The organism is Limibacter armeniacum (assembly GCF_036880985.1).
Taxonomy (GTDB): domain Bacteria; phylum Bacteroidota; class Bacteroidia; order Cytophagales; family Flammeovirgaceae; genus Limibacter; species Limibacter armeniacum.
Genome location: NZ_JBAJNO010000009.1, coordinates 346,029 through 403,699, shown reverse-complemented (window position 1 = coordinate 403,699; position 57,671 = coordinate 346,029). Strand labels below are relative to the sequence as shown.

The window sequence follows — 57,671 nt, the reverse complement described above, 5'->3', positions numbered from 1 at the left end:
AACTGGCGGGCCAGCCATGAGAGTTGTAATTGACCTGTCAGATATTGAGAATGGAAACAGTATTTTGCCTACTGGACAAGCTGGACACTTTATGAGTAAGCATTATGATGATCAGGCTGAGATGTATAATGTTGGTATGTTCAAAACGCAATGGATGAACAGAAAAGACATTGAAACTCATCAGGAAGGTAGATTATTACTTAAACCTGTAAACTGATTAAAGTAATAAAAGAAAAACCTCACCTTGTTAAAAGGGTGGGGTTTTCAATTGATAAAGTAGGCAAGATGAAAAAACGTTTCTTGAAGGAAATATATTGGCTGATTGGAGCTATTGTTATTACAATATTGTTAGGTTTTTCACTATTTGGAGAAAGACTTTTTGTAGGAGGAACATTTGAGATCCAACTACATGACACTTTCCTGTCTACCCCCAAGATGGTAGCATTACTTTAATGTTTTACTAATGGTACTGATATTATCGTTCTTGTTAAGAGTCAAAAGTAAATGGCTTAATATTATGATCACCGTGTTAAGTGGGATGATAGTTATGGCGCTAGCTTTTACATATTATAAAGTATTTGCAACGATTGGTGAATTGGAGAGAGGTATCGATTTAGCCATCATTCATAAGGGATTTATAATTACTCTATGCTTAATAGTATTCCTGTTGTTGGGGAGTTTATATAAGCTGTTTAATATAAACAGGACATCATGATTCGCTCAAGGTCTCATGGCAGAGTCCAATAAGGTAATGACCTTATTGTCTGCATCAATACTAGCTTTTACGCCAATGGGAACAGTGAATTTATTGGAGATGTGACCAATGTTAGAACCGTAGTAGGCAGGGATTCCCAATGGCTCTATATGCTGTTTGAGTAATTGTTTTATGGTAAATGAGGCTTTTGGGTCTGAAGAGTAACATCTTTTGCAATTGCCAAAAATTAATCCATTGATCTGGTCAAGTACACCTGCAATTTTGAGGTGTGTCAACATCCTGTCAATACTGTAAGGTTCTTCATTGAGGTCTTCCAGAAAAAGGATTTTTCCTGACCAGTTAGGCACATACTCAGAGCCTAACATGGTTGAGAGTACAGTGAGATTTCCTCCTGCCAATATTCCTTCGGCTTTTCCTCCAACTATGGTATAGGCACTTCTTTGGGTATTGTCGTCATTGACCATGCTGTAGGCCTTATTTTCCATCACTACTTTCTTGAAGTGCCCCACAGAGAAATCATTCCAGCTGGCATAACCGACCAATCCATGAAAAGTAACTAGGTTCGCTTTTGTGTACAGTCCAAGCAGAAGAGAGGTGATGTCACTTAGTCCCATCACGATTTTTGGGTTTTGTTTGACCAATTCATAATTGATCAATGGTAACATTCTGGAACAACCCCATCCTCCCCGCATTGCGATAATGGCTTTAACGCTGCTGTCAGCTATAAACCGATTGAATTCTTCTGCCCTTTGCCGATCTGTACCTGCCAAATAGCCATACTTACTGTAAACACTGTCTCCCAAAACAACCTCCATACCTAAGCTATCTAAGGCTTGCCTGATTCTTGAGATATAACGTGTGTTGAAAACGGCTCCAGCAGGTGCCATCACAGCCACTTTATCACCTGAAGCCAAAGAAGCTGGTTTTATCAGGGAGGTATTATCATTGCCAAGTACTGAAGGAATGGGTAAGAAAGAACTGGCTAATAATATAGAAGTGGATTTGAGGAAAGATCTTCTATGCATTGGAGTGTGAAAGTTGAGAGGGTAGTTTATTTTGGCATATCTATACAAGTTATTGATTTTGCATTGATAAGGAAAAGAAAAAGGTCTTCAGAGGATGTCTGAAAACCTTCTTTAACAAACAATTGCTTCTGGTGCTAAAAGTTAGATTCCAAAGCACAAGTATTTGATCACAATATAATCCTCAATGCCATACTTGGAGCCTTCTCTGCCCATACCACTTTCCTTGATACCACCGAAAGGAGCTACAGCTGTTGAAATCATGCCTGTGTTAATACCTACCATGCCGTATTCCAGTCCCTCCGCTACATTCCAGATTCTGCTGATATCTCTTCCATAAAAGTATGAGGCAAGTCCAAATGGAGTGTCATTTGCTACTTTTATCGCTTCTTCATCGGTTTTGAAACGGTAGACTGGTGCAACTGGTCCAAATATCTCTTCATGGGTCAGTTTCATTTTTTCGTTGGCTTCAGAAAGCACAGTAGGCTCATAGAACGTGCCACCAAGTTTGTGCTTATTTCCACCAGTAATCACTTTTGCACCTTTTTGTTTAGCATCATCTACAAAGTCCTCAACCTTGTCCAGTGCATCCTGATTGATCAGAGGGCCAATATTGACTTTTTTTTCCATTCCGTTACCTACTTTCAGGTTACGGACAGCCTCTGCCAATTTCTCTACAAATTGGTCATAAATGCCTTCCTGAGCATATAACCTATTGGCACAGACACAAGTTTGTCCTGCATTTCTGTATTTGGATGCAATGGCTCCTTCAACAGCAGCATCTAGATCAGCATCATCAAAGACAATAAAAGGAGCGTTTCCACCCAACTCCAATGATACTTTTTTTACTGTTCCTGAAGCCTGTTTCATCAGGATTTTACCAACTTCTGTAGAGCCTGTAAAGGAGACTTTCTTGACAAGAGGGTTGGTCGTGATTTCTTCTCCAATCACTTTAGAGTTGCTGGATGTAATGACATTAAAAACACCTTTTGGAAAGCCTGCCTGTTCGGCAAGTTCAGCCAATGCTAATGCAGATAGGGGAGTATCTTTACTTGGCTTTACTACTACAGGACAACCAGCGGCCAATGCAGGAGCAATCTTACGGGTAATCATGGCATTTGGGAAATTCCAAGGGGTGATGGCACCAACCACGCCAATGGGTTGCTTGATTACAACAATTCTTTTATCTGCCGCATGACCAGGAATTACATCCCCGTAAATTCGTTTGGCTTCTTCTGCAAACCACTCAACAAAAGACGCCCCATATCGGATTTCTCCTTTGGCTTCTTCAAGTGGTTTTCCCTGTTCAGTAGTTAGAATTTTACCTAGATCATCAACATATTCCATTTGGAGGTCAAACCATTTTCGGAGGATAGCAGAACGTTCAGCTGCAGTTTTGTCTTTCCATGCCGGAAATGCATCGTGAGCTGCTTCAATGGCTTTTTGGGTTTCTGCTTTTCCCATGTCAGGCAGTTCGGCTATTACACTTTCATCAAAAGGGTTTCTAACAGAAAATGTTTTGTTGTCATTCGCCCCTACCCACTGACCATCAATAAATGCTTGTTGCTTGAACAGCTTTGGATTATTTAAGTCTTGCATCAATGTTGATATTAAGCTGATTTGAAAATAGTTTTTACTTCAAATATGAAGTAACTGAACTTCGCAGCAATCTACAACCATTCCTGAGGTAAAATAAGCCTGTGTGTATCTTGGGTAATCTGAAATAAAAAAGCCCACCTGTCAAATCAGCTTGACAGATGGGCTTTGATAATTTCATATGGGAAAGTCCTTAGACTTTCTGTGCTATAGTAGCTGCTTGTTCTTCGTTAGGATGACCAGTCATTTGCTCAACCATGACACATACAGAGGCATCACCTGTTACATTGACCACTGTACGACACATATCTAGGATTCTGTCAGGAGCCATGATCAAAGCAATTCCTTCTACAGGAAGACCTGCTTGTTCCAATACAATGATCAGCATTACAATACCAGCACCCGGTACAGCTGCAGCACCAATAGATGCCAATGTAGCTGTCATTACGATACCCAACTGTTGCATGATTGTCAGGTCAATGCCATAAACCTGTGCAATGAATACAGCAGCAACACCTTGGTATAAGCTTGTACCATCCATATTGATAGTAGCCCCCATTGGAAGTACAAAACTAGCTGTATCTTCATGTACACCCAGTTCGTTTTCTACCTGTTTCATCGTAACAGGAAGTGTAGCAGCACTTGAACTTGTAGAGAATGCCATCATTTGAGCAGGGAAAATTCCTTTAAGGAACTTACCGACATCATATCGTCCAATTAGCTTAAGCATCAGCGGATAAACACCAAATGCCATAATTGCCAAGCCTAGTACTACTACCAATGAGTATTTGGCAAGAACACCTAGCAAGTCGATAGCACTTGCAGGGTCGTCACCTGCAAAGTCAGCAATAAGTGAGGCTAGTAGTGCAAATACACCGTATGGAGCAAATTCCATAATCAGGTTTACCATCTGAAGTATAACGGCATCCACACCTTGGAAAAAAGCTTTGACTGGTGCCACTTTTTTCTGGTCTATCATTACCATTGAAATACCGAAAATGATGGCGAAGAAAATTACTTGTAGCATTGCGCCATTATCTCCAGCAGATTCAAATATGTTGGAAGGGATCATGTCCAGCAGAGGCTGTAATGGACCTTGTTTACTTACACTTTCTGCTGTTGCCAGTCGGGTAGCGGTATCACTACCAAACTTCTCGGCAAACATCTGACGCGTTTCTGGAGAAAAACCGCTGCCAGGCTTGAAGATATTAACAAGTACCAAGCCTATTGATACTGCAATAAAGGTAGTCAAGATGTAGATACCGATTGTTCGGGAACCCATCTTAGAGAGTTTTGAAATATCTGTCATGGAAGTGATACCATTGATCAGTGATACCAGCACCAGCGGAACAGCAATTAGTTTTAGTAGGCGGATGAAAATAGTACCGAATGGTTTTATCCAATCTGAGGTGAATTGGTTAAGTCCCGCAGAGCTGAGTATCAAGCCCAAGACTACGCCAAGAACCATCCCGATAATAATCTTCCAGTGCAGAGCAAGTTTCTTCATTTAGTCTAGTGTTGTATATGTTCTGAATATGCGATACGTATTTAACAATCACGCAAAATACAAATTCTGATGGATTAACATAAAATTCTATAGGGATCGTGATGCCGTTTAAGTATCCTAATATTTCATTGTACAGAATTTTGTGGGTGATTATTTTTTATGTGCAATAGTGATAAATATTTGTAAATTGTCAAGACCAAATATTATTTTCATATCTACTCTTTTATAGAAAACTGAGTGTGAAGATAATTACTCCTGTTCTGTTGCCAATTACGGAAGGCAGGAGTCAATAACTACAACTAAAACAATTTTTTTGTGTCAAATTAATGCTAACAACTTATCATGTTTGATTTCGACAAATGGCAGGAGATCTATGAAACAATCCGCCGGCATAAACTGCGAACTGCTCTGACAGCATTTGGGGTTGGCTGGGGGATTTTTATGCTTGTAATCCTGTTGGGAGCAGGTAATGCTCTGCAAAATGGCGCAGAACACGAGATGCGCGATGATGCTGTAAACAGTATCTGGGTGTGGCCCGGTAGGGCGAGTAAGCCTTTTAAGGGGTTGCCTATCAATCGACCAATTCAGCTTACCAATGTTGATCACGATGGTTTGAAAGAAGACTTTGAACTGGCTGAACATACTTCAGCCCGGTTTTATCTGGGCGGGGAGTTTACGGTAGTTTATAAACAGGAAACATCGGCATTTTCTGTACGGTGTGTCCATCCCGGTCATCAATTTCTTGAAAATTCCATAGTGACTGATGGTCGATACCTGAATGATATTGACATCAAGGAAAAACGTAAAGTCGCTATCATTGGCAAGACCGTGAAGGAGCGACTGTTTAAGGAAGAAAATGCTGTCGGGGAGAATATCATTATCAAAGGAGTAGTGTTTAAGGTAGTCGGGGTGTATGAAGACACTGGGGGTGAGCGTGAGATGGAAATCATATACTTACCTGTTACTACTGCACAACTGGCATTCAATGGCGGTAAAAAGAACATTAACCAAATGATGTTCACATTGGGGGATGCATCTGTAGCGGAAGCGGCTGAAGTGGAAAGAAAACTGAGGGAAAAGCTTGCCGCCAGACACAGTTTTGACAGAACCGATGACCGAGCAGTATGGATCAGGAATAATGTGGAGAATTTCCAGAAGTTTCAGAATCTCTTTACAGGAATCAAGGCATTTGTTTGGCTGGTGGCGCTGGGGTCTATCTTTTCAGGGATCATTGGTGTGAGTAATATCATGATGATTATTGTAAAGGAGCGTACGAGAGAAATCGGGGTTCGCAAAGCGTTGGGAGCTACTCCTTGGTCTATTGTCAGCTTGATTTTACAGGAATCTGTTGTCATTACAGGTGTCGCAGGATATATAGGCTTATTGGCAGGTTTGAGTGTCTTGCAGCTTTTCAATTACATCATTGATAAGAATGAAATTGATACGGGCTTTTTCCGACATCCGGAAGTGCCTTTCGGTGTAATTGTCGCAGCTACCTTGATTCTGGTTGCTTTTGGCGCGATTGCAGGACTGATTCCATCAGTCAGGGCTGCCAAAGTGAATCCAGTAGTAGCGATGCGTGCTGAATGATTCATTTCATAACTCAAAAACCTGAAAGTATATGTTTGATATAGATAAGTGGCAGGAAATACTTGCTACGATCAGTAAAAATAAATTACGGACGTTTCTGACCGCAATGAGTGTGGCTTGGGGACTTTATATGTTGGTTTTTATGCTTGGGGCTGGTAGTGGACTGGAACATGGTATACTACGGGGCTTCGGGGACTATGCAACCAACAGTGGAGAAGTTTGGGGACGAAGAACCAGTATGCCATATGCGGGGCTACAGGCTGGACGGTATGTAAGTTTTACCTACCGTGATATGGAAATCATAAGGAATAAAGTGAAAGGAATAGACCTTTTGGCGCCACATTCCAACCGATCTTTTCTAGTATCAAGAAGCAACAAAAGTGAGTCACTTCAGATTAGGGGAGATGTTCCGGATCTTCAGAAGATCGACCCTAAAAATGTATCGAAAGGTCGTTTTTTGAATGAACTGGATATCAAGGAAAAGCGGAAAGTAGTGGTGATTGGCAGGAGAGCCAAGCAGTTGCTTTTTGATGAGGAAGAAGAAGCCATTGGCGATTTCGTGAAGATCAAAGGTGTGTTTTTCAAGGTTGTCGGGATTTTCCAGTCAAAAAGAAATGACGAATGGGCTTTGGAACAGGAAAAGAACCTGTATATACCACTCCCAACCATGCAACAGGCGCTGACGAACAACGAGCGCATTGACTACTTTACCTTTACAGCTTTGCCAGATGTGGCGGTGTCAGATGTAGAGAAAGCAGTAAAGGAAGAATTGAGGAAAATACATAAAGTGAGTCCTGAAGATAAGAATGCTATCGGTTCTTGGAACATGGAGGAAGAGTTTGCCAAAATACAGGGTATGTTTTTAGGTATTAATGGTCTTATCTGGATTGTGGGAGTATTTACCATTCTCGCTGGAGTGATTGGCGTGAGTAACATCATGCTGATTGTGGTGAAGGAACGTACCAAAGAAATTGGACTGAGAAAGGCATTGGGAGCAACTCCTTTTTCTATCATCTCCCTGATTATACAGGAGTCTGTTTTTATCACAGCAATGTCAGGGTATGTAGGGTTGTTTTTTGGGATTATGGTAGTGGATGGTATCCGTTATCTGGTAGATGAAGTGGCAGGAGGCGTAAGCATGTTCGCATCTCCTTCCATAGATGGTAGTGTCGCCCTTAGTGCTTTAGCATTTTTGGTTGTTTCAGGAATGTTTGCAGGGATTCTTCCTGCTATTAAGGCAGCTGCTGTTAGCCCTGTAGAAGCATTGAGAGATGAGTAATGCTAATTTCAAAATTGAAAACTAAAATCGTATAAATACACAGTCAAATTAATTCTAGTATAGTCATGAAACAAGTCTTAACAATATTGGCAATTGTAGCAGTGGTTGGTAGTGCCGTTGGTATGGGGTATTATTTCTATAAAAATAATGATGAGCCGACAGAAAAGTATGCAACAGTAAAGCCTGAAATGAGCGATGTATTCAAGAAGACAGTCGCAACAGGCTCTATTATGCCAAAGAAAGAAATCACGATCAAGCCTCAGGTTTCGGGTATTTTGGATAAACTATATATCGAGCCAGGTCAAAAAGTGAAAAAAGGACAGTTGCTTGCCAAAATTCAGGTAATTCCAGACATGTCTAGCTTAAGTAATGCGGAGTCTCAGTTAAGAAGAGCTAAGATCACATTGGAGAATGCAGACAAGGAACTGAAACGTCAGCAGAGACTTTATGAGCAAGGGGTGATCTCAAGTCAGGAATTCCAGACTTTCAAACGTGAATTTGATCTGGCGAAAGAAAATGTGGAAAGTGGCAAAGAGAACCTGAAGATTATCAAGGAAGGTACAGCAAGCGATGCAGGAGCATCTACTACACTTGTTCGCTCAACAGTTGACGGAATGGTATTGGATACGCCATTTAAAGAAGGTAGCCAGGTGATTATGAGTAATAACTTTAACGAGGGTAGTACAATCGCCACTATTGCAGATATGGGTGAGATGATCTTCGAAGGTAAAGTGGATGAGTCTGAGGTGGGTAAGCTTCAGAAAGGAATGCCACTAAAACTGAAGGTTGGTGCTATTGATGGTGTGGAGTTCAATGCTAACCTGAATTACATTTCACCAAAAGGTATCACGGAAGAAGGAGCTATCAAGTTTGATGTGAAAGCAAATGTAGCGTTGATCGACAGTGTTTTCTTACGTGCTGGTTATAGCGCCAATGCAGATATCGTATTGGATAAACGCCTGAACGTACTGACAGTGGAGGAAAGTAATGTTACTTTCAATAACGATTCTACTTTTGTTGAGGTGAAAATAGGAGAGGACAAGTTTGAGAAGCGTTTGCTGAAAACAGGTCTTTCTGATGGTATTAATATCGAGGTTCTTTCAGGAATTACGAAAGACGATGAAATTAAAAAGTTGTAATTAGAAGATAGCTACTTATTTTCATTCCAAAGCTGCATTTGTCTAGAAGGCAAATGCAGCTTTTTTTATAAATAATATTTATTGAATTCAAACAAGTATTAAGGTTTGAAAAAAAGGGTGGGGTACTCTAAAAGTGGGTTGTATTAGTATTAGAAAGCAGCTAAGAAAGCATTAGTTCATAGCAAAAAGTAGAATGAGAAATAGTTAGTTTTTGGGTTACTTGTAAAAAAGCCTCGGTTTCCGAGGCTTTTTTATTTTGTATTCAAAATGGCAATTACTTGTGTGAATATTTGATAAGAAAATAGAAGCAAAGTAGGGGGATTCATTCGCCTGCTGTATAAATATTGAAAAGTAAATACTAGATGTAATTAGTTTTTGGGTAAATGCAAAAGAAGCTCCATGTTGGGGCTTTTTTTGTTTCTATAGTAAAAACTGCCCCAACATGACATTTGGATCATTCTAGGGATGACGTTCTCTTCTAAAGCTATTCATGATCTCAACATCCCAATTGTATTTTTCAGGTCTATAATCACTATTCTTGTAATAATTTTATTATCTTTTGAAGATTTTTAGGTGAAATATTAAGGCTTTTATAGCGTTAGGAGGGTATTGAAACTTGAATAAATCGAAGAGCGTACTCATTGTAAAAGCAAACGTACGATAGCGAAACAAGCAAAAAAACACCAGTTAAAAAGTGATTTTTTTATGAGAATAAAACACAAGTATCACCTGTTGATCTGGACGATTACCATTCTATTGGCAGGTGTCGGACTTGAAGCTAAGGCTCAACTTAGTCAGAACCCTTTTTTGATGAATTTGAGATTCTATGAGCAGGTACATGCTGAGAACGGGTTTGATAAACTTGAGTTTCCAATGAGTGATGTGGAAAACGTTACTGTGGCAGGAGATAAAGTGTATGCTTCTTACAAGTTCAAAGAAGGATCCACGAGCCGCCATCCAAACCCACAACAAATTCTGACAGCCTATTATGACCGTATTCGTTCGATGAGAGGACGCCCTATCTTTAAGGGTAATTCTCATGCTACGTTTCAGGTTAAGTCTAATGGGAAAGAATATTACTGTGTGATTGAAGCATATGATGAAGGAAAATCTTATGCTGTATCTGTTATCCTGAAAGAGGAAATGCAGGAAGCTACCAGAGCGAAAGAAATGTTGGCACTGTTGAATACGAAAGGTCAGCTTGACCTGTATATTATTTTCTCAACAGGTAGTGCAGACCTGTCTCCAGCTTCTAACTCTACTATCAACGAGATTGTTGAGTTACTTCGTTTTGCACCTAAGATGTCTATCAGTATCGAAGGACATACCGATAATGTAGGTTCTCCTGCTAAAAACAAGCAACTTTCAGAAGACAGGGCAATTTCTGTAAAGAAGGCATTGATAGCTAAGGGGATTGACCCTAGAAGAATGCAGACTCAAGGTTGGGGACAAGAGAAGCCTGTTGCAGACAACAGTACCGAAAAGGGTAGACTCCGTAACAGACGTGTATCGATTGTGAAAACCAACTAGTGATAAAAATATTGATTGAGATGATCAAGGCGCCATTCCCAATTTAGGGAATGGCGCTTTTATTTTGGCATGCTGGAGATACTGTTTGGAAGATGGGTTGTCTAGTCTTGTCAATTTGTTACTTTTATATTACATGAAAAGGGATAGTCACCTTTTATGGTTTGTGTCATGTATTTAACCAATCAGCTTAAGCCTATGGAATTATCTTCTAATACACCGATTACTTATGAGGTACCAACTGTTTCGGAAGGTGGCAGAAGGCTTGTGGTCTCAGATATACATGGGTGTATCCGTACTTTTCTCCGACTGTTAGATCGTGTGGAATTGACCAAATCAGATCAGCTGTTTTTATTGGGCGATTACATAGATCGTGGACCAAACTCAAAAGCGGTAATTGACACTTTGCTTGATCTAAAAGAAGAAGGGTATCAATTATATATGCTTCGAGGAAATCATGAACAGATGCTGTTGGATTATCTCTCGTTGCCTGCTGAGGAACTGGAGCAGTATGTCAAGACTTGCAGGACAAATAACCTTTTTGATAAGCATATGCAGATGCTTGAACCTTACAAAACGTGGATGAGCAGTTTGCCATTTTACTTTGACTTAGGTGATTATTATCTGGTGCATGCAGGGTTCAATTTCGAAGTACCTAACCCTTTTGAAGATACTTATCATATGCTTTGGATTAGGTGGAATACGGTACCCGCTGAAAAACTGAATGGTAGAAAGTTGATTCATGGGCATACACCAATGCCACTTTCAGCAATAGAAAGGGAAATTGAAAAGAATGCAGCTAAAATCTGTTTGGATAATGGGTGTGTTTACACCATGATGGACAAAGGTGTCGGACACTTGCTTTGTTTTAACCTTGATACCTCAGAGCTTACCATTCAAGCTAATATAGAGGATATTTAAAAATAGCTGATAGCCATTTCAATTTGGTTAATTGTGCTTTCATACTTTTTCTGTTTTTCAGAAGGGTAAACCATACGGAAGTTGGCAAAGTGATTCAGCAGTTTTACCGTCTTCTGATAAAAGATGTTTCCTTTGTCATCATATCCAGAGATGACATAATAATTATCCTTCAGAAGCTTGTAAGTGATGCGCTCATGATCAGCACCAAGAAGCAGGTCACTTAAGTAAAGCTTTTTGAGATCGGAAGCCTTTTTAAAAGAAGCGAGATCTGTTCCAACAAACTCAAGGAGAGACGGGTGTAGGTTGTCAAAAAGTTTCTCTTCATCTGCCATAAATCCAAGAGAGCCCCAAACAGAAAGTTGTGCTTTTCCATCACTGAACTCAGTGCCATCCGAATGAACTGGAACAGGATTTTCCAATGGCTTGAAATCACTCGAAAACTGCGCTAGAAAGCTAAAGTTTTTGTTCTGGTAGGTAGCGATTTCTCCATCAGTAAAATAAGCCAAATTTGGTTGATCCAGCGCAGCTTGTTTTACATTGGTTTTATGTTCTTGCTTACCACAGCCAAAAGTAATTAGGAGAAGTAGCCAAAAAAACTTTTTCATTTGTTCGGGTCTAAAAAGTATTATCCTTTTCGATTAAAAGTCTTAAGACATCAGATTGCACCTAAAAGTTATGATCAATAAAGATGACAATTTATCGTTGCATTTTGCCTTTGTTCTCAAATCTAATGTCTTAAGACCTAAAAATCACTTTTTCTTCTTTTTTCTTCTGTGATCCACTTCTGGCATCAGCACTTTACCTTCCTCAAGGTGCTCAAAAAGGTGTTGAGCAAAAAATGGCGCCAATGAAACTCCTTTGGTTCCAAGTCCATTAAAGATGGCTAGGTTTGGAAACTCCTCATGCGTGCCTAGGAATGGTCTTCTGTCATAAGTAGCTGGACGTATTCCTGCCCATTGATCCAAAATTTCATATTCATCATTGATCAATGCATCAAGTTTTTCCACCAGTTGGATCCTGCCTTTCTCAGTGGCATCGGTAGACATATCCTTATAGTCATAGGTAGCACCAATCTTGCAGGTTCCATCATCATCAATAGGTAAGATAAATCCATTCCGGTTGATGATATGCTTAAAACGGGCATTCTTGAACCTGACAAGTAAAAGCTCACCTTTTACATTACGGAAATCCAGATCGCCAAAGAGAGGGTTTTCTACATTTTCGGCACCTTCACAGAATACAAGTTTATTTGCTTCAATGCCCTTCCATTTTACAGAAGTATCGGTCACTTCCAGTTCTTCAGCTTTCACCTTTTCCTTGATAAAAGCCCCTTTAGATTCCATGTATTTTGCAAAGGCATCCAATAAAGGACCGATTTCCAGATAACCAGACTGGGTTACTTCCATTCCGCCAAATTTCCCATTGACGGTATCGTACAACCCATTTGGATGAAAGCCTTTGATATAAGTCTCATATTTTTCTTCTGCACTTGCTGAAAGCCAGTCAGTTTGCTTTTCCTGATTTTCAAAAGGAAAGAAAAGATTCATTTTGTGAAAAAACGCCTGACCAAGTGACTCATTGAGGTCACTGTAAAAGCTGTGGAGTTTTTCAAAGAGTTGGTCAGCAAGCCATGTTTTGACCATTTTTCTACCTGTGATCGGATTGACAATCCCTCCAGCCATTCGTGAAGAACTGTTGGGGTTGTGTCTGTCAGCGATGACCACAGTTTTCCCATTTTTCATAAGTGTATGTGCCAGAACCGTTCCGGCAATACCTTGCCCTACAATCAGATAGTCATATTTCGTGTTCATAAGAGCAAACTTACGCTAAACATTAAAATTTGTTAGAAAAATCCTTTTTTTTCTCCTGAAGCGGATTCGCTCGGTTTAATCGGCGAGGCTTTTTGTGTACCTTTGGTGGCTATTGAAAATGGAAAACGGATTATTTTGTCTAAAATATTGAGTAAATGATTCATATAGAAAAATTCACATTCGGAGCGTTTGCCGAAAACACTTACATACTCTACGATGAGAACAAGAACTGTATCGTTGTAGATCCAGGGTGTATGGATGAGGGAGAACGCTTGGAGCTGACCAATTTTATCAGTGACAATGGCTTGAAGGTAGAGAAAGTAGTGAATACCCATTGTCATATTGACCATATATTCGGAAATAAGTTTGTAAAGGAACACTTTGGTGTAAAACTTTATATCCCTAAAGATGAGGCGCAAGTGCTGGCTTGGGGTAAGCTTTCAGCAGACAAGTGGGGAATCCCGGGTTTTGAAGAAACGGAACCTGACGAATTTATACCGAATGAAGGCAAGCTAACACTGGGAAACGAAGTGTTGGAAATCCTTTTTGTACCAGGACATTCGCCTGGACATCTAGCTTTTTACAATAAAGAAGGCGCATTTGTAATAGGAGGGGATGTGTTGTTCAAGCAGAGTATTGGGCGTACAGACTTGCCAGGTGGAGATATGGCAACCTTGACGGATAGTATCAGAAAGGTGATGTATCAGTTACCTGAAGATACGGTTGTTCATTGCGGACACGGCCCATCGACTACTATTGGAGAAGAAAAAAGAATGAACCCATTTGTGAGAGCTGTGTAATAGGAGACTCCCTAACTAGGATTTTTTATGATTAAGAAACATATTCCAAATGCCCTTACCTGTGCCAATGCTGTATCAGGTGGAATAGGGATTGTAAAATGCTTTGAAGGAGCATTACATGAAGCTGCAGCGATGATTCTGATTGCTGCTGTATTTGATTTTTTTGATGGTTTTGCTGCTAGAATGCTGAAAGTTTCTTCTCCAATGGGGAAAGAGCTGGACTCTATGGCTGACATGGTGTCTTTTGGTGTATTGCCTGCCATGATCATGTATAAGCTGATGCAAGGCGTAACAGGAGACCCGTACTTGCCACTGATAAGTATGTTGATCGTGGCGTTTTCTGCACTGAGATTGGCTAAGTTCAATATTGATACAAGGCAAAGTGATTCATTTATTGGGGTACCTACTCCAACCAATGCTTTGCTGATTGGGTCTTTGCCAGTGATAAAGGTTTTTCACCCAGAGTATGCACCATACATTGATAATCTTTGGCTACTGATAGCTGTCACTGTTATAATGTCCCTGTTGTTAGTGGCGGAGTTGCCGTTATTGGCACTGAAATTCAAGGATTTCAACTTTGCAAACAACAAGTTCAGGTTCATTTTGATAGGAACAGCTTTAATACTGATCGTAGCATTTAAAGCGTTGTCGGTACCATTGGTAGTAGCGGCATACATTGTGCTTTCTGTTGTAAATAATATGGCGGGAAGTACAGGAGGGAAGTAAACCAGTGAATGAAAATTAAACTGATCGACAGACATGAGGAAGATTTTTTGGATTGCAGCAGCTTTTGCCGTGACTGCTTGTGCAGGAACTAAACAGACCACTAAGACCGTAGCTGAAGATAATACAACTGAAATCATCGAACAGAAAAGTGAAAATAATGTAACTATGGTAGGTGATTGGAAATTTGCTTATTACGAAAGTTCTAATGGTGAAAAAGAGGCTCCTGAGGTGCCTGTAAACCTGAAGGTCGTAGAAGATAAAGAGGGTAACATCCGTTTCGGAGGGAAAATATTCAATAGTTTCAATGGCGGGTTTGAGGTACTGGATAACCATAACCTGAAAGTGACACCTATTGCGATGACACGTATGATGCCTCCGAATCCTGAGCCTGAGAATAAGTTTGTAGGTGCTATTCAGAAAGCAAATGCCTATGAGTTAACAGACAATAAGTTGACTTTGACTTATGACGGTGGGAAATTGGTGTTTACCAAATAGATCACATCAGGATAAAAAAAGGGATTGTCTGACAAAACATCAGGCAATCCCTTTTTTTATTACTTTTTCTTGCTGCGTTGTTTGAAAGACCATGTGAAGTAGAATTCAGAAACAATGGTTCCATCTTTCATCTTACCAACAGTCTTTGCCTTTACAGTTGCAGCCTCGCCAGTTTCAATCGCTTTTCTGACAGCCTCAAAGATTTTATCGCCATCTACACAAGTAAAGGTGACTTTTCCAGTAGCTTTTTTAGGAAAAGTAGCTTGAAGATCTACGATAATGAATGCAACTGATGGAGAGTACCCTTGTACCGCCAGCATACAGATCGCTGCTGTCGAAAGTTCAGCAGCCATGCTTTGCGCCGCAAAATAAATTGACTTGAAGGGGTTCTTATTTAGCCATGTAAAAGGCATGGTTGTCTCACATGAGTCTGCCTCTAGCTTTTTCATCCGCATTCCCGCCAAGTATCCCAGTGGTACTTGCGTTAGGGTAAATGTATTAAATGCTAAGGCATTCATCATTTTCTTTTTGAAAGCCTGCTGTGCGCCATTAAGTTTGACAGCTGTTTGAGTTGTGTTATCCATGTTGTTTTATTGGTAGAAATGCTTGAATTAAAGTAGCTTTTCAAGCATGTATGTTTATTGGAATAATGAAATATTTCTTAATTCATTTTAATATAGTTTTAACAACCTTTAATTCTGCTTTTGTCAATAACATTATTTTGTATATTGAATAGACTAGGATGCTTTTCTAGCCCAATAATCAGCTATTTACATTGAACCAAACAATCCATTACAATAATGCAACTATTCGAAGCAGTCTTTCTAATATACCTGTTAGTGTCTTCAGTGGCTATCATGGCAAAATGTTATCGCTCATTTTTGGGTAGCATGCCTACTTCAAAGGGGCTGTTGACAGGTAGTATCATTTTATTGTTGCTTGCGTTGTTCAATTTCGCATTTTATGATGCTGTGACCAACAATACTAGCATATTTATAGCTTTAAGACAATAGTGATTATTCATTCACGATCTTTTTAGAGTTAAATATTTTCTATAAAAAAACCTAGACTTTACAGTCTAGGTTTTTATTTTTGATTAAGATGGACAATGACTTATTTGAATCTGTTATAAATTTAAAAGCAATTGACAGGTTTGACGTAATAAAATCAGACCCCTTTATTTACGATAACCTATTTAGAATCCATGGAGAAACAAGTCAAGACAAGAAGTCATTCAACAGTTAATCAGACAATGCAGGCTGCTATTGCTGAGGTAGAACCCGAAACAATAGAGGTAGGAGTTGAGCTGATTGATAGTGAACCCTATTATAACCCCAAAACTGAACAGAACCCCCAGATAAAACCCAAAACCCAGTCTGATAATGCGGTCTTGTTACAACCGGAGTCAATCTCTGAGGAACAAGCGATCAGCAATATCAGTGAGATTAATAAAGACTTTGACCCCGGATATGCATATAGTATTACAAAGAGGATTTTATCTTACATCAATAAGTATTATTTCAGGGTAGAGTTTATAGGCTTTGATGAATTGCCTAAACGCAATAACCCTGACCATCCTTTAATTTATGCCAGTAACCATTCGGGAATGGCTTTTCCATGGGATGCTATTTCGTTTACTTCAGGTCTTTTTGCCAAGACAGGCTTTGATATGACGCAGTCAGCAAGAGCACTGACAGCACCTGCGCTTTCAAGGACCCATATCATGAGTCCATTCTTGATTGACAACTTTTGGAAGCGCTTGGGTGCAATTGATGCTACGCGGCTCAACTTTGAGGCAGCCATGCATTATAAAGGTGCCAATGTTATGATCTATCCAGAAGGAGTGCCTGGTATTGCCAAAGGGTATAATAATAAGTACCAGCTTCAAAGGCTTGCTACATCATCTTTAAGAATGAGTATCAAGTACAAAACTGATATTATCCCATTTGCAACGGTAAATGGAGAGTATATCAACCCGTTCAGTTATAGTATTGCAAAACTGAATGACCTTGTTCAGAAGTTGGGAATTCCATTTCTTCCTATAGGACCTGCTTTGTTCCTGATTCCGTTTCAGCCTTGGTTGTTTTACTTTGCATTTCCAGCAAAACTAACTTTTGTAAGAGGTAAGCGAATCAAGCCTTACGAACTGGTAGGCAACAGACCATTGGAAGAAGTAAGTGAAGAAGAAATTCAAGAGCTAAGGGATAAACTCCAACAACAGATGCAACGAGAATTGGATGCAGCTGTCGCTAAGTATGGAAAAAAACCTTATGACTTGTGGGAGCTGATGCGTGTTACTTTAAGTAATGCTTCCAAGATTATGCACTTTATACCTCTTGTTTGGCCAATCTTGTTTAGAGAACATGAAAGGCAGTACACAAGCTTGAGAGATCGAATGGATAATATGGGGATTTTGCCAAAGGATGACGCTGACCGTATCAGGAAAATGCAAGAAGTACATGAAGCCAGAGGGGAGCAAGAAGTGACTGTACTGTCAGTGGTGGACACTGTACTGAAAAACCCTGAAATACTATTGCTTTATACTCCAGTTGTTGGTTTGATATCCATGTTTAGGGGAGATGATTAAAGACTGTATGAATAGCTTGAAAATATTCGAAAGACACTCTAATTAAGAGTGTCTTTTTGTTTTAATGAATGTTTGTGAACTCTCATTATTAATGAAGTGTTATTTTTACACTATTGTTTTGTGAACAATAGGAGATAGAGGTTGAAGTTTTCTCAATATTTCTGTCCAATTTTTTAATAGGCAACATTCTTTTCTATACACATGGCATCATTCATACATAATGTCTTACGTCTCTCACTAAACAGTACTTCAAGAGTAGTTTCAGATAAGGTGATCACATTTGAATACCTAAGAGGGTTATTAGAAGTGGGAACCATTTGGATGTTAAGTCCTTGGGGGATAAAGTTTGACAGGTTTTTGATTGGAAATATGCAAGCTGAAATAATTGCACCAGTTGGGAAACGTGTCCAGAATAAAATGATGCTGTATTTGCATGGAGGGGGGTATGCTTTAGGGTCTACCCAGACACATAGATCAATGGTGGGGCAAATTGTAAAACTTACACGTGTACCAGCTTTGATGGTAGATTATCGCAAAATACCAGAAGCACCATGTCCTGCTGCAATAGAAGATGCTTTTGCAGCATATTGCTGGTTGTTGGATCAGGGGTATGATGGTAATCAGATAGTCATTGCTGGAGACTCTGCGGGTGGGGGACTGGCATTGTCTACTATTTTTGCAATTAAGGAAAATAAACTGCCGATGCCTGCCGGTTGTATCTGTTTGTCGCCTTGGGTAGACCTTGCTGTAAAAGGAAAAGATGCCAAAGCTTCTGAGTTGTATGATCCATTTATCCGGATCAATGCGATGAAAAGGTGGGGACGCATATACGCAGGTGAACTGCCTGTAGAAAATCCTATGGTTTCGCCATTGTATGGTGATTTTACAGGTTTTCCACCAATGATGGTTCAGGCTTCGGATGGGGAAGTACTCTACTCTGATGCGGTCAGGCTTGTGGAAGCGGCAAAAAAGGCAGGAGTGGAAGTGGACTTTCAGGTTTGGAATGGATTAATACACTGGTGGCACCTGTTTTGGCGAATCATCCCAGAAGCAGAAATATCTATTAAAAAAATTGCAGAATTTCCATTTTTCTCATCGAAGAACCCGTAACTTAAGGTCGTCATCATGAATGGTATGGCTTCCCAGCTATAGCTGGTGAAGCCATTTTTATTTATGATTCACACAAGGGGTATTGGAAGTAATAGGTTGGTTAAATGATGGATATGTTGTGGTGATTTGATGAAAATAATTGCAGAAATATTCATAAAAATGATTGTTCATTCACTAACCTTTCGTATCTTTGAGCTAAGATAAGAACAGGATAATTTGCATCCCCATCTACAACCTTTAAATTTGAATAGAACCCTATTTAATAACATAATTTTCAGTCAACTAAATAACTCAAAAAAATGGAAGAACTAATTAAGAGATTCGTTTATACTGGTGTAGGAATCGTAGCTTTTACTGCTGAAAAAGTAAAAGAGATTGTTGACAAACTGGTGGCTGAGGAAAAACTAACTGAAGAGGAAGGTAAAAAGATAGTAGATGAATTCCTGAGCAATACAGAATCAAGAAAAGATGAATTTGAGTCCCAACTGAAAGTATTGGCAGAGAAATTTTCAAGTGTATTCTCTATGAAAGATGCCAAAACGGAAGATGTTGAGGATCTCAAAGCAAGAATAGAAGCGCTAGAAGCAAGACAAAAGACTGCAAAGTCTTCGTCTGCAAAAACAACGGCAACTGAAGGTTCAAAAGCCTAAATTTTCTGGTACTTTTTTGTGATGTGTGCAAGCCAGTGACCCATTATGGGCACTGGCTTTTTTAGTGCCCTTTTGTTGAACCCCACTAAATTATAGAATGTTCCTCTGCCCAATATTTTCCTTTCAAACCATTCTTTCAATATTTCTCAATCGGTTGCGGACATTTCAATTTTCTTCTTACTTTTGTTTTACCATACAACACAACAAATCAAGAAAACTACTATTTACTTACTTCTGTAACATATGCTTGACAGATTCACAGCTCCTGTAGGTACAACACTAGACCGTTTTATTGCTCAGAAACAGGAACAGTTTCCTTACGCAACAGGAGAGCTATCCCAGCTGCTTAGGGATATCGCATTAGCCTCCAAAATCATCAACAGAGAAATCAATAGAGCTGGCTTGTCGGGCATTGAAGGTGCGGCAGGTCAGGAAAATGTACAAGGTGAATCACAGCAAAAACTTGATGTGGTAGCGGATGTACGTTTTACCAGAGCTCTACAAAAAGGGGGAGAAACTTGTGGTATTGTATCCGAAGAATGTGACAACATTATCGATACAGGGAATCCACATGCCAAGTACATCGTAGCAATAGACCCGCTCGACGGTTCTTCTAATATCGATGTAAATGTACTTGTTGGAACAATTTTCTCCATTTACCGCAGAAAGTCACCTATCGGAACACCTCCTACAATGCAGGATATGCTACAGGAAGGAACTGAGCAGGTAGCAGCAGGCTATGTGCTTTACGGTTCCTCAACTATGCTGGTGTATTCAACCGGATATGGTGTCAATGGGTTTACTTATGAGCCTTCACTAGGTGAATATTTCCTTTCTCATCCTGGAATGAAGATCAAGGACACGGGGAATATATATTCCATCAATGAGGGTGGTTATTACTCATTCCCTCAGGGTGTCAGAGACTACATTGATTACTGTAAGGAAGAGGAGTACTCAGGACGTTATATAGGCTCATTAGTAGGTGATTTCCACAGAAACATGCTGAAGGGAGGAATTTATATCTACCCAGCCACTTCAAAGTACCAGAAAGGAAAACTGAGGTTGCTTTATGAGTGTAATGCACTATCGTTTTTGGCTGAGCAGGCAGGCGGTATGGCAACTGATGGCTCTAGAAGGATATTGAATATCAAGCCTACTGAACTACACCAAAGGACGCCTTTCTTTGTAGGCTCTCCTAAAATGGTTCAGAAAGCAATGGATTTTTTAAATGAAGAGGAGGAGCCCTTTCTGGCGCAAAAAACGAAAAAAATGAAAGTATCAAGCTAATATTGACTTGCCGTCAAATATAGATCAATTGGTTTTAGTAGCCCCGGTACATAGTGCCGGGGTTTTCTTTTTTTGTAACTTATTGCTGTTTTAATGGTTTTCAGAACAGGTAAAGGCAGAATAATTCCAATTGTGTAAAACCATATAGTACAAGTACACTTTTCATTTTTTATGCAAGCATTACAAAATCAGTTAGATCAGGAAAATATTATATCCAAAGCGTATTACGATATCATTATTGTAGGTGGCGGTTGTGCTGGCTTGAGTTTAGCCTATCATATAAGCAAGGAAGAAACGCTTTCAGACCTAAAAATCATGATAATTGAGCCGGATGATAAAACTGATAATGACAAAACATGGTGTTTCTGGACTGACAAGCCTTTTCCATTTGAAAGTGAAGTAAGTGGTAAGTGGAAGAAAATAGCTTTTCTAAGTGATGAAATGCAAAAGACATTTGACCTTGGAAAGTTTTCTTATTTCAAGATAGACAGTATTGACTTTTACAGGAAAGTTAGAAATGCGCTAGCAGAATGTGAGCATGTCAGTATTGTAAATGAAAAGGTAATTGATATCAAGGCGGTAGGTGATGAGACAGTGTTAGTACATACTGAGTCAGGTTGTTTTAGAGGAGGGAAAGTATTTGACAGTGCTATTGGTAAAGGATGGATCGAACCCTTAAAAGATCAGTATAATGTACTGTTACAGCATTTTGAAGGGTGGAAAATAAAAACAAGTGCACCAACATTTGACCCTGAAGTGATGCAGATGTTTGACTTCAGGATTCCACAAAACAATGAGGTTAGGTTTGTCTATTTAATTCCATCATCCACAACTGAAGCATTGGTGGAGTTTACAGTTTTCTCTACTGATTTATTGGGCGAAAGCGCATACAAGAAGCAGTTGCAATCTTACATAACGAAGCGCTTAAACCTTTCAGAATTTACCATTTTAGAGAAAGAGAGTGGCGTGATTCCAATGACGGATGTACCGTTAAAACAGCAGGAGCAAGGTGTACCAGTCTACTATATTGGTACAAAAGGAGGGATGTGTAAGCCATCAACAGGATATGCTTTTTTAAGGATACAACGGGACTGTAAGCTAATTGTCAGTGCATTGGTTCGGCATCAGGGTATTGGTCAACTACGACGTCTGCCAAAACGGTTTAAGTTATATGATGCACTGATGCTAGATATTATGAAGCGTGATGGTGGTCGTATTGCCTCAATTTTCACCACCCTTTTTAGGGAAAATCAGATTACAACGCTTCTGAGGTTTTTGGATGAACAAACGAACTTTTGGGAAGAACTGAAAATTATGGCATCAGTCCCATCAGCTCCGTTTATGAAGTCAATTGTAAGGTTGGTAACAAGAACATTGAAGAAAGGAAAGTGGTAAGTTGACTTTAATTGTCTTGTGTATCCTCACACCTTTTTTTCAGGTGAAAGAAGATAGCCATCCAGCTGATAATGGCTACAATGACTCCCCCTAAGGTATTGGTCGTCATTCTCATTGATTCCTCACTCCAGCTTTTGTCAGAAACGCATAGAAACAAGTATGACAAAAGGCATCCGAAGGCAATCAGAAAGGAAATGATAGCGGCTTTTAGGTCTTTCATGTTGATAATGAAAATTCGACTATTCTTCAAGGCTATCAGTCTGGTTTTCTGACAGCTATTGTTGTTGGTTGAAGCCGCAAATTTGCATTATCTTTTTATAAAAGACAAAATTTTCACCAAATCGTACAATTATAATTGATTACTTATACCCTCCAATAATTAGAATACCTCATTGATACCCAAATAGAAACCAGTACTGCCGTCCTGTCCAACTCCAATGTCAGCTCTTAACAAGGTTGGTGACTTTTTGCTAAGCTGAAACCTAAGCCCTGTACCTGCACTTAAGTTAGCATGCTTGAGAACATCCTGAAGGTTTTCAGAAACTCCACCAACTTCACCAAAGACGGCAGCGCCCCATCTTGGTAAGAAGCGGTAACGATATTCTGCACGCGCCATTGCCAAGAAGTTATTGATCATTCTACCATTGTGATAACCACGCCCATGATCCTCACCACCATACCACGCCATCATTTGAAACGGAGCGTCTCCAAAAGTGCCTTCTCCATAGCCTTGAAGAGCTAAAACACTTTTAGGGCTGATGCCAATGTATTTTCGGACATCAATGGAGTTTTTCGTAAACCATGTTTCGGTTCGTTCATTTTCAAGTACGTGGTTCTTGAACTCTATATAAGCACCTGAATTGGGAGCGGAGTCATTGTCTCGACTGTCATAGCGATAGACGAAACCTAGGCCATTAACAGCAGCTCCTGCATCACCATTTATGTCTTGCTCATCAAGAATACCTCCTTCTTCCACTTCGTTGATGATGTAACTTTGGTGAAGGTATTCGATCCCTACATAAGAATCTTTCCCCATTCTTTTTAGCAAGGCAGCCCTAATCAGGAAGTCATTCATTAGGAACTGTTCTTCTGCATTGTCAGGGTTGTCAGAACCTAATCCCCAAAAGCTGAATGGTGCTTTTTTGTATTTGAACTTAAGGTCAAGAATATAGTCTCCATCATTAAGGAAGATTGTGGGAGCAAAATTGAGGTTGATTTGCCCTTGTGTAGTGTAAGAGGCTATAAAGGTAATGTCAGAAAAACGGTTGTTGTATACGTTTGGGTGTTTCATAAGGAAGATTCGACCACCAGCCCCAAAAGCAAAACCGGATTCTGGTTTGCAGTAGATCAGTGGGAATACAAGCGATTGGGTCTTTTTGGTATTAGGATCAGCTTGCTGACAAAATCCCTTTGTGCAGCATAGCATCATAAAAAGCAGTGTCAGTTTCTTTTTCATAGATAGATTGCAGAAAATCAGATAGTAAATGGCTGTTTACTAATATGAAACAGTTTGTTTGTTAGGTTGTTTGTGGTGATGTAACATAAATATACTACAACACTGTTCCAAAATAATTATAATAATAGTAAACCAATTGGATGAATTGGAAATAAAAACGGTTGAGAAGAATTTCCCAACCGTATCATTTAATAGCCTCTTTTGTGTAAATATTATTCTACCTTGACAGCAGTGCCACTGGCTGCTACCATAAGCATACCTCCATTAGGTCCTACTGTCTCGTAGTCTAGGTCAATACCGATGACGGCATTAGCGCCCATTTTTTGCGCTTTTTCCTGCATTTCTTTTACAGCTTCATCTTTGGCTTCTCGCAGAACTTTTTCGTAGGAGCCAGAACGTCCGCCAACGATATCCCTGATTCCAGCAAAGAAGTCCTTAAATACGTTGGCTCCGATAATTGTTTCTCCCGTAACCAGTCCGTAGTAATGTGTTATGCGTTTACCTTCAATTGATTCTGTGGTGGTGATTAGCATTTTAAAGTTGTTAAGGTGAAGAAAATTTGGAATGCAATACTTTAAAATACAAAAGGGAGGTAACAAAATAAAAACACCTAAAGTATTGGTGTTAACTTTAGGTGTTTTTTGCTTAGTCAAGTAGGCTCAAGACATTTTCAGGTGGTCTACCTATTACAGCCTTGTCTCCTTTTACAACAATTGGACGCTCGATCAGTTTGGGATTGTTTACCAGTACATCCAGCCACTCATCTTCACTAAGGTCTTTGCCTTTAAACTGTTCCTTATAAATGCTTTCTCCTTTACGGATAATTTGGGAAGGTTGCATCCCTAGTTTTTTCAATACTTCCTTCAACTCACTTTTGGAAGGAGTGTCATCCAAGTACTTCACTATTTCTACATCTGCCCCTTTTTCTTCAATCAGTTGCAGTGTTTGCCTGCTTTTGGTACAACGTGGATTATGGAAAATCTTCATAAGAATATTTACAATTATGTCTTCAGTGTGAACTCCCGAAGTTCATGAATAGATCTATTATTAACAATGCCAAATGCAGGAATTTTTTAGGAGGAATTAAAGTTAATGAAACTCATGATAACATGGTATAATCCAAAAAATGTTAATTTATTTTCTTGCAACGGGTTGCAAAACTGTGTTTTACTTGTTGGGAAGCATAGTCATTTTGAGGGATTGTGAATTGGACTATTTTAACTATCAAATTTTAGGTGAACAACATTTCAAGGAAAGATGAACAAACTAACAATGTCTGTGGGAGCGCTCGTACTCTCATTCGGTTTGATGTCGGGGAGTTTACATGCAACGACCCCAGTTAGTGCTGATAATACAACAATCAGTGTTAGCGAACTGAAAAAGAATACCACTGCTATTGATAAAATAGAACCAGCCTTCTGGTGGGCAGGAATGAAAAACACTTCCGTTATGCTGATGGTTCATGGACAGAATATTGGAAATTCAAAAGTGTCTGTCGATTACCCAGGAGTGAAAGTGGTAGAAGCGGTTACTAAAGACAACCCGAATTATCTTTTTCTGACATTAGATTTAAAAGGAGCACAGCCAGGAAAGGTTCTGCTGAAGTTTGATACTGGCAAACGCAAACCCTTGACATATGAGTACGAACTGAAAGCTAAATCCAATGATCCGGGTAAGGCTCAGGGTTTGGATGCAGGAGATGTGATGTACCTGATCATGCCTGACCGATTTGTGAATGGAAACCCTGACAATGATACGGTAAAGGAAATGAAACAGGCTGCTGATCGTGACTTCAGAGGAGGCAGACATGGTGGAGATATTGAGGGGGTAATTTCAAAGCTGGATTATTTGCAGGAACTGGGGATTACGACGGTATGGTTAACGCCTTTCCTTGAAAATAATGAGCCGGAGTGGTCTTATCACGGTTATGCAATCACCAATTTCTATAAGGCTGATCCACGCCACGGTACCAATGAAGATTACAAGCGTCTAGTAGATGAGGCGCATAAGCGTGGGATGAAAGTTGTGATGGACTTGGTGTTTAACCATATCGGGGATAAACACTGGTGGATGGCTGATTTGCCAACAGAAGATTGGGTACACCAGTGGGACACGTTTACAAGATCCAACTTCAAAGGAGAAGTAATCTCAGACCCTAATGCTTCTGAGTATGACAAGACCATTATGGAAAAAGGTTGGTTTGATGGGCATATGCCTGACTTGAACAACTCAAACCCATACCTTGCCAAATACCTGATTCAGATGTCTGAATGGTGGATTGAGTATACTGGTATTGATGGGATTAGGATGGATACATACCCATACAACGACAAAGAGACGATGTCTGAATGGGTGAAAACAGTTAAAGAAGAATATCCGGATTTTTATATCGTAGGTGAAACTTGGCTTTGGGGAACAGTCTATGAATCATACTGGAAAAAAGGTAGACCAAACCCTGATGGTTATGTAACCAATTTGGAGAGTATCTCTGATTTTCCTATTTGGGATGCAATCAACAAGGTTTGGCGAGATAACAGAAGTGTGCATGAACTGCATACAGCGTTGACACAAGATTTCTTGTACGAGAACCCAATCCAGAATAAGATATTTATGGATAACCATGATGTAGACCGTGCATTTGGTTCATTCAATAAGGATTTGGAAAGTATGAAAATGGCAACAGCCTTTCTGTTGACAACACGTGGCATTCCTCAGATTTTCTATGGTACAGAAGTACTGATGGCTAACAGAGGCGACCATGGTGATATCCGTGAGGATTTCCCTGAGGGTGGAATGGAGACAAGCGTGATGCTTTTACAGCTGAAGGACGTACTGCCGATGAAAACGAGTATTACGATTACCTTAAAAATATCCTGAACTGGAGAAAGAACAGCGAAGCTATCCGTGAAGGAAAATTGAAGCACTGGGTGCCACAAGATGAGGTTTATGTATACTTCCGCAGTAGCCAGAATGAGAAAGTGATGGTCATTATAGGTAATAATGACAAGGATGTGGAGCTTGATATGGCAAGGTTCAAGGAGGAAACAAATGGCTATTTCAGAGGAGAGGATGTTATCTCCGGAAAAGCTTACTCTTTGGATAAAGTGACAGTTCCAGCCAAAACAGCATTGATTTTAGAATTGGAAAAATCAGCTGAGGAGGATACCAAGTAATTGAGATATCAGATTGTTATTCTGATCAAACAAGCCACTAAAATTTAGTGGCTTGTTTTTTTGTAAGCAGTGTTGTAAGAAGTGTTTATCTTTGCATTGATAAAAATTATCCAATTAAAAGCAGAAATTTTAGAAATTTGTGCGAATTGAATAGACAAAACACTTAAACAGTTGTTTGGTCTCCTTGGTAATAAATTGATAGGTGGGCAAAATTGCCTTACAGATAAAAAATCACTTGCAATTCATGGCAAAAAAGGGAATACTGATTGTAAACTTGGGAACGCCGGATAGCCCAGAAACTCCGGATGTAAGAAAGTATTTGAGAGAATTCCTGATGGATGGCAGGGTGATCGACATCGATGGTTGGAAACGTTGGATGTTGGTTAACCTGATTATAGCACCATTTAGAGCTCCAAAGTCTTCCAAGGAGTACAAAAAGGTATGGACGAAAGAAGGGTCGCCGTTGCTGATTTATGGTGAAAAAGTATTGGCAATGCTGAAGCAAGAGCTAGGGGATGAATATCATGTGGCATTGGGAATGCGTTATCAGAGCCCTAGTATCGAGCGAGCTTTGGAGGAGCTGAAAGCAGCGAAGGTGAAAGACATTACGGTAATTCCACTCTTCCCTCAGTATGCTTCAGCTACTTCAGGGTCAGTGGCAGACAAGGTGATGGAGATCGTACGAGGTTGGCAGATTATTCCTGATATCAAATTTGTACAGCACTTCCACAGGCATCCGCTCTTTATCAAGACGTTTGCAGAGATTGGCAAGAAATACTTGGAAAAAGAGCAGTATGATCAGGTAGTTTTCAGTTATCATGGTTTGCCTGAGCGTCAAATTATCAAGGCGGCAACTGAAAGTTGTTGTAAGCTGCAAGACACGTCATGTAGCTGTAATGCAGAGGCAAATACTTACTGTTACCGTTCTGCTTGTTTTGAGACTTCTAGGCTTTTGGCAGCTGAATTGGGACTGAGTGAGGACCAATACACGGTTTGTTTCCAGTCAAGGTTGGGAAAAGATCCTTGGATCCAGCCATATACGGAAGATGTGGTGAAGCAATTGGCACAAGAAGGTAAAAAGAGAGTGTTGGCATTCTGTCCTGCGTTTGTTGCTGACTGTCTGGAGACAGTAATTGAAGTAGGGGAGGAATATAAAGAACAGTTTGAGGAAGAAGGCGGCGAACACTGGCAGATGGTGGAAAGCCTGAATGACCATCCGCAATGGGTAGAGTGCCTTGTCGATTTGGCTAAAAATGGCAAATCTATTGTCTGAAAGACTTAAATCTTGACAAGATGTGAATAAAAGTCATGCTTGAGATTGTTCTACCATTGTAGGACAGATTAACCATTGACTCAATAAGGGAAAAGGTGTCCTGTATACCTTTTCCCTTTTTTTATATTCACTACTATGCATTCAACAGAATTCGAATTATTGGAAAAAATTAAAGCCTCTGAGAAGGTGTTAGCAATGTTTGATGCAGAAAGAAATTTGGTGGAATTCTTTTCGGGGGAAGCCACCTATTGTATCAAGGAACTGGAAAATGGGCTGTGTCAATTGAGAAGGAAACGGTATTCAGACAAACAAGCGACCTGGAAGTGGTATTTGGAGGCGTTTTTTCCGAATAGGGAATTGGCAGTCCGGTATGCCTTTGGGATAGATGGGGAGGCGATCAGAAGGTTGTTTAACAGTAAAAACAATCAGCAGAGACAGAAAGTAAAGCTTCCTGAAGGTCCTCGTGCGATGCCTACCCACCCTAAAAAAGAAGCTCAAGTCTCAAAACCCTTAGAAGAGTACACCTTGACCGTCCGGATGAGTGAGTCTGAAATGAAAACTTTTGATCAAGCCTTACAAACTTTTAGAAAGGTAGAAGGTCCTGAGAAAACGGTTGCTGACTTTATCCTTTTTTTGTTGAAAAAAGCTAAATCATCCTCACTGACCTCAATCATGCTGAGAAAGTAAGTAGTATCAAGGCTCAAACTAATCCTCTGCCATTCAATGTGATTGGAAATAGATGACTTTTACCTGTGCTTTTCATGTAAGAAAGCACTAACTTTTGCCCCCAAAATAAGGGAGGCATGTTTGTTCCTGCCTTTTAATAACCAAATAACTATAGGTATTGATTTTAAGCTTAGGCCAAAGAGATTGTAGTAAATAAGGCATTATGATCGGCTTCATCCCAAGAATACTATACACAGGATAATCATCTTGCCATTCTAAGCTGACAATATAACAATACCAATTCCACAGCTATGAACATTTTCCGAGACTTAAAGGCCCTTTTTAAGAGAGGTGCCAGAAAGGTATCTACAAAAGGACCGTCTTTTGTTTGGCAGATTGAAAATTTCATTTCCAATAATATAGGCAAGGTAGAGATGTTGTTAGGCCTCTTTATTATTGGTTTGCTTATTTATACACACGGTTTTTACTTGGAAATGGAAGAGATTGTGAAGATGGTGAGATTGGAGCGCCAAGTGGTGACAATTCTGTTTACCATTATGATACTCCGATTCCTGTTTACTAGGGATAAGTACCAGTTTTTGAAAGATAACATACTGGAAGCCATTCTTATCTCCCTGTTTTTTTTCTTTCTCGTATATAGGGGGCTGTTTTTACCTCGCTTTCATGAACTGACTCCTTACACAATTGAAATATTCAAGTACTACCACTTTACACTAGCTTTGTTGGTTGCGGGGTTGACCTTGGTTGTATTTGCCCGAAACCGCCATTTATGGCTGTACTTTTCAGGTAAGGCAACCATTACTTTCGTTTCATCCTTTCTGCTGCTGATTATAGTTGGTACTGGACTTTTACAACTTCCTGTATGCTCCAACTCCCATATTACATTTGTGGATGCTTTATTTACGGCAACATCCGCAGTTTGTGTGACGGGGCTTTCACCATTCAATGTCTCGGAGGTATTGACCATGAAAGGACAACTGGTTTTGCTGTTTCTGTTTCAGGTTGGTGGATTGGGTATTATTTCCTTGACCACTTTCTTTGGACTAATGCTTCGGAAAGGGGTTCACTTTAAGGAGGAGTACGTGATTATGGACACATTGGGGAGCGATAATACCAGAACAGTAACTCAAATCCTGAGAAATATTATTTACATCACCTTCTCTGCTGAACTGATTGGTGCTATAGGTCTATTTGTGTCTTGGCATGACTTGGGGATGCCTTTTGGTGAGAGAGCCTTCAAGGCAATATTTCATTCCGTATCCGCATTCTGTAATGCAGGCTTCTCGATATTTCCTGCTGGCTTGCAGGAACCGGCACTGGCAACCAACCTTTTCTCCAATATTGTCTTTATGATGATTATCCTTACGGGAGGATTAGGGTATTACACTTACTTGGACCTATTTAAAAAGTCTCCAATCTTTCTACAGTTGAACCCAAGAGGGGTTACGCTTCAGACCAAGATCATTTTGTATGCAACAATTATCTTGTTCTTTGGTGGTGCGATCATGTTTTGGCTAACAGAATATGAAAACTGGAAGGATTTATCCATCATACAGCAAGCGCAGAATGCATTTTTTACTAGTGTGACAGCTCGGACAGCTGGGTTTTCCATTATTGAAATGGGAGATATGACAACTGCCGGTGTGATGGTCATGTGTCTGCTGATGTACATCGGTGGAGCACCCAACTCGACAGCAGGAGGGGTGAAAGTTACGACTGTTTTTATCCTGCTGATGTCTTTTTGGGCAGACAGCAGAGGTAAGGATCATGTAAATATTGGTTGGAATACTTTGGAGAAGGCCAGTATAAGGAGAGCTATTCTGATTTTTATTATTTCAAACCTACTCATCTTTGGGTCAATCTTACTGATTTCAATCAGAGAAACGAATATGGCGTTTGTTGATGTCTTCTTTGAAGTGTTTTCTTCAATAGGTACCGTAGGGCTTTCAAGGGGGATTACGGGTGACTTTTCCAACTTCAGTAAGATTGTATTGTGTGGATTAATGTTCTCAGGGAAAATTGGGTTGATTACGATTATCTCATTCTTGGGTAGTGATGACAACTCTTACCCTTGCCGATACCCTGAGGCGCACATAATAGTAGGTTGATTTGTTATATGTTTGAGCAGCTCAAAGTGGAGCCATTTTTATTGATAAGACCTTAAAAAAACGATGATACATTTTAGTTCAAATCAGCGATATGTTCTGATTGGAATGGGAGCCTTTGGCTTGGAGATCGCCAGAACACTTCAAAAGCATGGAGCAGATTTTATGATTATTCTTCATGTAGAAGGTGATAACCCTAACAAAGCATTAGATGATTATTTTTCATTGGACAGAATGAGGCAAGAAGGCTTTCAGCATGTTTATGAGACCGATGTAACCAACCCTAATGCCTTGAACAGGCACGTTAAGCCTAGTGATTGTGTTGTCCTGTCTCACGGTAAGGACTTTGAGACAAAGATTTTGACCGTTGATGCGCTAAAACAGATAGGTGTCAAGAATATTTATGCCAGAGCTACGAGAGAATCTCATGCCAGGATATTGAGTGAAATGGGTGTGAGAAAGGTGGTCTTCCCTGAGAAGCAGGAAGGGAAAAGACTAGGGTTGGCATTGCTGAACCAGAAGGTGAAAACAATGGATGAGATTGCTCCTCAGGTTTACATTATTGAGGTGCCTGTGCCGGATGAGTTTGTCGGCAAGTCAATATTGGAAGTAAAAGTGCGGTCCAGATACAGCGTGACGATCATCTGTTTGAAAGAAACGATTTATACTGATGAGGGACAGCCCGAGGAAGTCGTTTATACAAAAGGCTTTGAGACAATGATCCTGAAGACGACCCACAGTATGGTGATTGCAGGTGAAGGATCGTCTATTAAAGAGCTTACCTCAATGGTAAGAGCATCTTCGTCAGAGGAAAAAATGAAGTGGGACTAGTCTTTCTTTTAACAGGTTTGTTCTACTGTTTCCTCATTTGAGATATTAAGCAACGAATCAAGCATCTTAAAGAGCTTTTTTTGCTGAATGCTGCGGTCAAAATATTTGGTCGCAGCATTTCTGCCATTTTTTCCCATCGTATCTAACTCATTTTTTGTAAGGCTTTTCATTGATGCAATATTCTGCAATAATGAAGGCAGGTGTAATGGGTCTGAGATCAATCCGCATTTATGCTCTAAAACGAGTGAAGCACCTTCTCCACCTCCATTAAAAAGAATTGGAATACCAGCAGCCATACTTTCATAGACCTTGGCGGGGAGTGTACCTCTGATCGTACTTTTTTGTGAAATAAGGGCAGCATCAAATCTTGTCAGCAACTGCGCAACTTCTGTCAGGGAAACCACCGAATGAAGAAAAATTCCCCTGTTTGGGTGCTTGTTTAGAAATGCTTTCACTTCATCACCTTCAAACCCATCCCCATATATATGTAATTCGCATCCTATGGCTTGGAAGTTTATGTCCTTACAAAGTCTTAGAATGGCATGGGCGACATTCAGTACACCCGTATAAATAATACGGAATGGTTTCTTTTGACCTGTTTGATCGGGATTGTTATTTTTGGGAACAAAAAGCTGACAGTCTGCCCCAACCCTGTAAAGAAGAGGTTTGGGTAAATTATATCCCTGAATATACTGGCTGATTTCTTCGGATTGTGCCATTAGTTGATCCGCCGTTTTATAAAACTTAAGCTGGATTTGGGTAAGCAACTTATAGTAAAGGGAGGATTCCTTCATAAGCCCAAGGTCAGCAATGGCTTTGGGCCAAAGGTCTGAGACATTGATTACAAGCTTGGCTCCTGTGAGTTTGGAGAAAACAATTGCAGGAAAAGGCATCAACATCGGAGGTGTCTGTACCAGAATGACGTCCGGTTTCCTCTTCAGCATGTGAAGCAAAGACCTTAGCATTGAGACTGAAAGTGAAAGCATCCCTGCCAACCTTGCAAGTCGACTGGCTGTAAGGCTGGCAGCAAAAAGCCAATGTCTTCTGACAGGAATGCCATCTTTCATTTCCTTAAACAGTAGTTTTCCTCTGTATGCTTGGGGTACTTTTCCAGTTGGATAGTAGGGAACTGCCGTTAAAACCTCTACATCAAAGCCTTTTTGTTTCAATGCGATGGCCATATCCTGAAACAGGAATGGTGCAGCACCAAAATCAGGTGGATAGCTATGAGTTAATATTTCGATCTTAAATTTTTTCAAACAAGCAGCCCAGTCTAATATCCCAATACTAAAAAATACAGAAGCTTTTCCGTAAGGTTCTATCGGTCAACTTCTCCCATTACAACATCAAATGACCCAAAGATGGCAATCAAGTCGGCAATAGGCACACCTCTGGTCAGTTCAGGCAGAATAGCCATATTGACAAAAGAGCAAGATCTTGCCTTTACGCGGAAAGGGATGTCGCTTTTGCCTGTTGCACGGAAAAAGAAGCCGAGTTCCCCTTTAGGGTTTTCAGCTCTTGCATAAAAATCCATTTTCTTAGGACGGATTTTTTTAGGAACTAATGCCTGAGGGTCAAATTCTCTTGTTCTCTTGTGATCACCAGTCAGTTGTTCAAGAGCCTGTTCTATGATTCGAATGGATTCCCAGCATTCAGCAACTCTCACGTAGGTTCTGTCCCAACAGTCACCGAGTGTACCCATTTCTCCTTTTCCAATTGGAATATCAAAGTCAATTTCAGGGTAAACCGAATACCCATCCACTTTTCTGAGGTCGTATTTCAAACCAGAACCTCTAAGCATTGGTCCGGTAACGCCATAGTTGATTGCAAGGTCTAGCGGCATGACGCCAATGTTGGCCGTACGTTCCACAAAGATCTTGTTTTCAACCAGCAGGTTATGGAATTCCTTCAGCTTAGGTTTCAGGTACTGAACAAATTCAAGACAGCGTTCTTCAAAACCTACAGGAAGGTCATAGAAAAGTCCGCCAATCCAGATGTAGTTATAAAGCATTCTTGCCCCACTGACCCATTCCAACAGACGTAGGATGTGCTCCCTGTCTCTCATTAACCATAAGAAAGGGGTAGTTGCACCAATGTCAATACCGTAAGTACCTACCGCAATAAAGTGAGAGGCTAATCGGTTCAGCTCAGCAACTAACACACGTATGTACTCTACACGCTTTGGAATCTGTTCAGTGATGCCCAACATCTGCTCAACTCCCATTACATAGGCATGTTCGGAGTTCATAGAAGCCACATAGTCCATTCTGTCCACGTATGGAATGGTCTGATTGAAAGCCATGGACTCGGCATGCTTCTCAAAGCAACGATGCAAATAACCAAGGTGCGGAACGACATCTACAATAAACTCACCATCCGTTACGACTTCCAACCTCAGTACACCGTGGGTAGAAGGGTGTTGTGGACCCAAGTTAAGGACCATCTCTTCAGAACGGAGTTTGCTTTCATCGTAAACACTGGGAGCTGAGTTTTTGAGGTGCTCCTTATCAAACTTGTATTGTATCTTTCTGTCCATAAATTATGACTTCACTTTCAATTTGGTTTCAAATATAACCAAGTTGTGCAAAAATGGTTGAATCCTGAGGGGCAATCCTACAACTTGAGCGAGAAATCCGTTGTAGGTTCCACAAAAAATATATATTTGCTTCCTGTATTTTAGAAAAGAGAAGAATTAGGGAGTATAATCCTTTTCGGGAAATTTAATTAGTGTATTAAAAGACAGAGATGGAAGCATTGAAAGAAATACTGATGATGACCATACCCGCAGTGATTGTACTGTATGCGGTTTTTTTGGTGGTAAGGTCTTTAATTGGAAAGGAATTTTCAGCACAATTGGCAAATATGAAGCTCGAAAACTCAAAGACTGTATTGCCAAACAGACTTCAGGCGTATGAAAGAATGGCGATCTATCTTGAGCGTATCACTCCCAATAACTTGATCTTAAGGTTGAATGAAAATGGTTACACTGTAGCACAGCTTAGAGAACTTCTGATTGTCAGTATCAGGGAAGAGTTTCAGCATAACCTGGCACAACAGGTTTATGTAAGTGATACTGCTTGGGAAATGGTAAGGACTGCACAGGAGAATATGGTATCACTAATTAAAGAAGCATCAGTTGATATTGATCCTGAAGCGCCTTCAATTGAGTTGGCGAAGAGAATTTTTGAAAAAGTAATGGAGATGCAGCAAGAGCCAACAGCTGAGGCATTAAGGGTGCTGAAAAACGAAATTAGAACACTATTCTAATTTTGACCTCCTATTCATTTGATTAAGCCTATGGTACAGACTGTAGGCTTTTTTTATGCCCAAACTTTAAGACGGGAATCAATTATTTTTCATTAAAAACATATGTAAGTTTTTAAGTGATTAAACGAAATCAACTTTACAAACACCATTTTAAGATGAATGTATCGCAATTGAAATTAGGCAGACAGGTTGCAAAGCCTTATTAGCATTGCCTGAAATTGAGAGAACATGATTTTGACTTTGCTAATTGTGAAAACCACTTTTCTACTTACATCCCAAGAATGTCTCTGATGGGGGAAAATCAAGATGATAGCGTAAAATAATGGGTATAAATAACAGAAACCGCTATCGGGAAATTTTCAACCCATTTGAATATGCTTTATTCTTGGAAAAACCAATCGATACTACTGACCCTATTAACCTTTTGTTTGTTAGCCTTCCCTTGGGTCAGTAGTTGTGCACAAACCACTTTTACTTCTGTAGCTTCAGGTAGCTGGGGTTCAGCGGCTACTTGGGATCTGGGTAGTGTACCCACCTCTATTGATAATGTAGTAATAGCAGATGGAGATACCGTCTCGATGCTAACCTCAACGACAGTAAATGATCTTGTAGTCGATGAAGGGGGTGAATTGGAGTTGGGGAATAATAAGCGACTGCTTGTTGATGGAGACCTTACGGTAGATGGAACAATTGAGTTATTGGAGATAGGAAGTGTCAGTGTTGTAGGGGTATGGTTGCGTACAGCAGGCAAAACACTTAGTGGTAATGGTATTGTCAAACATGTTCAGGACATTACGGATGGGGAAACAAATGGACTCTTTTATTTTGATGCGGATATTTCAATAGCTTCAGGTGCAGCGCTGACTTTTATTACAACTGATGAGGGCTATACAGACTTTTTACATATATCAGCAGGAGCAACTGTTACAAACAATGGGACTATCAACTTGAATGGTATTGGAATTATAGCAACTGATACATCAAGCAAATGGGTGAATGAGGCAAATGCCTATTTGTCGGTTCAGGGAGCAATGATGGAAGCTGGTACACTGGAGGTATCAGCTACAGGAAATACCATTGAGTATAGCGGAGATGAAAACCAAACCATTAAAAAAAGTACTGACGGGGTCTATAACCACCTTATTTTATCTGGTGGAGGGATCAAGAATCTTGGGGCTGATATAACTGTCAATGGATATGTATTGATCAGCAGTACATTCAACTCAAATGGGTATAATCTTGATATAAAAGGAGACTGGACAAACAATGGAACATTTGAAGAGGAAAACTCAACTGTGACTTTTTCGGGTTCATCAGCCCAAACCATCAGTAGTATAGCTGGTGAAGCTTTTTATAACCTGACTGTGCAGAAGCAAGGAGCCATATTGTATTTAGCAGAAGACTTACAAGTGGAAAATAGCATTGATATAGACAATGGCTATATCGATTCCCAATCTTATATCTTGACATTAGGTACAGGTAGTGCTAATGAAGGAATACTTTCATTGAGTGGGACAGCTATTGTAATTGGTAAGTTTGAGAGATGGATTACACAAACAGGTATCGCCTATCAGTTTCCACTAGGAACCACTGCTGCCGATAATTTGATGACACTTACATTCCATAGCTTAACAGCAGGAACATTGATAACGGAATTTGTAGCGTCTTCTCCTGGCAGTATTGCTTCCCCTCCCTTGGTCGATAACTCTCATGATATTTATAACCTTTATACCGATGGGTATTGGTCTGTCTCAAAAGATAATGGGTTTGTTTCTGCTGATTATGATGTTTTGCTTTATGCTGATGGCTTTTCTTCATTTACCCCTAATTACGATACCAGAATTATAGCAAAGGAGCTTGGTAGTAATGATTGGGAGGCTAATGGAAGTCATGTTGATTCCCCCTCTACATTTGTGTCTCCAACTATTAAAAGGTCTGGAATGTCATTATTTCCTGTAGCGTTGGCACTAGGTGAAAATGATGACTGTAGCTTTCCTGCCACTTCTGAAATATCCGGTTCAGAAGTGTTGTGTATCAACTCGACCAATGAAGAATATACTGTCGTTGGGGGTTCGGGTTCCAGTTTTAGTTGGCATGTTTCTGAAGGAGTGATTGATGCTTTCAATGATGGCGTTTGGAATACAATCTCAACCACAACCAGCTTGACAGGAGTTGACTATACAGCGATTAGGGTTGATTGGGGAAGTCAGTCAGGTACGGGCGAAGTAAGTGTCATTGAGGATAATGCAGGGACAGGAGGTTGTGGAGAGGGTACAGTACAAAACTTATCTGTATTAATACACCCATTTGTTGGGGAAATAACGGGTAGCACTAATCTAATGGTTGGAGCAACTGCCACCTATCAAGTAGAGGAAGTGTCGGGTTATACTTACACTTGGGTGGTAAATGGAGGAACCATAGAGTCTGGACAGGGTAGTAATGAAATAACGGTTAGTTGGGGCAGTACTGTTGGAGAATATGAGCTTTCTGTAACAGGAAGTAATACAAGTCCTTGTGGAGGTGAGACTTCCCCTGCCTCTTTATTGAATGTGAACATTTACGAAGGTTTTAAGAGCGTTACAAGTGGTAATTGGGAAGATGGCAGTACATGGACATCCGGTACAGTGCCAACATCATTAGATAATGTAAGAATCAAAAGTGGGCATACGGTCACAATTTATAGTAATGCAGTTGTAAATGACTTGGAGGTTGAGAGTGGTGCAACGTTGGTGATTGACAATAACCAACAACTGGAAGTAAAGGGGAATCTTTTGGTTAATGGAATACTACAATTGGATGAAGGAGGTGCGGTTGATGCTGAAGGTGGACTGTTAATGTCAGGAAGTGGTGTGGAGTTAGATGGAACGGGTAGTATTACCAGCAGTCAGTCACTGAATGCAGATGCAATTCCTATCATCAGGTTAGATGGAAATATTAAAGTTGTAGCAGGTGCTAACTTAACATTTTCTGTCTCAGATACGGATTACTCACACTTTATTGAAATAGGAGAAAGTAAAATTATCACCAATTATGGAAAAGTATCGGTAAACAAAGACCTCATAGGAGAGACAGGAAGTAAATGGATCAATAAAAGTTCGGCTTACTTATCCATTGAAGGAACTTTGCTTTTTGAGTCTACAGCTGTTTTAGATGCCCGAGATGAAGGGAATACGATTGAGTACAGTGGCAGCGGAGATCAGTCGATAAAACTATCGGAGGAAGGAACATATGGAAACCTTATACTTTCGGGGTCAGGTATTAAAAGTTTGAGTGAGGAAACAACGGTTACAGGAGACTTGACGATATCTGCTACACTTGACCTGAATGGGTTCAACCTGACATTAGAAGGGGATTGGGTAAACAATGGCAGTTTTAATTATACCACTGAAAAGGTAATATTCAGTGGCGAAACTGATCAGCAGTTATCATCCAGTGCATCAGCTACTTTTTATTGGCTTGAAGTGTCCAAAGAAGCTGGTTCGCTTATCCTGACAAAGGATATCACTGTTGAGCATATGCTAAACCTAGAACTAGGTAATATAGAAACCCAAGGTTATACCTTAACACTAGGAACAGGCACTTCTAATCTAGGTACATTGCAATACGTTTACCCTGCCTCAGTTTCAGGTTTTTTCAAAAGGTGGGTCAATTCAACCAATAAGAACGGACTGGTCTTACCATTGGGGTATGATGAAGAAGCAAGGTATGTAGAACTGACTTTTAACAATAGTCCATCAGGAACAATAAAAGGAGTGTTTACAGGAAGTGACCCGGGATCACAGGGATTGACTTTGGATGATAATGGCACATCTATCTTCAACGCTTTTAATGAAGGCTATTGGAAATTGGTTACAGGAGATGGTTTTTATTCCAATGATTATGATTTGAGTCTTACAGCCGATGGGTTTGAAAGTTATGCTGTATCATCTTCACATGTGTTAGTCAGGGCAAACAGTAATAGTGACTGGACGGTTGAAGGAACACATGTTGCCGCAACTGAAGATACTGCCAATAGGTTTGGAATGAATACTTTGAGTGCGGAGTATACTTTAGGGGATATAACTAACTGTGAAGAACCTGAATTATCCTCAATTGATGGGGCTACGTCAATTTGTATTGAAAGCGAAGAAACCTATATAGCATTGGGAGGGTTAAGAAGCTCGACATATTCATGGTCGATTTCAGGAGGTAGCATTACAGGTTATGACGCAGGTGATGGTTGGGTTTCCGTTTCAGAAACTACTTCCCTCTCAGGAGAAGGTTTCAGGTGGATAAAGGTGTTGTGGAGTACTGAAGGAGGGCAGGGGACTTTATCCGTGATTGAAAACAATTCCTTCGCACCAATGTATGGTTGTGGTGATAGCTATCCAGTTACTTTAGAGGTAGAGATTCACCCAATGACGTTAGCTGATATTACGGGAACAAGCTCAGTAGGAACAAGTCAGACCGTAACCTATTCAGTCGATACTCATGATAATTATACCTACAATTGGACTTGTACTGATCCAGATGCTGTGATTGTTGGCAATGGTACTTCAGAAGTAAGTATAACTTGGGGTGGTACTGAAGGAACTTATACTGTAAGCGTTTCGGCAGAGAATACATCTCCATGCTCCAGGATGTCAACATCGACAGTAAAACTAGATGTAGATGTGACGGAAGTAATAGTTAGTAATAGCAGTGCCGGATGGGAAAATACGACAACTTGGACTCCAAACAAGGACCTTACTGCTACGGATAATATCAGGGTATTAAGCGGACACACTGTAACAATAACTACAAGAGAAACCATCAATAACCTAGAAATTGAAGAAGGTGGAAAATTGGTGATTGATAACAATGTATCACTTGAAGTGTTGGGTGACTTAATTGTTGATGGTGAAATAGAATCACTTGAAAGTGGACAAATTGATACAGAGGGCTGTCTGACCTTATCTGGAGATGGAGTGGCTTTATCAGGAAGTGGATCAATATATAATTATCAGACCATTGCAGGTGGTGAAACTTTGTCTCTCTTTCGATTGGAAGGGAATATTAGTATTGAAGCAGATACTGACCTATCATTTGAGGTTTTGGATAATGCTTATGCCAATGCAATTGAAATAGGTACGTCTGCTATCATTACAAATTATGGTCAAGTATCCATCAACAGAAGCCTTATAGGAAATAGCGGAAGTATATGGGAGAATAAGTCGGATGCTGTTTTGGAAATAGGGGGAACGCTTTTGGAGAAGGGAACCTTGATAGCCAATGAAGCAGGTAACCAAATAACTTACAGTGGAGAAAGCGATCAGCTGATCAAGCAGACTTCATCAGGATATTATAATCTTTCTATTGAGGGATCTGGTGTTAAGCGTTTGACTGCGAATGAGGATGTTTATGGGGACCTTACAATCGGGAGTAGTCTTGATGTTACGGCCTTCAATTATCAGCTCGAAATACAAGGAGATTTTACAGTTACAGGCAGTTTTTTACCTCAGTCAGGCAAGGTGACCTTTAATGGAACGGAAGCACAATCAATCAATTCAGCTGTGACCTTCTACGATTTGGAGCTGTATAAAAATGAGGGTGTGTTGTATGCAGCAGCCGATATTACCGTCAGTAATTCACTTAGTTTAAAAGAAGGCAAGTTTGATACGAATGCAGGAAGCCTCTTACTTGGAACGGGAGGCAGCAACTCAGGATCACTTGATTTTTCTCAGCATGATGGCAATGCATCAGTGGTCGGACCTTTTAGCAGATGGATAACCTCATCAGGTGCATATGTTTTTCCTGTAGGAACATTAGGGGCATATAGATATCTCACAATTGATGCTACAATATCTTTATTTGGAGAAGGAGTACTGACTGCTGAGTTTGTAAGTGAGTCCCCTTCCGATAATGGTTTGCCAACAGTAGATGGTACCTATACAGTTAGGAATATATTTCCTGAAGGGTATTGGAGGCTGACCAATTCCTCATCCAATGCTGTAATTATGACTACTTACGATATCGATTTGGATGCCGAAAGCTTTACTGCATTTACTTTGGATGACGATACAAGGGTAATCAGTAGGTCCAATAGCAGCGATGATTGGATAATGAATGGAACACATGAAAGTATTTCACCTCAGGGAGGAGATATTATTGAAAGAAACGGTCTAATCAACACACCTCTGGAGTTTGGGGTAGGTGACGATACGGATTGTACACCTCCTACAACTTCTGCTATTACTTGGGTTTCAGGCAGTGAGTGTATCAATAGTGAGGTCATATATAAGGTAGATAATGCGGTTGGTTCAAAGTATACATGGGAAGTTGATGGCGGGACGATTTACAGTGGGCAGGGAACACATAAGGTGACCGTGAAATGGGGTGACACACAAGGAACCTATACCATTTCAGTAATTGAAAATAACTCAGGAGTATCAAATGGTTGTGGAATAGGAACTGAAATAACAGAAGACATCACCTTGAACCCAATTGAGTTGGGGAGTATATCTGGATCAACAGGTGTCTCTGTTGATCAGAATGGGGAAGTTTATGAGATTGAAGCAACAAGTGGTTATACCTACAATTGGGAGGTAACCAATGGGACCGTTCAATCTGGTCAGGGAACAAGTTCTATTACAGTTGATTGGGGTAGCACAGCAGGAACAGGAACAATACAGGTAACAGCTACATATACAGACTGTAGTGTTTCCTCTGATACAGAATTGACTGTTACGATTTATGAAGAGATTGAGAGTGTCGCTTCAGGCGATTGGGATGATACTGCAACTTGGGAGGGTGGAGTTGTTCCAAATACGGCTTTTAGTGTTAGGGTAAAAAATGGACATACTGTTACCATAACAGGTGATGAAGGAGCTAGAAATTTGGTAGTTGAAAGTGACGCATTTCTGGATATTAATAACAATGTATTGTTGGAAGTGGTCAGTAATCTAGACTTGAATGGGACAATTAGATCTTATGAAAGTGGAACCATTGGAGAAAGCCTTAACCTGTCAGGAAGTAGTGGGACAATTGATGGAGTAGGAAGCATAATACATAATACCTCAGGAAATGAGGTGCTGGTCACTATTTCAGGTAATAAGATGATTGCTTCAACTGCTAACCTGACATTGGATGCAAACGTCCATATTGAATCTGATATAGTGATAACAAATTATGGTGTATTGAGTGTTGGGTTTGACTTAATAGGGGAAGCTTCAACAAGTAAATGGGTAAACAAGTCCGGAAGTTCACTAAGTATAGCAGGAGAATTATTATCAACGGGATTGTTGACTGTAAGTGAAGAAGGAAATACAGTTATATATAGTGGTGCTAACCAAAATGTAACAATACCTGTAAGTAGTTATGGTAACCTTTCGCTTGAAGGTACAGGTACAAAGAGCTTGGTGGATAACTTGGTTATTGAAGGTAATTTACTCATTGCTAGCGGTGCTACCTTGGATGTGTCCTCAAGCAACTACAGTTTATATGTTGGAGGTGATTGGACTAACAACGGGGTATTTATACCTCAGTCTGGAACGGTCATATTTGATGGAGTTACAGATCAGTATTTGACTACGGAAACTTTCTATGGATTGACGACCAATAAGCCTTCAGGCACCTTAATAATGGCAGGAGATGTCTTGGTGACAAATGCTCTGAGTATGACTGAGGGGAATATCAATACGCAAACTAATATTATAAAGTTAGGAGATGGAAATATTGGTACCTTGAATAGGATAACTGGTACGGTGATCGGAACATTTTCTCAAGTTATAGAATCCGGAAATACTTTTGTTTTCCCAGTGGGAAGTACTTCCTCATACAATCCGATTGAGATCTCCTTAAACAGCTTGTCATTGTCTCTTCCATTTATTGAGTCTTCCATTGAGGTAAGTTTTATTGAAGAAGATCCTGCTGCAAGTGGTTGGGATGATGTTAATGGGGCAAATGACTCCGATGATAACCAATTAGTAAGGCACCTGTTTAGTGAAGGATACTGGAGTTTACAGAATAATAATATTGCTTCACTGGCATTTGATGTTAGTTTGACAGCGGCAGGCTTCGAAAGCTATATACTGAATACCAACAATAGAGTCTTGGTAAACAATGGAGGAAACTGGGATTTTTCAGGAAGTCATGTTACTGGGGATGGATTAGTGGTAAGTAGAAATACTGTAACAGGTAACTATTCAGGTTTTGCAGTGGGAGCGGTCGATGATTGTTTTGCCGTATCAGTAACATCAATAATGGGTGAATTTCAGCCTTGTATTTCTACTTCAGAAGTGTATACATGTAATGGATCTACAGGTTCCACATATAGCTGGCAAGTCTCCGGTGGTACAATACAAGGTGGCACAGGCACGGGAACGGATGCCGATCCATCTATTTACAGTGGAATGGATGTCAATAGTGTAACGGTAGATTGGGGTAGTACAGGAGGGGATTATACGCTCAAGGTAACAGAAACCACAACCTGTGATGCGACTGGTACCACAATGACTGAGACTGTCAGTGTAAATCCTGTTATTCCTTCTGAAATAACTGGGGACAACTTCCTTTATCCGGGCACAGTAGATCAGGATTACAGTGTATCTTACCGTGAAGGTTATGCGTATGAATGGAGTATTCTTTCAGGTAATGGGACAATTTCAGGTGCAGATGATACCAATACTGTAACAGTCGATTGGGATGATACCAACGATGGAGAAATATCAACTCTTCAGGTGGCAGTCAAGTATGTGGGGGATGGGGGGACATTTTCCGATGCAGCATTATGTGGCAGTGCTGAGACACAAACATTGGAAGTGAGATTCGAAAATGATTTCCCATCAGCAAATGCAACCATTACAGATGTTTGGAGTAAAGGGACATCTTGGACTGAGGGGGAAGTGCCTCCGTCAGGTGCAGATGTCACGATAAAGTCTGGAGATGAAATCTGGTTGGATAGAAATGACATCAGGGTCAATAACCTGACAGTGGAAGAAGGGGGTATGATTCAGACGGATGGTTATATGTTAACCATTACAGGAAGCCTGATACTGGATGGAGAAATGGCAGGAAATGGAAATGTGACATTTTCAGGAACATCAGATGCAACTATTAGTGGGAATATACTAAATGATACAAATGATGGTATTGTCGAATGTACTTTGAATGCAAACAAGAGTATAACAATATCTTCAGGTAGCTACTTGTTCATCAATGATTTTGTAATAAATACTGGAGTAACCATCACTAATGAAGGGGAAGTTACCATCAACAACGCTTTGTCAGGAATCAGTGAAACGACTTCAGTATGGACAAATAATGCTTCTGCTGTACTTAATATAAAAGGGAGTTTTGACTCTGGTAGAATTAACGCGTCGGCTACAGGAAATACAGTTTATTACAGTGGAGCCGATCAGTCTGTTCGCTTTCCAATCGGATCGCCTGGTTCATACTATAACTTAGTTTTGGAGGGCACAGGAACAAAAACGTTCTCTGGAGATATCGAGGTGACAAATATTCTCATTGCGTCTACCACTGCATTGAACAGTGAAGCGTATACGATGGAGGTAGTTGGGGACTTTACCAATAACAGTACTTTTGTCAGCAGTGGTACAACTGTGATCGGAGGAAGTACAGATTCAAAAGTAGAAGGAACGCCTGTAGCTACATCATTCAATGAGTTGGTAATTGATAAGTCAGCAGGAGCATTTGACTTAGGAGGAGCTAGCAATACTTCTGTCAGCAAGAGCTTGGTGATATCCAATGGTGAACTGGAATCATCTGCAACATTAGATATTAGCTTATCAGGAAACCTGATTGTAGAGCGTACAGGCACACTCAACACATCCAATATTGGCACTGTTGATTTGTCTGGAGATTTTTTATTGGCAGCAGGAGGGAGCTTTACACATAGTACTACGGCATTTGATTTTAGCAGCGCATCTCAACAAAGTATTAACGGCGAAGTAACCATTTATAAGCTAACCAAATCTGGTGGAGGTGATTTAGTGTTGACAGACGGAAATACAACTGTTGAGAATAACTTGACACTGACAAGTGGAAATATCTTAACTACCTCATCAAGCCTATTGATTTTAGGTTCGGGGAGTGCTGTCAGTGGTGGTAGCACTGCAAGTTTTGTAGAGGGCCCGATGAGAAAGGTGGGAGATTCAAACTTCACTTTTACTGTGGGAGCTGAAGGTGTATATGCTCCTTTAGGGATCTCTTCCATTATCAATGGAAGTGCGTCTGATGAATTTACGGCAGAGTATATAAATGCGATTGCTCCTGATAATCAAAACTTGGATGTTGGTGTAGAGCGGGTATCAGGAATGGAATATTGGAACCTGACGAGAGATAGTGGATTTGGAGAGCCTAAAGTGACTTTGTATTGGGAAGATGACGAACGGAGTGAAATTTATGATACTCCTAATCTTTTGGTGGGGCATTACTCTGGGGGGAAATGGGTATCTGAATGTCCTTGTTCGGTCACTGGTTCAGCCGCAGAAGATGGAAGTATTCAGTCAGGTACGATTACAACAGACAGTAATGTGACTTCATTCAGTCCATTTTCATACGCAAATAAGGGAGGTGGTAATAACCCATTACCTGTGGAGATGATATTTTTTGATGCTAGACTGGTTGGAGATAAGGCTGAATTGCATTGGGCTACAGCTTCAGAAATAAATGCTGATAGGTTTGAGGTGGAAAAGTCATTGGATGGAAAAGTGTATAATCCAATTGGGACAGTTGCAGCGGAAGGCAATTCCCTGTCAAGGGTTGATTATGGTTTCGAGGATGAGAATATTGATTTTGGAACAATCTTTTATAGGCTGAAGCAAGTTGATTTGGATGGAAAGTACGAGCTTTTCGGGCCTGAAGTGATCAAAAAAATAAAGCCTTCGGAAGCAATCAATTTATCTGTATCCCCTAATCCGGTTACGGCAGGGAGTTCGTTATTGGTTAGCATGACTGGTGTGGGAGTTTATAAGGCAGGTACAATCAAGCTCATGGATGTAATGGGAGAGTCGTTTCAAACAGTAAATGTAACTTCTGGGAATGCTGGGACATTTAGTGAAAAGATGAAACTGGCACACTTACCAAGAGGAGTTTACCTTGTAACTATTACAATTGACGAGAAACAGTACTCCAAAAAACTTGTCATAAAATAATTACAAAAAGCCACTTCTGTTCAGGAAGTGGCTTTTTGTATAAAGACTTATTTTACTGCATCCAATGCAGCATCATAATTTGGTTCTTGAGCAATTTCAGGGACTTGCTCTGTATAAACAACCTTACCATTTTCGTCAATGACTACAACTGCTCTTGAAAGTAGCCCAGCCAATGGCCCATCAGTAATGGTAAGACCATAATCTTTCTCAAATGCATGGTCTTTGAATTGTGATGTCGGAACCACTCTGTCTAGCCCTTCAGCCTCACAAAAGCGTTTATGAGCAAAAGGTAAATCTTTTGAAACGCAGATAACGACAGCATTGTCTACGCCTGAAATTTTCTCGTTGAAGCTACGTGTAGAGGCTGCACAGATACCAGTGTCGATACTTGGGAAAATATTCAGCACCACTTTTTTGCCTTCATAGTCTTGAAGACTAGTTTCAGACAAATCCGTTTTGGTTAACTTGAAGTTAGGAGCGATAGAACCTACTTCTGGTAGTGTGCCAGCTGTATGAATTTCATTGCCTTTGAATGTGATTCTTGCCATTACTTAATAGTTTTTAGAGTTAAGTTATACTGAAAATTTGCTTATTCTTTTCAGGTTGAACTAAGTTAAGTGATATACCTGAAATGACATACCCTATGATTAAAGAAAAAGCCATGGCATTGAATGCCACGGCCAAGCAATAGATATGAATGATCAGTTCATATATGTTTATTTTCAACCTCTTCCAAGGTAGGATAGTCAATATACCCCTTCGCTCCAGGAACATAGAATGTATCTGGATCTGCTTTTTGAAGGGGAGCATCCAGTTCAAATCTTTTTGGAAGGTCAGGGTTACTGATAAAGAGTGTGCCAAATGCCACTGCATCAACATCTCCATCTTCAATCACCTTATTTCCTTTATTCTTATCAAAACCGGCGTTTGTAACGAATGTACCTTTGTATAAAGGTCGGAAGTGTTTAGCTGTATGCTTGATAACCTTAGGTTCATTGCTGACATCATTGAATGGCTCAGTAAGGTGCAGGTAAGCTAAATCATATTCATTCAGTTTTTTGACGATGTATTCAAACACTTCAATGGTTTCATCATCTGCGAAAATGCTGAAAATATCGTTCAAGGAAGGATTCAGTCTGACACCCACTTTGTTGGAATCCATTACTTCACTGATTGCATCCAGTACCTCAAACAATATTCTTGCTCTGTTTTCTACACTGCCTCCGTATTTGTCCGTACGTTGGTTGGCATTTTTTGAGAAGAACTGGTGCAGCAGGTACCCATTGGCAGCATGTATTTCAACACCATCAAAACCAGCTTTCATGGCATTTTCAGCTGCTTTTTTGAAATCCTGAACAATTTGTGCCACTTCTTCAGTTTCAAGAGCTCTAGGCGTAACAGTTTCTTTAAAACCCTCTTGTGTAAAGGATTTTGTATTTGGATTGATTGCAGAAGGAGCTACTGGCAATTTTCCATCTTGCAGGTCAGGATGTGAAATACGCCCAACATGCCATAGTTGTATAAAAATTCTCCCTCCTTCTTCATGGACTGTGTCTGTTACTTTTTTCCATCCATTTATTTGTTCAGGAGTATAAATACCTGGAGTATTGATATACCCAATACCTTGTGGCGATATTGGAGATCCTTCTGAGATAATCAGTCCAGCAGAAGCTCTTTGCTTATAATATATCTGATGCAACTCAGTCGGGACAAGGCCTTCATTATCAGCTCTACTCCTTGTAAGAGGAGCCATAAATACCCTATTCTTTAATGTGTAAGGGCCTACTTTGATAGGTTGCAATAGCGGTTGATCAGTTTTCATAATTCAATTCAATATTTGAAATAATTGATGTGTAAACTAATTTTATGATGCATCACGCCTATGAGAACAAGCACACGGATAGAAAGTTTAAAAAAACATTTCTGCATGTTCTTAGTTGGTAGCAGAGGTTAACTATCACAAATAGACATTTGCTATTAAGAAAATTAATACATGAAATAATGTTAATATAAATAGGAGTGGATTAGAATCCGCAGTACATTTGTGGTGTTATTAGAATGAGTAAATATACTAGTAGACATGAACAACTTTTTAACAACTTCTTGGGAGTGGTATGTGGCTGGCCCACTAATTACTCTGACAATGTTTCTATTACTTTATTTCGGGAAATCATTTGGTATTTCAAGTACCCTCCGTACGATGTGTGCCATTGGTGGGGCAGGTAAAGTAGCTGACTTTTTCCGATTTGACTGGAGAAGCCAAATATGGAACTTACTTTTTGTGGTAGGGACCATTATTGGAGGTTTCTTGGCTCATATAGTTTTTAAAAATCCTGAGCCAGTACAACTTTCAGCTGACACTTTGCAGTTACTAACTGATTTGGAAGTGGACTTGCCAAAAGCAGGAGCGCTAATTCCAGCTAATTTATTCAGTTGGGAATCACTTTTCACCCTAAGAGGCTTTATTATGATGGTCGGAGGTGGATTTCTGGTTGGCTTCGGTACTAGATATGCAGGAGGCTGTACGAGTGGCCATGCAATCAGTGGTTTGAGTAATTTGCAACTACCTTCTCTTATTGCTGTAATTGGCTTTTTTATCGGAGGTCTCGTTATGACTTATTTCCTGTTGCCATTGATTTTGGCACTGTAATACAATCAACCTAAAGAAACGGAGAATATGTTATTGAAAAGAGGTTTTAAATATATGATGGTAGGCATTCTGTTTGGTTTTGTATTGACCAAGGCAGAAGTTGTTTCTTGGTACAGAATTTTTGAAATGTTTCGCTTTCAGGCATTTCACATGTATGGAGTGATAGGGGCTGCTGTAGTTTTGGGGGTCTTGGTTGTTCAGCTTGTGAAAAGGAAGCAGATGTCGGATGTACGTGGAGAGAAAATCAAGTTTACAGATAAACGAATGGGCTATAAAAACTACCTTCTAGGTGGGACTATTTTTGGCTTGGGTTGGGCATTGACAGGTGCTTGTCCCGGACCTTCTTATATCTTGCTTGGAGCGGGTTACCCTGTATTTATTGTCATTATCCTAAGTGCCGTATTAGGGACATTTGTTTATGGATTATTAAGAAATAAACTCCCTCATTAATTTTAGATTATTCATAGAATTTATCTGAATATATAAACCCTTAGGTAATGGACCTAAGGGTTTTTTATTTTGCTCAATTTGAGTAGTTTTTAATTTAATGAAGATCATAAAGAAGGAAAGCAAGAGATTGCACTTTAGGTTGATAATAAGCTTAAAACGAGCTTGTCTCTTACATAGGGAATAAGTATTTTTAGTTAATGAATTAAACCAATAACTGCACTGAACTGCCTAAGGTCACAGGATTACCTGTTCTCTTCTTCGCATCTCTTAGATTCCGGTACTGAATATTACTACACACATTGATGGACCTTTTTTACTTTTCTTGATAGCCCCTTGGAGAACTACCATCACTCTAACTGAAGAGTAAAAGGAAACCGTAAACATCAGTTTTATACAGAAATTATCTCAATTTCTGTTGTCAACATTTTTCATTTAACTGTCATAATCATATAGCGTATTGAAAAACTTTACCAACCACCACCATGAACAGCTTGCTCAAGATCCTTCTTCTTCTCTTTTTGATCGGTTTCTTATACATGATCAATGCTAGTAACGTAGGGGATACCGTTGCTGGAAAAGAGGCTAGTGTAGGGGAAGTAACTGTCAAATTGAGCGAAACAACAGAACAACCAGCTGAATAGCTTGTAAAAATTGCTTAACCCGTTTGATTTTTACTTCAACCAGCGGATGAAAATACGATGTATATTCAAATCCGTTAGCCATCTAAAATTATCCCATTAACCACAGTAAAGCAGGAGCAGCTCTCCTGCTTTTTCATGGAGTTACTTACCAACTGCCTCCAGCTCCGCCACCTCCAAAACCACCTCCTCCAAAACCACCGAAGCCACCTCCTCCGCTGTTACCAAATCCACCTCTATTACCAAAGCGTCCTCTGCCATTGCTAAAGTCAATCCATGTAGGGGGAATACCTCTACTACCGCCAATTGTTCTGGTTGGAATGTGTTTGCCATGCATTCCTCTTTTCATGAGTGCCATAAGGATAAACACCCCTATGATAAAGGCTATAGGTATCCATAGAGGAATTTGTGGAGTCTGTGAAGGCATTGCTTGAAATTTGCCATCAAGCAAATCAATCATAATGTCTGTTCCTTTATCCAGTCCTTTATAGTAATCTCCCTCCTTAAAGTTTGGAATAAATACTTGGTCAACAATTCTTTTTGCATAGATGTCAGGTATATAGGCTTCGATACCGTAACCTGTTGCGATGAAAGTTTTTCTTTCATTTTTAGCAATCAGCACCAGAATCCCATTGTCTTTTTCTTGTTGACCAATTCCCCATTTTTCACCTAGTTGAAATGTATAATCACTGATGTCATACCCACCAATTGATGTCACCGTTACAATAGCTATCTGAGTAGAAGTTGTGTCATTGTAATCCACCAGCTTCCGTTCGAGGCGTGACCTGTCAGCAGGAATCAGCATCTCAGCCAAGTCATTTACCAGTTTCGGAGGGTTTGGCCTTTTTGGGAAGTCTTGTGCTTGAGTAAGACTTATGACAAACAATTGAGTGGCTATAAGGAGAATACAAAGTAACTTTTCGGGTAGGTTTTTCATTATTCTTCATCTTCTTCATCCTCCTCCCCAAAAGAAATGTCATTGGGAAGTTCTCCACTAAGGTCTGGATGGTATGGGAAATATTGCTTCAGGGTTTGTCCGACGAGGCTAATGGCTTCTTTAAGACCATCTTCAAAGTCACCGTTTTTGAAATGCTTGACCAGTACATCTTTTTCTCTCTCCCAATACTTATCATCTACTTTAGCATTGATGCCTACATCTCCAATGATGGCAAACTTTCGGTTTTCCCAAGCGATATAGAATAAAACACCATTTCTGAGTTTTGTTCGATGCATATTCAGCATTGCAAAAACCTCGGCAGCACGATCCATGATATTATTTTTGCAGAATGGGTCTATATGAACCCTGATTTCGCCAGAAGTACTTTTTTCAGCTTCATTGATGAAAGAAGCGATTTTGCTTGAGTTGATAGGAATATCACTTTTCATTGTAATGAGCTAGAATTCAACGGTGGGAGCATTTTCGGTACCGGGAGTGGCTTCAAAATAACCTTTCTTGTCAAAGCCAAACCATCCAGAATAGATCGTCTGGGGAAAACTCCTGATGTACTTGTTATAGGATTTGACTTGTTCATTAAACTTTCGCCTTTCAACAGCTATCCGGTTTTCAGTGCCTTCCAACTGTGCCTGAAGGTCCAAAAAGTTCTGGTTGGATTTTAGTTCTGGATACCTTTCAACTGTGACTAGCAACTTTGAAAGAGAACTGCTCAGGGCGTCTTGAGCCTGCTGAAACTTCTGGATATTTTCAGGGGTAAGCTTACTCGGGTCTATTTGTACACTGGTAGCCTTAGCACGAGCCTCTATAACTTCAGTGAGAATACCTTTTTCAGTTTCAGCAGCTCCTTTTACAGTATTGACCAAATTTGGAATTAAGTCAGCTCTTCGTTGATAAGCGTTTTCTACATTGGCCCATTGTCCCTCAGCATTTTCATCCAAGGAAACCATCTCATTGTAACCGCATGATGTGAGTAAAATAAAGGGTAAGAACCACAGGTAACGTAGTGAGAAAGTGATGTTTTTCATAGGTTTGAGTTAAAGTTTGCCAGAATTTATCACATTCAGGTAAGTGAAAATAGAATAAAAGTCATCTCAGTGTTAAGAGATGGGTGTTTGAAGGCTTAATGTTGCAAATGTTTGAAAATGGGATTTTTTGACAAATTCATGCCGAACGTAAAAAGCAGCATATAATTTGTTAAGTATGGGAAGTTGGATTGCTATATTATGATTAAAATCATATTATTGAGTAATAAAGTGCAATTACATGCATGTTAATAATCCAATAGTGCAATAATCTTGCTCAATTAACAACTGACGACAAACTAAGACCTTTATGCTATTTCGAACCTTACCCAGAATCGCAGCTGCTGTGCTGTTGTTTTGTACATTTTCGATATCTAATTTTCTATATGCCCAAATGTTGGGTAAGCCCTTTATTCAAAACTTTTCTCCTACTAAGTACAAAGCTGATGGGCAGAACTGGGCTGTGGCTCAAGATAACAGAGGGGTTATCTACGTAGGTAATACAATTGGTTTGCTTGAATATGATGGTGTATCATGGCGGCTGATTCCAACTCCTAATGAAGAGGTGGTAAGAAGGCTGCTAAAGGGACCTGATGGTAGCATTTATTTGTCTACATCGTCCGAGTTTGGCTTTCTGGCTAGCGATAAGACAAAAGGACTTTACTTCCATTCATTGAAGGACCATCTTGATGAGGCTGATAAGACAAACAGTAGGATAGATGAAATATTTGAAGCCAATAATGGGATTTACTTTATGTCTAGGCAGGCCATCTATTATTGGTTTGGAGGTAAAATGGAAGTCATTCGGGCAAAAGAAGGGGAACGTTTTGAGCAATTTTTTGGACTTGGTAACAGAGTGTTTGTTCTCAGAAAAAAGAGTGATGACACAAGGGTTTTTGAAGAGGTAATTCAGGCACAACTAATTGGCATGCCTAACAGTCAGGCTGTGGGCAGACTTCAACCTACCAAAATGGAGCAATATACATCAGGTATTATGCTGATGTCGACTCCTGATAAAGGCTTCTATCTGTATGATGAGTCACAAAAAGGCAGAGTCAAGAAATTCAAGACTGATGTTGATACCTATATTTCGGAGAATGGATTGAGAAAAATCCTGAAGCTGGCGGATGGTAATTTTGTTTTTGGTACGACTACAGGCGGTTTGGTTTTGTTAAACTCTGAAGGGAAGTTGTTACAGAAAGTTGGAAAAGAGTCTGGTTTGTTTTCAGATGAGGTATATACCATGTACGAAGATGACCAACATGGACTTTGGTTGGCTTTAGGTCATGGTATTTCTAGAGTGGAATTGTCTGCTCCTATTTCGAAATGGGATGACGAAGTAGGTGGATGGACAACTTCAATCATCAAACATAAAGGCAAAATCTACTCAGCATCATTTGGCGCGTATTGCTTAACAGAAAATGGTTTTAAGCAGATTGATGGATTGAACCGAACTTCTCAGTCATGGAGATTCATTGAGTTTACTTTACCGAAAAGCAATGACAAGGTATTACTCTTGGCTACCAATGATGGTATTTTTGAAGTTGAAGGTCTGAATGCAAAGAGAATATACGATAAGTCATCAAGGTTGATGTCATTATTTCAGTCAACAGTATTTCCTGAAAGACTTTACATTGGAGGAATCAGTGGTGATCTCCATGTAGTGGAAAGGGAAGGCAAAGATTGGAAGCCCAAGCAGGTGATCAATACAAAAGTAGGGCAGATCAGGTTTATTGAAGAGGAGAACAATGGAAACCTGTGGATGTCTACTTTCTCAAGTGGGGTAGCGAGCTTACAGTTTAAGGATCCTGAAAGTCTTGAGGTAAAAGAGATCAAGACCTATGGAGAGGAGAAAGGATTGCCTTCCGAAAAATATACGGTTCCATTCAAGCGTCATGGCATAACACATATTACGACTGAGAAAGGGCTTTATGCATATAACCAGCAGAAGGATATGTTTGAGTTATGTCATCAGCCAATCAATGATGTTTTCAGCGAAGGAGAAAGAGGGGTGATGTACCTAAAATCCTTGGAGGAGAATAAGCTTTTGCTGTCTCCATATAAGACAGGAAGCAAGCAGTCAATTTCAGAAGTCATACTAAAAGATGGTAAAGCTAAATGGGAGGATACTCCATTCAAGAGGCTTCCTTCGATGGAAGTCGAGGAGATAGCCATTGATGGAAACATTGTTTGGATTGGTGGTTCGGAAGGCGTGTTCAGGTTTAACAAGGAGTTGGCAAGGGACTATAACAAGCCTTATACAGCATTGATCAGAAAGGTGATGATTGGAAAAGACTCCTTGGTATACAATGGTGCCTATGTTACTCCAGGTACTATCAGAAATGGTAACAATCTGCTATCACAACCAAAAGGGGAATTTCCTATAGTTCCATTCAGTAACAATACGGTATCATTTGATTTTGCAGCACCTTCCTTTGACAACAGTGAAGATGCCAATGAGTACCAGTATAAGCTGGAAGGTTTTGATGACCAATGGTCGGACTGGACTGCAACTTCCCATCAGGCATATACAAACCTTTCTCCCGGACAATATGTATTCAAGGTAAAATCCAGAAATGTCTATGGGGCAATAAGTGATGAAGCATCGTTTAAGTTTATGGTGACTTCGCCTTGGTATATGTCTATTGTTGCTTATTTCACTTATGTGATGATGGCAGGGGCTACAGTTTATGGCGTAGTAAAATGGAATACTCGCCGACTGAAAGTGCAGAACAGGACATTGGAGACTTTGGTAGAAAAAAGAACAGCTGAGATTGAATCGCAGAAGAACCAGATTCAGAAGGCATATAACAATATCAAGACTATTGGTGATATCGGGCAGAAGATTACAGTAGCTTTGGATATGGAAGTCCTGATTGAAACAGTCTACCATAATATCAACTCTTTGATGGATGCTTCGGCATTTGGGGTAGGTGTTTTCAATGAGGAAATGAACAGGCTGGACTTTATCGGCTTTATTGAAAATGGAAAGAAATTGCCAAACAGTTTTGATCACCTGACAGAGGATGATAAGTTCTCAGTACTTTGCTTTAACAGGCTACAGCCGATATTCATCAACAATATGGAAGAGGAATATAACCACTATATTGATGGGGAGATTAAGGCAAATATAGGGGAGATGACTAAGTCGTTGATTTACCTGCCATTGATTATTGAGAATAAACCGATTGGTGTAATTACAGTACAAAGCTTATCTGAAAACGCTTATTCAACTATTGACCTGACGATCCTCCAAACGTTGGCATCGTATGTGGCAATTGCCTTGTCAAACACCAATTCCTTCCGAGTTATCAAGGAGAAGAACCTTCAGATTACAGACAGTATCCGTTACGCTGAAACAATTCAGAAAGCGGTGTTGCCATCTATTGAGAAGATGCGTGAGACATTGCATGAGTTTTTTGTGTTGTGGATGCCAAAGGATATCGTATCGGGTGACTTCTATTGGTTTAACCATATCGATGACAGAATTTACCTTGCGGTGGTGGACTGTACAGGACATGGAGTGCCGGGTGCATTTATGTCCATGATTGGTACCTCAAGCCTGAATGATATCGTGAACGTGAATAAAGTTTATTCACCAGCCAAAATTTTGGAGCAACTTCACCTGACCATTCGAGCGAAGCTGAAGCAATATGAAGCCAAGAATATGGATGGTATGGACATCTCACTTTGTATGTTGGAACCACATGATGACTTTGACATGAAGCTAACGTTTGCCGGAGCAAAGCAGCCTCTTTATTATGTCAAGGACGGGAAGTTCTGTGAGATCAAAGGTGACCGTAAGTCCATTGGAGGAATGCAGCGAGAAAACAAGAGAGAGTTTACTGACCATGAAGTAATCCTTTCGGCTGGAGACTCTTTATACCTGCTTTCAGATGGATATATAGACCAGAATAACCCTGACAGAAAGAAAATAGGTTCAATGCGTTTGAAAGAACTGTTGATGTCAATCCGTAACCAATCAATGGACAATCAGCGTCAGGCAATGTTGACAATGTTGGAAGAGCATCAGAAAGGAGCTCCACAACGAGATGATATAACAGTAATGGCTGTAAAAGTATAAGCAGATGTGATTGCGAAGTAAAAGAACCGTAGGTAGAGATGCCTACGGTTTTTTTATGTATTAACGCAAATGCAAGAGCTTAACGAAGGCTGATGAACATTTCTATCCGATTTCTCTTCAAGTCTTAAATTGTATGTAAATTTGCGACTCATTATTGATACAACAGAATTATATAAGGTGAAGATATATGTAATTGGAGGTGGAGCTGCAGGCTATTTTGCAGCCATTTCAGCCGCTTCAACAGGAAATGCACAAGTGACCATATTGGAGAAGTCATCCAATTTGCTGGCAAAAGTGAAAGTGTCAGGAGGTGGTCGTTGCAATGTGACCCATTCCTGCTTCAAGCCAGTAGACCTGTCAAGACGTTACCCACGAGGCGAGAAGTTCTTGAAGAAAGCTTTCGGGAAATTTATGACCACAGACACTATTCAATGGTTTGAGGACCGAGGAGTAACACTAAAGACAGAAGATGATGGAAGGATGTTCCCCGTAACGGATAACTCCCAAACCATTATTGACTGTCTTCAGAAGGAAGCTAGAAACTTAGGTGTAACGGTTAAGACGCGCCAAGAAGTACAGGAAATTCTGCCATCTGAAGAAGGAGGGATATGGTTGTCTGTAAAAGGAGGAAGTGAGCGGATTTTTGCCGACAAAGTGATAGTAACCACTGGAGGTAGCCCCAAAGAGGCAGGGCTAAATTGGCTGAAGGAGTTGGGGCATGCGATTGAAAAGCCTGTTCCTTCTCTGTTTACGTTCAACATGCCAACTGAAAAGGTGCGTGAATTGATGGGGGTGGCAGTTCCCAACGCCAAAGTAAAAGTGTTAGGGACAAAGCTTGAGTCAGAAGGACCTTTGCTGATTACTCACTGGGGAATGAGCGGACCTGCAATCCTTAGGCTTTCGGCATGGGGCGCCAGAGAGCTGGCAGATAAGCAGTACCAGTTCAAGGCTTCCATCAATTGGTTACCTGAATGGAAAGAGGAGCCTTTCAGGGCACACCTTCAAAAAGTCAGACAAGAATTTGGTCCTAGAAAAGTTGGCAACAGAAATCCATTTGAGCTGCCTAAAAGGTTATGGGCTTACCTGATTGAGAGAATGGAAATCAGTGAAGAGAAAAGATGGGCAGACTTGTCGAAGAAGGATTGGAACAAAATAGTTGTAACCTTATTGACGGATGAGTATACCGTAAGCGGAAAGACGACCTTTAAGGAAGAGTTTGTGACGTGTGGCGGAGTTAGCTTAGCTGATATTGATGTGAAAACAATGGAAAGCCGTGTGGTGAAAGGACTTCACTTTGCAGGTGAGGTAATGGACATTGATGGTATTACAGGAGGTTTTAACTTTCAGGCTGCTTGGACCACTGGGTTTGTGGCAGGTACTTCAGCTGCGAAAGACCAAGCCCAATAAACTTTTTGTGAAAGCCTTGCCATACGCTTGACTGTGGCAAGGCTTGTTTCTATTCCCCCTCTTATTTTTCCGCTCTTCATATTTATTGACACATTTATATAAAATCACACATTATTTTGCAGAGTTGTTGATATTTTTGCCCCGTGTCAAATTATTTTTCAATAAAACATTACCAAAATGAAAAATCACATTGCATTTTTACTGTCAGTTTTGATATGGGGTGCTGCAACGATGAATATTTTTGCTCAGGAATCGAAGAGCGAAGCTGAAAAAGAAGTGGTCGCAGTGATTCAACAACTTTTTGACGGGATGAGAGCAGCTGACAGTACTGCTGTAGGAAAAACGTTTCACCCTGATGCCCGCATGCAAACAGTGGTAGCCAAA

46 protein-coding genes (2 of these 46 cut by a window edge) are annotated in these 57,671 nt (G+C 40.1%); 29 read left to right on the top strand and 17 right to left on the bottom strand.

The window, feature by feature from the left end:
* Positions 1-217: the end of a penicillin acylase family protein gene (locus V6R21_RS19355; protein WP_334245206.1), read on the top strand. 2,198 nt of this gene lie to the left of the window's left edge; the window shows 217 of its 2,415 coding nt (coding positions 2,199-2,415); the start codon falls outside the window, past its left edge; its stop codon occupies positions 215-217.
* A 68-nt stretch (positions 218-285) separates the two neighbouring features.
* Complete coding sequence (locus V6R21_RS19350; RefSeq protein WP_334245205.1) at positions 286-453, top strand: hypothetical protein; 168 nt, start codon at positions 286-288, stop codon at positions 451-453.
* Between the two features lie 267 nt (positions 454-720).
* Here V6R21_RS19350 and V6R21_RS19345 read toward each other — a convergent pair whose 3' ends face one another.
* The 3 genes from V6R21_RS19345 to V6R21_RS19335 all read right to left on the bottom strand — a co-directional run bounded on the left by V6R21_RS19345 (position 721) and on the right by V6R21_RS19335 (position 4,840).
* Entirely contained in the window at positions 721-1,740 is a 1,020-nt protein-coding gene (locus V6R21_RS19345; RefSeq protein ID WP_334245204.1) for a S66 peptidase family protein, read from the bottom strand.
* Between the two features lie 141 nt (positions 1,741-1,881).
* On the bottom strand, positions 1,882-3,336 hold the full coding sequence (locus V6R21_RS19340) for an NAD-dependent succinate-semialdehyde dehydrogenase (protein WP_334245203.1): 1,455 nt from the start codon (positions 3,334-3,336) through the stop codon (positions 1,882-1,884).
* A 190-nt stretch (positions 3,337-3,526) separates the two neighbouring features.
* Entirely contained in the window at positions 3,527-4,840 is a 1,314-nt protein-coding gene (locus tag V6R21_RS19335; protein WP_334245202.1) for a dicarboxylate/amino acid:cation symporter, read from the bottom strand.
* Positions 4,841-5,182: 342 nt separating this feature from the next.
* Between V6R21_RS19335 and V6R21_RS19330 the strand changes: the two genes are divergently transcribed.
* The 5 genes from V6R21_RS19330 (at position 5,183) to V6R21_RS19310 (ending at position 11,296) form a co-directional block, all read left to right on the top strand.
* Positions 5,183-6,430: an ABC transporter permease gene (locus V6R21_RS19330; protein WP_334245201.1), complete on the top strand. Its 1,248-nt coding sequence runs from the start codon at positions 5,183-5,185 to the stop codon at positions 6,428-6,430.
* Between the two features lie 31 nt (positions 6,431-6,461).
* Entirely contained in the window at positions 6,462-7,709 is a 1,248-nt protein-coding gene (locus V6R21_RS19325) for an ABC transporter permease (protein ID WP_334245200.1), read from the top strand.
* 65 nt (positions 7,710-7,774) lie between these two features.
* Entirely contained in the window at positions 7,775-8,848 is a 1,074-nt protein-coding gene (locus V6R21_RS19320; RefSeq protein WP_334245199.1) for an efflux RND transporter periplasmic adaptor subunit, read from the top strand.
* A 705-nt stretch (positions 8,849-9,553) separates the two neighbouring features.
* Complete coding sequence (locus tag V6R21_RS19315; RefSeq protein WP_334245198.1) at positions 9,554-10,378, top strand: OmpA family protein; 825 nt, start codon at positions 9,554-9,556, stop codon at positions 10,376-10,378.
* A 195-nt stretch (positions 10,379-10,573) separates the two neighbouring features.
* Entirely contained in the window at positions 10,574-11,296 is a 723-nt protein-coding gene (locus V6R21_RS19310; protein WP_334245197.1) for a metallophosphoesterase family protein, read from the top strand.
* Here V6R21_RS19310 and V6R21_RS19305 read toward each other — a convergent pair.
* Complete coding sequence (locus V6R21_RS19305; RefSeq protein WP_334245196.1) at positions 11,293-11,901, bottom strand: hypothetical protein; 609 nt, start codon at positions 11,899-11,901, stop codon at positions 11,293-11,295. The two genes, V6R21_RS19310 and V6R21_RS19305, sit on opposite strands and share 4 nt — an antisense overlap.
* Positions 11,902-12,045: 144 nt before the next feature.
* Positions 12,046-13,107: an NAD(P)/FAD-dependent oxidoreductase gene (locus V6R21_RS19300; protein WP_334245195.1), complete on the bottom strand. Its 1,062-nt coding sequence runs from the start codon at positions 13,105-13,107 to the stop codon at positions 12,046-12,048.
* Between the two features lie 155 nt (positions 13,108-13,262).
* On the opposite strand from V6R21_RS19300, the gene V6R21_RS19295 reads away from it, so the two are divergent.
* The 3 genes from V6R21_RS19295 to V6R21_RS19285 are packed head-to-tail and all read left to right on the top strand — an operon-like array spanning position 13,263 to position 15,128.
* Positions 13,263-13,907 (top strand): MBL fold metallo-hydrolase, encoded by a 645-nt coding sequence (locus V6R21_RS19295; RefSeq protein ID WP_334245194.1) that lies wholly within the window; start codon positions 13,263-13,265, stop codon positions 13,905-13,907.
* A 27-nt stretch (positions 13,908-13,934) separates the two neighbouring features.
* The gene (gene pssA, locus V6R21_RS19290) at positions 13,935-14,633 is read left to right on the top strand and encodes a CDP-diacylglycerol--serine O-phosphatidyltransferase (protein ID WP_334245193.1); all 699 of its coding nucleotides are present in this window, start codon (positions 13,935-13,937) and stop codon (positions 14,631-14,633) included.
* 33 nt (positions 14,634-14,666) lie between these two features.
* Positions 14,667-15,128 (top strand): META domain-containing protein, encoded by a 462-nt coding sequence (locus tag V6R21_RS19285; protein ID WP_334245192.1) that lies wholly within the window; start codon positions 14,667-14,669, stop codon positions 15,126-15,128.
* A gap of 59 nt (positions 15,129-15,187) precedes the next feature.
* On the opposite strand, the gene V6R21_RS19280 is transcribed toward V6R21_RS19285, so the two are convergent.
* Positions 15,188-15,712 carry a DUF4442 domain-containing protein gene (locus V6R21_RS19280; protein WP_334245191.1) on the bottom strand — a complete coding sequence of 175 codons (525 nt, stop codon included), beginning with the start codon at positions 15,710-15,712 and terminating at the stop codon, positions 15,188-15,190.
* A 620-nt stretch (positions 15,713-16,332) separates the two neighbouring features.
* On the opposite strand from V6R21_RS19280, the gene V6R21_RS19275 reads away from it, so the two are divergent.
* The 5 genes from V6R21_RS19275 to V6R21_RS19255 all read left to right on the top strand — a co-directional run bounded on the left by V6R21_RS19275 (position 16,333) and on the right by V6R21_RS19255 (position 22,157).
* Positions 16,333-17,715: a lysophospholipid acyltransferase family protein gene (locus tag V6R21_RS19275; protein ID WP_334245190.1), complete on the top strand. Its 1,383-nt coding sequence runs from the start codon at positions 16,333-16,335 to the stop codon at positions 17,713-17,715.
* Positions 17,716-17,916: 201 nt separating this feature from the next.
* Positions 17,917-18,825, top strand: coding sequence for an alpha/beta hydrolase (locus V6R21_RS19270; RefSeq protein WP_334245189.1), 909 nt, complete (start codon positions 17,917-17,919; stop codon positions 18,823-18,825).
* Positions 18,826-19,124: 299 nt separating this feature from the next.
* On the top strand, positions 19,125-19,475 hold the full coding sequence (locus V6R21_RS19265) for a phasin family protein (RefSeq protein ID WP_334245188.1): 351 nt from the start codon (positions 19,125-19,127) through the stop codon (positions 19,473-19,475).
* A gap of 243 nt (positions 19,476-19,718) precedes the next feature.
* Positions 19,719-20,762 carry a class 1 fructose-bisphosphatase gene (fbp, locus tag V6R21_RS19260; RefSeq protein WP_334245187.1) on the top strand — a complete coding sequence of 348 codons (1,044 nt, stop codon included), beginning with the start codon at positions 19,719-19,721 and terminating at the stop codon, positions 20,760-20,762.
* 171 nt (positions 20,763-20,933) lie between these two features.
* Positions 20,934-22,157, top strand: a complete 1,224-nt coding sequence (locus V6R21_RS19255; protein ID WP_334245186.1) for a lycopene cyclase family protein — start codon at positions 20,934-20,936, stop codon at positions 22,155-22,157.
* Between the two features lie 7 nt (positions 22,158-22,164).
* On the opposite strand, the gene V6R21_RS19250 is transcribed toward V6R21_RS19255, so the two are convergent.
* The 4 genes from V6R21_RS19250 to arsC all read right to left on the bottom strand — a co-directional run bounded on the left by V6R21_RS19250 (position 22,165) and on the right by arsC (position 24,600).
* The gene (locus V6R21_RS19250) at positions 22,165-22,377 is read right to left on the bottom strand and encodes a hypothetical protein (RefSeq protein ID WP_334245185.1); all 213 of its coding nucleotides are present in this window, start codon (positions 22,375-22,377) and stop codon (positions 22,165-22,167) included.
* Positions 22,378-22,536: 159 nt separating this feature from the next.
* Entirely contained in the window at positions 22,537-23,613 is a 1,077-nt protein-coding gene (locus V6R21_RS19245) for a BamA/TamA family outer membrane protein (RefSeq protein ID WP_334245184.1), read from the bottom strand.
* A gap of 212 nt (positions 23,614-23,825) precedes the next feature.
* Complete coding sequence (locus tag V6R21_RS19240; protein WP_334245183.1) at positions 23,826-24,146, bottom strand: YbjQ family protein; 321 nt, start codon at positions 24,144-24,146, stop codon at positions 23,826-23,828.
* Between the two features lie 112 nt (positions 24,147-24,258).
* Positions 24,259-24,600, bottom strand: coding sequence for an arsenate reductase (glutaredoxin) (arsC, locus tag V6R21_RS19235; protein WP_334245182.1), 342 nt, complete (start codon positions 24,598-24,600; stop codon positions 24,259-24,261).
* Between the two features lie 270 nt (positions 24,601-24,870).
* Between arsC and V6R21_RS19230 the strand changes: the two genes are divergently transcribed.
* The 6 genes from V6R21_RS19230 (at position 24,871) to V6R21_RS19205 (ending at position 31,682) form a co-directional block, all read left to right on the top strand.
* Positions 24,871-26,490 carry an alpha-amylase family glycosyl hydrolase gene (locus V6R21_RS19230; protein WP_334245181.1) on the top strand — a complete coding sequence of 540 codons (1,620 nt, stop codon included), beginning with the start codon at positions 24,871-24,873 and terminating at the stop codon, positions 26,488-26,490.
* A 38-nt stretch (positions 26,491-26,528) separates the two neighbouring features.
* Entirely contained in the window at positions 26,529-26,786 is a 258-nt protein-coding gene (locus V6R21_RS19225; protein WP_334245180.1) for a cyclomaltodextrinase C-terminal domain-containing protein, read from the top strand.
* A gap of 244 nt (positions 26,787-27,030) precedes the next feature.
* Complete coding sequence (gene hemH, locus V6R21_RS19220) at positions 27,031-28,059, top strand: ferrochelatase (protein ID WP_334245179.1); 1,029 nt, start codon at positions 27,031-27,033, stop codon at positions 28,057-28,059.
* A gap of 159 nt (positions 28,060-28,218) precedes the next feature.
* Entirely contained in the window at positions 28,219-28,746 is a 528-nt protein-coding gene (locus V6R21_RS19215; protein ID WP_334245178.1) for a hypothetical protein, read from the top strand.
* A 290-nt stretch (positions 28,747-29,036) separates the two neighbouring features.
* Positions 29,037-30,854: a TrkH family potassium uptake protein gene (locus tag V6R21_RS19210; RefSeq protein WP_334245177.1), complete on the top strand. Its 1,818-nt coding sequence runs from the start codon at positions 29,037-29,039 to the stop codon at positions 30,852-30,854.
* A 63-nt stretch (positions 30,855-30,917) separates the two neighbouring features.
* Positions 30,918-31,682 carry a potassium channel family protein gene (locus V6R21_RS19205; RefSeq protein ID WP_334245176.1) on the top strand — a complete coding sequence of 255 codons (765 nt, stop codon included), beginning with the start codon at positions 30,918-30,920 and terminating at the stop codon, positions 31,680-31,682.
* A gap of 8 nt (positions 31,683-31,690) precedes the next feature.
* Here the strand turns inward: V6R21_RS19205 and V6R21_RS19200 are convergent, their stop codons facing one another.
* Positions 31,691-32,941, bottom strand: a complete 1,251-nt coding sequence (locus tag V6R21_RS19200) for a glycosyltransferase family 4 protein (protein WP_334245175.1) — start codon at positions 32,939-32,941, stop codon at positions 31,691-31,693.
* 59 nt (positions 32,942-33,000) lie between these two features.
* Entirely contained in the window at positions 33,001-34,218 is a 1,218-nt protein-coding gene (locus tag V6R21_RS19195; protein ID WP_334245174.1) for an NADH-quinone oxidoreductase subunit D, read from the bottom strand.
* Positions 34,219-34,427: 209 nt separating this feature from the next.
* Between V6R21_RS19195 and V6R21_RS19190 the strand changes: the two genes are divergently transcribed.
* Both V6R21_RS19190 and V6R21_RS19185 read left to right on the top strand, forming a co-directional pair.
* Positions 34,428-34,949, top strand: coding sequence for a DUF7935 family protein (locus tag V6R21_RS19190; RefSeq protein WP_334245173.1), 522 nt, complete (start codon positions 34,428-34,430; stop codon positions 34,947-34,949).
* A gap of 374 nt (positions 34,950-35,323) precedes the next feature.
* A complete protein-coding gene (locus V6R21_RS19185; protein ID WP_334245172.1) occupies positions 35,324-46,081 on the top strand; it encodes a G8 domain-containing protein in 10,758 nt (3,585 codons plus the stop codon).
* 47 nt (positions 46,082-46,128) lie between these two features.
* On the opposite strand, the gene tpx is transcribed toward V6R21_RS19185, so the two are convergent.
* Together tpx and V6R21_RS19175 are read right to left on the bottom strand one after the other, a co-directional pair.
* Positions 46,129-46,629: a thiol peroxidase gene (gene tpx, locus V6R21_RS19180; RefSeq protein WP_334245171.1), complete on the bottom strand. Its 501-nt coding sequence runs from the start codon at positions 46,627-46,629 to the stop codon at positions 46,129-46,131.
* A 158-nt stretch (positions 46,630-46,787) separates the two neighbouring features.
* Positions 46,788-47,903, bottom strand: coding sequence for an alkene reductase (locus tag V6R21_RS19175; protein WP_334245170.1), 1,116 nt, complete (start codon positions 47,901-47,903; stop codon positions 46,788-46,790).
* A 258-nt stretch (positions 47,904-48,161) separates the two neighbouring features.
* Between V6R21_RS19175 and V6R21_RS19170 the strand changes: the two genes are divergently transcribed.
* The 3 genes from V6R21_RS19170 to V6R21_RS19160 all read left to right on the top strand — a co-directional run bounded on the left by V6R21_RS19170 (position 48,162) and on the right by V6R21_RS19160 (position 49,822).
* Positions 48,162-48,731 (top strand): YeeE/YedE family protein, encoded by a 570-nt coding sequence (locus tag V6R21_RS19170; protein WP_334245169.1) that lies wholly within the window; start codon positions 48,162-48,164, stop codon positions 48,729-48,731.
* A gap of 27 nt (positions 48,732-48,758) precedes the next feature.
* Entirely contained in the window at positions 48,759-49,181 is a 423-nt protein-coding gene (locus V6R21_RS19165; protein ID WP_334245168.1) for a DUF6691 family protein, read from the top strand.
* A 482-nt stretch (positions 49,182-49,663) separates the two neighbouring features.
* Positions 49,664-49,822: a hypothetical protein gene (locus V6R21_RS19160; protein WP_334245167.1), complete on the top strand. Its 159-nt coding sequence runs from the start codon at positions 49,664-49,666 to the stop codon at positions 49,820-49,822.
* Between the two features lie 145 nt (positions 49,823-49,967).
* On the opposite strand, the gene V6R21_RS19155 is transcribed toward V6R21_RS19160, so the two are convergent.
* The 3 genes from V6R21_RS19155 to V6R21_RS19145 are packed head-to-tail and all read right to left on the bottom strand — an operon-like array spanning position 49,968 to position 51,799.
* Positions 49,968-50,756: a TPM domain-containing protein gene (locus tag V6R21_RS19155; protein ID WP_334245166.1), complete on the bottom strand. Its 789-nt coding sequence runs from the start codon at positions 50,754-50,756 to the stop codon at positions 49,968-49,970.
* A complete protein-coding gene (locus V6R21_RS19150; protein ID WP_334245165.1) occupies positions 50,756-51,205 on the bottom strand; it encodes a TPM domain-containing protein in 450 nt (149 codons plus the stop codon). The genes V6R21_RS19155 and V6R21_RS19150 overlap by 1 nt, the downstream gene beginning before the upstream one ends.
* A gap of 9 nt (positions 51,206-51,214) precedes the next feature.
* Positions 51,215-51,799, bottom strand: coding sequence for a LemA family protein (locus V6R21_RS19145; RefSeq protein WP_334245164.1), 585 nt, complete (start codon positions 51,797-51,799; stop codon positions 51,215-51,217).
* 307 nt (positions 51,800-52,106) lie between these two features.
* Between V6R21_RS19145 and V6R21_RS19140 the strand changes: the two genes are divergently transcribed.
* From V6R21_RS19140 to V6R21_RS19130, 3 genes are all read left to right on the top strand, one after another.
* A complete protein-coding gene (locus tag V6R21_RS19140; protein WP_334245163.1) occupies positions 52,107-55,880 on the top strand; it encodes a SpoIIE family protein phosphatase in 3,774 nt (1,257 codons plus the stop codon).
* Between the two features lie 141 nt (positions 55,881-56,021).
* Positions 56,022-57,287 carry a BaiN/RdsA family NAD(P)/FAD-dependent oxidoreductase gene (locus tag V6R21_RS19135; RefSeq protein WP_334245162.1) on the top strand — a complete coding sequence of 422 codons (1,266 nt, stop codon included), beginning with the start codon at positions 56,022-56,024 and terminating at the stop codon, positions 57,285-57,287.
* 177 nt (positions 57,288-57,464) lie between these two features.
* Positions 57,465-57,671 carry the start of a nuclear transport factor 2 family protein gene (locus V6R21_RS19130; protein ID WP_334245161.1) on the top strand. The gene runs 267 nt beyond the window's last position, so the window shows 207 of its 474 coding nt (coding positions 1-207); the start codon lies at positions 57,465-57,467; its stop codon lies off the right edge, out of view.

What these genes read in the sequence shown, in the direction of transcription:
- V6R21_RS19350 (WP_334245205.1), top strand. Translation starts at nt 286, where the DNA reads ATGAAAAAACGTTTCTTGAAGGAAATATATTGGCTGATTGGAGCTATT.
- V6R21_RS19345 (WP_334245204.1), bottom strand. Translation starts at nt 1,740, where the DNA reads ATGCATAGAAGATCTTTCCTCAAATCCACTTCTATATTATTAGCCAGT.
- V6R21_RS19340 (WP_334245203.1), bottom strand. Translation starts at nt 3,336, where the DNA reads ATGCAAGACTTAAATAATCCAAAGCTGTTCAAGCAACAAGCATTTATT.
- V6R21_RS19335 (WP_334245202.1), bottom strand. Translation starts at nt 4,840, where the DNA reads ATGAAGAAACTTGCTCTGCACTGGAAGATTATTATCGGGATGGTTCTT.
- V6R21_RS19330 (WP_334245201.1), top strand. Translation starts at nt 5,183, where the DNA reads ATGTTTGATTTCGACAAATGGCAGGAGATCTATGAAACAATCCGCCGG.
- V6R21_RS19325 (WP_334245200.1), top strand. Translation starts at nt 6,462, where the DNA reads ATGTTTGATATAGATAAGTGGCAGGAAATACTTGCTACGATCAGTAAA.
- V6R21_RS19320 (WP_334245199.1), top strand. Translation starts at nt 7,775, where the DNA reads ATGAAACAAGTCTTAACAATATTGGCAATTGTAGCAGTGGTTGGTAGT.
- V6R21_RS19315 (WP_334245198.1), top strand. Translation starts at nt 9,554, where the DNA reads ATGAGAATAAAACACAAGTATCACCTGTTGATCTGGACGATTACCATT.
- V6R21_RS19310 (WP_334245197.1), top strand. Translation starts at nt 10,574, where the DNA reads ATGGAATTATCTTCTAATACACCGATTACTTATGAGGTACCAACTGTT.
- V6R21_RS19305 (WP_334245196.1), bottom strand. Translation starts at nt 11,901, where the DNA reads ATGAAAAAGTTTTTTTGGCTACTTCTCCTAATTACTTTTGGCTGTGGT.
- V6R21_RS19300 (WP_334245195.1), bottom strand. Translation starts at nt 13,107, where the DNA reads ATGAACACGAAATATGACTATCTGATTGTAGGGCAAGGTATTGCCGGA.
- V6R21_RS19295 (WP_334245194.1), top strand. Translation starts at nt 13,263, where the DNA reads ATGATTCATATAGAAAAATTCACATTCGGAGCGTTTGCCGAAAACACT.
- pssA (WP_334245193.1), top strand. Translation starts at nt 13,935, where the DNA reads ATGATTAAGAAACATATTCCAAATGCCCTTACCTGTGCCAATGCTGTA.
- V6R21_RS19285 (WP_334245192.1), top strand. Translation starts at nt 14,667, where the DNA reads ATGAGGAAGATTTTTTGGATTGCAGCAGCTTTTGCCGTGACTGCTTGT.
- V6R21_RS19280 (WP_334245191.1), bottom strand. Translation starts at nt 15,712, where the DNA reads ATGGATAACACAACTCAAACAGCTGTCAAACTTAATGGCGCACAGCAG.
- V6R21_RS19275 (WP_334245190.1), top strand. Translation starts at nt 16,333, where the DNA reads ATGGAGAAACAAGTCAAGACAAGAAGTCATTCAACAGTTAATCAGACA.
- V6R21_RS19270 (WP_334245189.1), top strand. Translation starts at nt 17,917, where the DNA reads ATGGCATCATTCATACATAATGTCTTACGTCTCTCACTAAACAGTACT.
- V6R21_RS19265 (WP_334245188.1), top strand. Translation starts at nt 19,125, where the DNA reads ATGGAAGAACTAATTAAGAGATTCGTTTATACTGGTGTAGGAATCGTA.
- fbp (WP_334245187.1), top strand. Translation starts at nt 19,719, where the DNA reads ATGCTTGACAGATTCACAGCTCCTGTAGGTACAACACTAGACCGTTTT.
- V6R21_RS19255 (WP_334245186.1), top strand. Translation starts at nt 20,934, where the DNA reads ATGCAAGCATTACAAAATCAGTTAGATCAGGAAAATATTATATCCAAA.
- V6R21_RS19250 (WP_334245185.1), bottom strand. Translation starts at nt 22,377, where the DNA reads ATGAAAGACCTAAAAGCCGCTATCATTTCCTTTCTGATTGCCTTCGGA.
- V6R21_RS19245 (WP_334245184.1), bottom strand. Translation starts at nt 23,613, where the DNA reads ATGAAAAAGAAACTGACACTGCTTTTTATGATGCTATGCTGCACAAAG.
- V6R21_RS19240 (WP_334245183.1), bottom strand. Translation starts at nt 24,146, where the DNA reads ATGCTAATCACCACCACAGAATCAATTGAAGGTAAACGCATAACACAT.
- arsC (WP_334245182.1), bottom strand. Translation starts at nt 24,600, where the DNA reads ATGAAGATTTTCCATAATCCACGTTGTACCAAAAGCAGGCAAACACTG.
- V6R21_RS19230 (WP_334245181.1), top strand. Translation starts at nt 24,871, where the DNA reads ATGAACAAACTAACAATGTCTGTGGGAGCGCTCGTACTCTCATTCGGT.
- hemH (WP_334245179.1), top strand. Translation starts at nt 27,031, where the DNA reads ATGGCAAAAAAGGGAATACTGATTGTAAACTTGGGAACGCCGGATAGC.
- V6R21_RS19210 (WP_334245177.1), top strand. Translation starts at nt 29,037, where the DNA reads ATGAACATTTTCCGAGACTTAAAGGCCCTTTTTAAGAGAGGTGCCAGA.
- V6R21_RS19205 (WP_334245176.1), top strand. Translation starts at nt 30,918, where the DNA reads ATGATACATTTTAGTTCAAATCAGCGATATGTTCTGATTGGAATGGGA.
- V6R21_RS19195 (WP_334245174.1), bottom strand. Translation starts at nt 34,218, where the DNA reads ATGGACAGAAAGATACAATACAAGTTTGATAAGGAGCACCTCAAAAAC.
- V6R21_RS19190 (WP_334245173.1), top strand. Translation starts at nt 34,428, where the DNA reads ATGGAAGCATTGAAAGAAATACTGATGATGACCATACCCGCAGTGATT.
- V6R21_RS19185 (WP_334245172.1), top strand. Translation starts at nt 35,324, where the DNA reads ATGCTTTATTCTTGGAAAAACCAATCGATACTACTGACCCTATTAACC.
- tpx (WP_334245171.1), bottom strand. Translation starts at nt 46,629, where the DNA reads ATGGCAAGAATCACATTCAAAGGCAATGAAATTCATACAGCTGGCACA.
- V6R21_RS19175 (WP_334245170.1), bottom strand. Translation starts at nt 47,903, where the DNA reads ATGAAAACTGATCAACCGCTATTGCAACCTATCAAAGTAGGCCCTTAC.
- V6R21_RS19170 (WP_334245169.1), top strand. Translation starts at nt 48,162, where the DNA reads ATGAACAACTTTTTAACAACTTCTTGGGAGTGGTATGTGGCTGGCCCA.
- V6R21_RS19165 (WP_334245168.1), top strand. Translation starts at nt 48,759, where the DNA reads ATGTTATTGAAAAGAGGTTTTAAATATATGATGGTAGGCATTCTGTTT.
- V6R21_RS19160 (WP_334245167.1), top strand. Translation starts at nt 49,664, where the DNA reads ATGAACAGCTTGCTCAAGATCCTTCTTCTTCTCTTTTTGATCGGTTTC.
- V6R21_RS19155 (WP_334245166.1), bottom strand. Translation starts at nt 50,756, where the DNA reads ATGAAAAACCTACCCGAAAAGTTACTTTGTATTCTCCTTATAGCCACT.
- V6R21_RS19150 (WP_334245165.1), bottom strand. Translation starts at nt 51,205, where the DNA reads ATGAAAAGTGATATTCCTATCAACTCAAGCAAAATCGCTTCTTTCATC.
- V6R21_RS19145 (WP_334245164.1), bottom strand. Translation starts at nt 51,799, where the DNA reads ATGAAAAACATCACTTTCTCACTACGTTACCTGTGGTTCTTACCCTTT.
- V6R21_RS19140 (WP_334245163.1), top strand. Translation starts at nt 52,107, where the DNA reads ATGCTATTTCGAACCTTACCCAGAATCGCAGCTGCTGTGCTGTTGTTT.